We start from the raw sequence: 57,186 nt of genomic DNA on the forward strand, positions 1-57,186 counted from the left end.
GCCGGCGGGACGCCGGCCGACGCCCAGGACCTGATCACGGCGAGCGGCTCCAGGCCGTTCGCCTCGGCGAACGCCCGGGAGGTCACCAGGACCGCGCCCGCGCCGTCGTTCACGCCGGAGGAGTTGCCCGCCGTGACGCTGAAGCCCTCGATCTCCGGGTGCAGCACCTTGAGCCCCGACAGCCGCTCCAGGCTCGTGTCGCGGCGCGGGTGCTCGTCGGTGTCGAAGGTGAAGGTGGTGCCGTCCCGCCGAGTGACCTCGACCGGGACGATCTCCTCCTTGAAGGCGCCCGCGTCGATGCCGGCGACGGCGCGCTGGTGCGAGCGCAGCGCCCAGCCGTCCAGGTCCGCGCGCGACAGGCCCGCGGCCTTGGCCGCGTTCCAGCCGACCGTGATCGACATGTCGAAGTTCGGCGCGTCGGGGGTGTTCCGGTGCGTCGGCGAGTACCAGTCGACGACGTCGTCGGTGCCGGGCTGCCGGCGCTGGGACCGCGGCGAGGTGGACGAGGAGTTCGTGCCGCCGGCGACGACGACCTTGTCCATCCCCGCGATGATCGACGCGGCGGCCGTCTGGATGGCGGCCATGCCGGAGGCGCAGTGCCGGTTGTGCGCCACGCCGGGAGCGTTGACCAGCCCGGCCTCGATCGCCGCGTACCGGGCGATGTCGCCACCGCCGTACAGGGCCTCGCCGAGCACTACGTCGTCGACCAGCTCCGGGTCGATCCCGGCCCGCCGGACGACCTCGCCGACCGCGAGCGTGGCCAGCTCGAAGGCGTCGACGTCGGCCAGGGATCCCTTGCGCGCGGTACCCACCGGCGTCCGGGCGGTAGCAACAATCACCGCTTCATTCACGTCAGCTGCGCTCCTTCATGACCCAGATGTAAATGTCGATCTCGCTCTACTCGTCAGAGCCGGTGGCTGCCCGCCGCCGCCGGAGCCATCGCGCGGATCATGCTGTCCTGGACGTACGACGCGACCAGCGCGCCGTCGGCCGCGAAGATGTCTCCCCGGCCGTAGCCCCGGCCGTGCCCGGTGTACGGGACCCGGGTCGAGAGCAGCAGCCAGTCGCCGGCGGCCACCGGCTCGTGGAACGTGATCGTGTGCGACAGCACGCTGGTGGAGATGGTGCGGTGCGACAGCGCCTGGCCGACGCCGGGGTGCGGCCGCATCGCCGTGCCGATCGAGAAGCCGTCGGTCACGAACGCGACCAGCGCCTGGCTGATTCCGCGGTCCTCGGGCGCGCCGGGCCAGCGTGTCCAGACGTCGAGCTCGGCCGGGCCGATCGCGTCCGGGTCGTTGAGATCGACGGCGCCGACGATCGACGCCTCCCAGTCACCGGGCGAGTCGGGCCGCCCGTGGCCACCGTTGAGCTGCTCGCCCGGCTTCGGCGGCTCCAGGCCGACGCGGCTGTCCTCGTGCCGGATGAAGTCCGGCTCGTCCACCGACAGCAGCACGGTCGACTGGCTGACCACCTTGCCGTTCTGGCTGATGGTGACCGCGCTGCTGGCCATCGTGCGGCCCGAGCTGAGCCGCTGGACGGCGATGTCGAGCGGCAGGTCCGGCCGGCCGGCGCGGGCGAAGACGGTGTGCAGCGTCTTGACCGCCTTGCCGTCCTGGCCGGCGAGCCCCGCGGCGATCGACTGGGCGAGCAGCTGCCCGCCGTAGACGACCGGGCCCGGCGAGGGGACGTTGCTCGCGCGGTAGCTGTCCTCGCCGACCGGCTCTAACGCGAGCGAGCCGACGACGGCGTCGACGTTGAACACGGCCGGGCTACTTCGCCGGGAAGCGCAGCGCGCCGTCGAGCCGGATGTTCTCGCCGTTGAGGTACGGGTTGCGCGCGATCGACTCGACGAGCAGCGCGAACTCCTCCGGACGCCCGAGCCGCTTCGGGAAGACGATGTCCTTGGTGAGCGCCGCCAGCATCTCCGGTCGGATGCTCTCCATCTTCGGGGTGCCCATGGTGCCGGGAGCGATCCCGCAGACCCGGACTCCGATCACCGAGAGGTCGCGAGCCATCGGCAGCGTCATGCCGAGGACCGCGGCCTTGGCCGAGCCGTAGGCGATCTGCCCGGTCTGGCCCTCAAGGCCGGCGAGCGAGCCGACGTTGATGATCACGCCGCGCTGGCCGAACTCGTCCGGCTCGTTGTCGGCGAAGGCGCCCGCCGCGACGAGGCGGCTGAAGTTGAAGGTGCCGGTCACGTTCATCGCGAGGGTCGTGACGAACACGTCCTTGTCGTGCGGGGTGTTGCCCTTGCCGACGGTGCGCCCGCCGCCGGTGGCGCCGCCCGCGACGTTGACCAGCAGCGACACCGTGCCGAGCGCCTTGCCCGCCGCGATCGCGGCCTCCACGTCCTCGTCGACGGTGGTGTCACCGGCGACCGCGACCGCGACGCTCTCGTCGAACTCCTTGGCGACCGCCTCGGCGGCGTCGCCGAACTTGTCGACGACCACGACCTTCATGCCGACACCGATCAGGTGGCGCACTGTCGCCGCACCAAGACCGCCGCCGCCGCCGGTCACGATCGCCACGCGTCCGTTCAGATCCAACGTCCCCAGCCCCTCTGTTCGCTTGCCACCGCGCTAACACACCGACATTACTGACACCGACGTCAATGTTGGTACACTCACACCCTGTGACGGTTGCCGGATGTGACGGCCGCCACGGAGGGAGCAGCCAGGTGGCGATCTTTTTAATGCGGTTCGACTTCCGCAATCCGCCTATAGCCCAGACGAGTATGTCCGAACGCTACGGTGCCGCGCTTGACATGGCCGAGTGGGCCGACCGGCTGGGCTTCTACGCCTTCGGCCTCTCCGAGCACCACGGCTCCGACGACGGATACCTACCCAGTCCGCTCGCGATGGCTGCCGCCGTCGCCGCCCGGACCAAGAACGTCCGGATCATGATCGCCGCGCTGATCACGCCGTTCCACGACCCGCTGCGCCTCGCCGAGGACACCGCGGTCATCGATCACATCTCCGCTGGCCGGCTCGATCTGGTGCTCGCGGCCGGCTACGTGCCCGCCGAGTTCGAGATGTTCGACGTCCCCGTCAAGGAGCGCGCCAAGCGCCTCACCGAGACCGTTCACACCCTGCGCGCGGCCTGGACCGGCGAGCCGTTCGAGTACCGCGGCCGCACCGTCCGGGTCACGCCGGCCGCCTACTCCCCCAAGGGCCCCGGCATCACCCTGGGTGGCAGCTCCGAGGCCGCCGCCCGGCGCGCCGCCCGCCTGGACATCGGGTTCACCCCGACCGACGGGGCCACCTGGGAGTTCTACCGGGACGAGACGATCAAGCTCGGGCGGGCGGACCCGGGACCGCACTTCGGCCGCACGGCGACCTTCATCCACGTGGCGCACGACGTCGAGGCCGGCTGGGAGAAGATCGCGCCCTACGCGCTGCACGAGTCGAACGCCTACGGCGCCTGGCTCACGGCCGGGGGCAGCGGCACCGCGAGCGTCTTCCAGGCCGCCGAGTCGACCGAGGCGCTGCGCGAGACCGGCCAGTACCGGGTGCTGACCCCCGCCGAACTCGTCAACGAGCTTCGCGAACAGGGACCATTCGCACTATGCAACCTCACTCCGATGATGGGCGGCATCCCGCCGGAGATCGCCTGGGAGAGCCTGCGCCTGATCGAGAGCGAGGTCATTCCCGCGCTCGCGGCGGAACAGACGGCCTAGCCGACGGGCGGGTAACGTTTGTCCATCACGGTCACTTGAGTCGCGTTCGAGAGGAATGTAGTTTCCGCGTCGTACCAGGCGTAGTGCGGCTTAGGCTGCGGGCGGCCGCGTCCACCCCGTCCGCTCCTGCGCTGGCCGCGACGTGCCGGTTCGTTCGTCCGTAGCTCGCGAGTCCGTGGCACGACTGAAGGTCCCGGACCCGGGTCGACGCAGCTCCCGCCTGGTGAAACGCCCGGCCACGGCCCGTCGCCCGGCCGGGTGCCGCTGTGGCGCCGGCAGGCACCTACCGCGGCCGGGGGCACCCGCCCACCGGCATCATTCGTTTCGACCCGAGGAATGAAGGTCACGGCCGTGACGGAACTGTACTGGGACCCGTTCGACAAGACGATCGACGTGGACCCGTACCCGGTGTGGCGCCAGATGCGCGACGAGACACCGGTCTACCGCAACGAGAAGTTCGACTTTTACGCGCTCTCGCGGCACAAGGACGTCGACGACGCCCACCTGGACCCGGACACGTACAGCTCCGCGCACGGAACAGTGCTGGAGATCATGGGTCCGGATGCCCTGGACACGGGTCTCATCATCTTCATGGACCCGCCCGCCCACACGATGATGCGCGTGCTCGTCTCGCGCGGCTTCACGCCGCGGCGGATCGCGGCGCTCGAAGAGCACATCCGCAAGCTGTCCGCCGAGATGCTCGACCCGCAGATCGGTGGGTCCGGCTTCGACTACGTCCAGGACTTCGCCGCGCAGCTGCCCTCGAAGGTCATCTCCGAGCTGATCGGCGTCGACCCGGCGGACCGCGAGGAGGTCCGCGAGGCGATCGACGCGTCCTTCCACCTGGACCCGGAGAAGGGGATGATCAACGACGTCTCCTTCATGGCCCAGATCAAGCTGCACGAGTACTTCTCGGAGCAGATCGACGCGCGCCGGAAGAACCCGCGCGACGACGTGATGACCGCGCTCACCGAGGCCGAGATCGGCGTCGGCGCCGAGGCCCGCCGGCTCACCACCAAGGAGGCGGCGGACTTCACCAACCTGCTCGTCTCCGCCGGCACCGAGACCGTCGCCCGGCTGCTCGGCTGGGCCTGCTCGCTGTTCGCCCAGCACCCCGACACCCGTGCCGAGCTCGTCGCCGACCCGTCGCTGCTGCGCGGCGCCGTCGAGGAGACGCTGCGCTACGAGGCGCCGTCGCCCGTGCAGGGCCGCTGGACCACCCGCGACGTCGAGCTGTACGGCGAGACGATCCCGGCGAACTCCAAGGTGCTGCTGCTGACGGCTTCGGCCGGGCGCGACGAGCGCAAGTACCCCGACGCCGACACGTACGACATCCGCCGCCGGTTCGACAGCCACGTGGCCTTCGGGCACGGCCCGCACTTCTGCCTCGGCGCGTCGCTCGCCCGGATGGAGGGCCGGGTCGCACTCGAGGAGACCCTGAAGCGCTTCCCGTCCTGGGAGATCGACACCCCGAACGTCGAGCGCCTGCACACCAGCACCGTGCGCGGCTTCGCGAAGCTGCCCATCCTGCTGTAGCTCGCCCGCACAAGCGACCGCCGCCGGTGCTCTCGTTGGAGAGGACCGGCGGCGGTCCCTTTTTCAGCCCGGGGTCGCCCTGAGGGCACCGTCAAGGATAGTATCGCGAGTGATACTATCGAAGCCGGGAGTCTCTGAGGCGGGTGGGTGATGGTCGAGTTCGTGGGGCGGGAGCGCGAGCTCGTCGTGCTGGACCAGTTGATGGGGGCCGTCCGATCGGCCGTCGGCTCGCCGAAGCCCGGTCGATGCCTGCTTATCCGCGGCCGACGGCGGATCGGGAAATCCAGCCTGGTTGAGACCTTCGTCGACCGGGCGGGCGCGCCGGCAGTCTTCTTCACCGCCGCCGGCGCCGCCGCGGACGTCGAGCTGGAGGCGCTCCAGCACGCGGTCGCCTCCTCCTCGCTTCCCGACCGAGACGTCTTCGCCGAGGCGGTTCCCGGGAACTGGAGCGCCGCGTTCCGTCAACTCGCGGGCACGCTGCCCGACGACCAGCCCAGCATCGTCGTGCTCGACGAGGTGCCGTACCTGATGGACCGGGTCGACGCCTTCGAAGGACTCCTCCAACGCGCCTGGGACCGCGATTTCTGCCGCAAGCCGGTGCTACTGATCCTCATCGGCTCGGACCTGTCGATGATGGAGGCGCTGGGTTCCTACGGCCGGCCGTTTCACCAACGGGGACAGGAACTGGTCCTGGGCCCACTTAACCCCGCCGAGGTCGGCCAGATGCTTGCGCTGGACGCGGCCGAAGCGTTCGACGCCACGCTGGTTACGGGTGGACTGCCGCTGATCTGCGCCGCCTGGCAGCCGGGCGAGGACCTTTGGACGTTCCTGGCCCGGGAGCTGGCCAACCCGGTTTCGGCGCTGCTGGTTTCCGCTGAACGATCGCTTGCCGCCGAGTTTCCCGAGTCGGCCAACGCCCGCAATGTGCTGACCGCGATCGGGACCGGCGAACGGACCTTCACCAACATTGCCCAGGCGGCGGGACGCATCGCGCATACGAGCCTCACCCGATCGATCGAGGTGCTGACCGGCAAACGCATGGTGGTCGCGGAGCTTCCGATCTGGACCAGACCGTCCAAGGAACGCCGCTACCGGGTGACCGACCCGTACCTGCGGTTCTGGCTGCGGTTCATCGGGCCCAATCTCCCCGAGATCGAGCGCCTACGCGGAGACCTCACCCTCGCCCGCGTTCGCGCCAGCTGGACCTCCTGGCGCGGCCGGGCCGTCGAACCCCTGCTGCGCGAGTCCCTGGCTCGGCTGCTCCCTGACGGAGATCTCCCCGCCGCTCAGGCAGTCGGCGGCTACTGGAATCGGTCGAACACGATCGAGGTGGACATCGTGGGCGCGGATCGTGCGCCCGTCGCCGCGGAAATCCACTTTCTCGGGTCCATCAAATGGCTCGAGCGCTCGGCCTTTGACAGCCATGACCTCGCCGCGCTCCAGAAGCATCGCGCTGCCCTCACCGACGAGCCGATCCCCCTGATGGCGATCAGCCGCGGCGAGGTCACCGCCTCGGGCCTGACCGCCGTGTACGGCCCGGTCGAACTCCTGGCCGCGTGGACCAGCTTCAAATCCTGAGGCCAGGGCGCCCCGGCTGGGCCAGCCACCTGTTGGCGACCGGCCCAGCGCGGAAATCGAGGTCAGACCGAGAGGATGGCGACGCCGGCGGTGCCGGGGGCGCCGTAGAGCTGGCCGTAGCCGACGCGGGGGCTGCCGGGGACCTGGCGGTCGCCGGCGGTGCCTCGCAGCTGCTGGGTCAGCTCGTAGACCTGACGCAGGCCCGAGGCGCCGATCGGCTCCCCGTTGGCGATCAGGCCGCCGTCGGTGTTGACCGGGAGGCTGCCGCCGATCTCGGTCGCGCCCTCGGCGTAGAGGCGTTCCTGCTCGCCGTCCTTGCACAGGCCGTTCTCGGCGAGATGGATCACCTCTGCACCGGCGTCGGTGTCCTGGAGCTGGGCGACGTCGACGTCCTCCGGGCCGAGACCGGCCATCTCGTAGGCGGCCCGGGAGGCGTAGACGGTCGGGGCGTCGTCCCGCTCGATCGGCAGCCACGGGCTGTGGACCTCGAACGCCCCGAGCTTGCGGGTCCGCACCACCGAGGCCTTCAGGTAGATCGGCCGGCTGGTGTACTTGTGCGCCTCGCTGGCCTTGCACAGGATCACGGCGGCCGCGCCCTCGTCGGGCGAGCAGAACATGTACTGGGTCAGCGGGTCGTTGACCATCCGCGCGCCCAGGATCTGCTCCTCGGCCATCGGGGTGCGCCGGAACGCGTCCGGGTTGATCGAGCCGTTGCGGTAGTTCTTCGCCGCGACCTTCGCCAGGGTCTGCGGGGAGATCCCGTGGTCGTACATGTACCGCTGGATCTTCATCGCGAAGAACTTCGGCGTCAGGAACAGGCCCGTCTCGCCGTACCAGGCCGGCAGGCCGTACTCCTCCGAGTAGGAGGCGAACGCCCCGGTCGGGTGCTTGTCCATGCCGATCGCGATGCCCAGGTCGTACTCGCCGAGGCGGATCGTGTTCGCGGCCTGGGTCAGCGCGCTGGCGGCGGTGGCGCAGCCGTTGTAGACGTCGGTGATCGGGATCCCGGTCAGGCCCAGGAAGTTGATCACAGCGTCGGGGTTGTCGACCTCGAAGCTGCCGGCGAAGCCGAACTGGATCTGCTTCCATTCCAGGCCCGCGTCACCCAGCGCGTTACGCACCGCCTGGGCGCCGAGCTGGATCGCGGTCTGGCCGGGGAAGCGACCGAACGGGGTCCTACCTACGCCGATGATGGCGACATCGTCCATGGCGGGCCCCTCAGTTCTTCTCGACGGGACGGAAGGCGTAGGTCAGCACCTCGGTACCGTCGGCGTCCGTGGCGAACGGGACGACGACCAGCTCCATCTCCTGGCCGATCTCCAGCGGCTCGTCGACGCCGACCGCGAGCCGGGCCTCGATCCGAGCCTCCGGGAGTTCCACGTAGCCGACGCCGTAGCTGACGAAGTCCGCCGCCGGCTCGGTGCCGAGGTACGGCGGGTTCTTCGGCTGGAACCGCTGGCGGGTCCACGTCCACAGGGTGCCCCGGGTGGACAGCCGCGTCTGCGCGGTGTCCAGGGAGCCACACCTCGGGCAGTTCGGGTACGCCGGGAACGCGATCAGACCGCAGACCTGGCACTTCGATCCGATGAGCCGAGGCTCGTCCGACGGCCAGTCGAACAGGCCCTCCGCGACGACGCGCTGAGCGACCACATCCTGGGCCACGGCTGCCCCCTCCTCCGAATTTGACATCAGCGTCAGCATAGAGGGGCCGGTCGGACGTCACCACCGTTCGGAATTGATCGCTGTTTCCGCCCTCCAGCGGCTGCGATCGGGGCTCGATCGCGACCACCAGAGGGCTGAAACGACGATCATGGCGGGGAGCCGCCGTGGCGCCGGGCGCCGGGCCGGGCGCCGTTGCGGGTCCGGCTAGCGGGTCAGAGCAGTTCGAGGATGGTGGCGTTGGCCTGGCCGCCGCCCTCGCACATGGTCTGCAGGCCGTAGCGGATGCCGTTGTCACGCATGTGGTTGACGAGCGTCGTCATGATCCGGGCGCCGGAGCCGCCGAGCGGGTGGCCGAGCGCGATCGCGCCGCCGTTCGGGTTCAGGGCCTTCACGTCCGCGCCGAAGTCGGCGAGCCAGGCCAGCGGCACCGGGGCGAACGCCTCGTTGACCTCGAACGCGCCGATGTCGTCGAGCTTGAGCCCCGACCTGGCGAGCACCTTGTGGGTCGCCGGGATCGGCGCGGTCAGCATCATGATCGGGTCGGAGCCGGCCAGGACGGCGGTGTGAATCCGGACGAGCGGGGTCAGGCCCAGCTCGGCGGCCTTCTCGCTGGTCGTGATCAGCAGGGCGGCCGAGCCGTCGGAGATCTGCGAGGAGTTGGCTGCCGTGATCAGGCCGCCCTCCTCGACCTTCTTGAACACCGTCTTCAGGTTGGCCAGGCCCTCGACCGTGCCGCCGCGGCGGATGCCCTCGTCCTTGCTGATGACCGTGCCGTCGGCGAGGGTGACGGGCGCGATCTGGGCGTCGAACCGGCCGTCGTCCTGGGCCGCGGCGGCCTTCTCGTGCGAGCCGATCGAGAACTCGTCGCACTGCGTGCGGGAGAAGCCCCACTTCGCGGCGATCAGCTCCGCGCCGAGGCCCTGGTCGGGGAAGACGTTGTTGTAGCGGGCGAGGTAGCGCTCGCCCAGCGGGTTCTGGCCCATCAGCGACGTGCCCATCGGCACCCGGGACATCGACTCGACGCCACCCGCGATGACGACGTCGTACTGCCCGGCGACCACGCCGGCGGCGGCGAAGTGCACCGCCTGCTGGGAGGACCCGCACTGCCGGTCGACCGTCACGCCCGTGACGGTCTCCGGAAAACCGGCGCCGAGCGCCGCGTTGCGGGCGATGTCGAAGGTCTGCTCACCGACCTGGCCGACGCAGCCCCAGATGACGTCCTCCACCAGCGACGGGTCGACGCCGGCCCGGGCCACCAGGGTGGCGAGCACATGCGCCGACAGGTCCGTCGGGTGTACCCCCGACAACCCGCCGTTCCGCTTGCCGACCGGCGTCCGAACCGCCTCGACGATCACCGCATCACGCATGTCGACGTCCCCTCAGAGAGCAGCGTTACTGAGTATGCATTCACTCGGGCCGCCGGCACCACCGACGACGAATGCCGCCTCCGGCGCGGTTGGCCCGGCCAGGGCAGCTGGCCCGGCCCGTACAGCTGGCCCGGCCAGGGCAGCACCATGATCGCCGTTTCGGCCCTCGCATGGTCGTAGCCGGCCCTGCTTCGTAGCCACCAGAGGGTCGAGACAGCGATCATGGTGACGGGCTGACCTTGGCGGTTGTGGTACTAGTGTTGCAACGTGTCCGACTCTCTCGCAATGCCAGCCGACGAGTCCGCCGGAGGCGACCAGCGGCAGCCTTCGACGCCCGCCGCTCCGCCCACCGCGGCGCCCGGGACGACCCGGGTCGGCTGGATCGGGACCGGCGTGATGGGTGCGGCGATGGCCGGCCACCTGCTGGGCCAGGGCTATGCGCTGACGGTCACCACGCGGACCAGGGACAGGGCCAAGGAACTGCTCGACGCCGGCGCGGACTGGGCGGACACCCCGGCCGACGTCGCCGCGGCCAGTGACGTCGTCTTCTCGATGGTCGGCTTCCCCTCGGACGTGCGCGAGGTCCTGCTCGGCCCGGCCGGCGCGCTCGCGACGGCCCGGCAAGGCACCGTGTTGGTCGACATGACGACGAGCGAGCCGGCGCTGGCCGTCGAGATCGCCGCGGCCGCCGCCGACCGTGGCGTGCTCGCTTTGGACGCCCCGGTCTCCGGCGGCGACGTCGGCGCCCGGGGTGGCACTCTCTCGATCATGGTCGGTGGCGCGCCGGAGGCACTGGAGGCCGTACGCCCCTGCCTCGAGGCGATGGGCCGGACGATCATCCGCCAGGGCGGGCCGGGCGCCGGCCAGCACACCAAGATGGTCAACCAGGTCCTGATCGCCTCCAGCATGGTCGCCATCAGCGAGGCACTGCTCTACGCCTACCGCAACGGCCTGGACCTGGAACAGGTGCTGGCCTCGGTCAGTGGCGGGGCGGCGGGAAGCTGGGCGCTGACGAACCTCGCGCCGCGGGTGATCGCCGGCAACTTCGCGCCCGGCTTCTACGTGGACCACATGGTCAAGGACCTGGGAATCGCGCTCGCCGAGGCGAGACGCGCCCGCCTCGCGCTGCCCGGCCTGGCGCTCGCGGAGCAGCTCTACGTCGCGCTGCAGGCCCAGGGACGCGGCCGGGACGGCACGCAGGCCCTCGTCCACGCGTTGGCCTCATTGTCCGGCCAGCCGTTCCCGCCGCCGCCACACCAGGCCTAGCGGCGGTCCCCGGCCTGGCCGGCGTCCTGGTCTGGCCGGCGTCTCAGGTCCGGCCGCCGCGCTCGGCCTGACCGCTGGCTTCGGTCTGGCCGTCGCGGCCCGGCTGGCCAGGGCGGTCGTCTCTTGCACCGCGCGGGTCATCGCGGGGACTATGGGTTTGACGTCGATGTTGAAACCCCGGCCCGGCGGGCTCCCCGGGCGAGGTGTGCTGGGAGGCTCCCGATGACCGCGGTGATGCAAGGCGTACGCGTCCTGGAGGTCGCCGAGCATACGTTCGTACCCGCCGCCTCGGCCCTGTTAGCGGACTGGGGCGCGGACGTCATCAAGATCGAACACGTCGAGCGCGGCGACGCGATGCGCGGCCTGGCCACCTCCGGCACCGTGGACATCCCGTCGGACGTCCACGTGCTGTTCGAGCACTCGAACCGCGGCAAGCGCAGCCTCGCCCTCGACCTCACCTCGCCCGAGGGCCTCGACATCGTCTACAAGCTCGCGGCCACCGCCGACGTCTTCCTGACCAACAAGCTGCCCCGGGTACGCACCAAGCTGAAGGTCACCGTCGACGACATCCGGGCGCAGAACCCGAACATCATCTATGTCCGCGGCACCGGCCAGGGCGAGCGCGGCCCCGAGGCCGACCGCGGCGCCTACGACTACCTGGCCTTCTGGATGCGCAGCGGCGCGGCCCTCGGAGCCACCGCGTCCGACGCGACCGTCGTCAACGGGCCGCCCGGGCCGGGCTTCGGCGACTCGATCGGCGCCCTGACGATCGCGGGCGGCATCATGGGCGCCCTGTTCCACCGGGAGCGCACCGGCGAGGCGACCACAGTCGACGTCTCGCTGCTCAGCGCCGGCCTCTACACGATGGGCCAGGCGGTGGGCCTGTCGATGCTGACGAAGAAGCCCTGGCAGGGGCCGCCGTCCGGCCACCGCAGCAACCCGCTGGTCGGCAGCTACCAGACGAAGGACGGCCGGTCGCTGGCCTTCTCCTGCCTGCAGGCTGGCCTCTACTGGGGCCCGGCGTGCGCCGCGATCGGCCGCCCGGAGCTGGCCACCGACCCGCGGTTCGCCGACCACGGCGCATTGATGGCGAACAAGATGGAAGCCTCCGCCATCCTGGCGGCCGAGTTCGCTTCCCGCGACCTGGACGAGTGGAAGGAACGGCTCGCCGACTTCCCGGGGCAGTGGACCGTCGTCCAGCACACCCTCGAGGCCGCCGGCGACGCGCAGAGCATCGCCAACGGCTACGTCCAGGAGCTGGAGAACGCCGCCGGGGTGCCGTTCCACCTCAGTGCCGCGCCGGTGCAGTTCAACGAGGAGGCGCACAGCCCGCGGCGGGCGCCGGACTTCAACGAGCACGCCGAGGAGATCCTCGGGGAGCTCGGCCTGGACTTCGACGCGGTGCTGGACCTCAAGGTCCGCGGCATCGTCGCCTGAGCAGGGGTTTCCGAAACGGTTCACCCTTCGAGACGCCGGAGGCAGTGCGTCATGGATGCCGAGGTCACGCCGGTCAGCATCGGCGCCCGGGTTCGTCAGCTCGGTACCGACCAGCCGGAGGCCACCGCGTTCTGGTCCGTCGCGCTCGACGGCACCGAGTCGTCGTTCACCTGGGGCTGGCTGGACGGGCGGTCCAGCCAGCTCGCCGGGGCGCTGGCCGCCCGCGGGGTGCGGTTCGGGGATCGCGTCGGGCTCGGGCTGCGGAACTCGCCGCAGTTCGTGCTCGCCGCCTTCGCCGCGTGGAAGCTCGGCGCGATCCCGGTGCCGGTGCGCTGGGACGTGCCGGACTGGGAGCTCGCCCGCGTCCTGGAGGTGATCGCTCCCCGGGTGCACCTGGGCGCCGACGACCTGGGCTGGATCGACGCCACCGACACGGGCGAGGCCCCGGACCTGCCGGACGTGACAGCGCCCCACCTGCAGGGCATCTGCTCGTCGGGCTCGACCGGCCTGCCGAAGGTGATCGTCGCCGAGCGGCCGGCCCTGTACGACTACCGGATGGCCACCCCGATGGTCGCCGCCTGGCGCGAGGTGGCCCGGCCCCAGAAAATCCTCGTGCTGGCCCCGATGTACCACGCCAACGGGTTCACCACCCTGTACAACCTGCTCGCCGGCGAGACCCTCGTCGTCCTGACCAAGTTCAACGCCGCCCAGGCCGTCGACGCGATCGAACGCCACCGCGTCACCCACTTCACCGGCGCCCCGACGATGCTGCAACGGATCGCCGACCTTCCGGGCGTCGACGACCGCGACCTGAGCTCCGTCGAATGGATCATGCAGGGCGCCGCGCCGATGCCACCGTCGCTGGTCCACCGCTGGGCGAAGCTCATCGGCCCCGAGAAGATCTTCATGATCTACGGGATGACCGAGGGGCTCGGCTGGACCGCCCTGTTCGGGGACGAGTGGATGAGCCACGAGGGCAGCGTCGGACGCGGCATCCGCGGCACCGAGATCCGCGTCCTCGACCCGGCCGGCGCAGCGCTTCCCGTCGGGCAGATCGGCGACGTGTACCTGCGCAGCGCTCACATGGGCGGCTACCAGTACCTCGGCGACGCACCCCGGCTACGCGCGACCGACGACGGCTTCATCACCGCGGGCGACATGGGCCACCTCGACGAGGACGGCTACCTCTACCTCGCCGACCGCCGGGTCGATCTGATCATCACCGGCGGGGCGAACGTGTTCCCGGCCGAGGTCGAGGCCGCGCTCATCGACCACCCCGCGATCGCCGACGTCGTCGTCATCGGCCTGCGCGACGAGGAGTGGGGCCGGCGGGTGCACGCGCTGGTCGAGCCGGCCGATCCGGCCAACCCGCCGACCACCGCCGAGATCGTCGCCTACGCCAAGACCAAGCTCGCTGCCTACAAGGTCCCCAAGACCGTCGAGCTCCTCGACCACATCCCCCGCAGCGAGGCCACCAAAATCAACCGAGGCGCCCTCATCGCCGCCCGCGAAAGCTGACCCGGTCGGCCCGCGACGGTCGTCCGCCCGGCTGGTGCGAGGTCCACGCAGCCTCAATCCCTGGAACTCGAACTCACCGCCACGAATCAAGTCCACGGGAAACCTGACGAACGCGCTCAAACCGGCAGATTAGCGGCTAGTCTCTTATGTCGTTCTATCACAGGATAAACCAGCCGGGTCTTTTCCCCGGGCCGCCGCGTCCGCACGTCAGGTAGTCCTGGCCGGATACAGTGCAACGCGACGGACCGGCGCAAGGCGGGTACGGGGCGTGTTTCCGCGGGGGAATCATGGATGGCCTGTCAGATCAGGAGATCGAAGAGCTGGCGGCGGTATTCTGGAGGCCGTTGGCGGCGCTACAGCTGCTAAAGGAGGCGGGCTGGCCGCGCGGCCGAACGACATGGTCCGTGGAGGATGCCGAACAGTTCTTCCATCGGGTCTCCACGGAACTGGAGTGCGGGGCTCTTCCCGGCGGACGAAAGCGGATTCTCACGGTCGCGGCGAAATATTACCCGGGAAACCCGGTATTCGCGCCATGGGTCGATATCACCGATATTCGGCCGGTGGCCGGGCCGGCGGATACGACGGAAGTCGGTCCGAGCTCCGCCCCGACCAGCGCAGACGCGCTCGAACAAACAGGCTTCGGGGAGGAGGCCGCGCCGCGCGAGGTGACGGCTGGCCGATCCCTCGTGACCGCGACGTCGGCCCCCGGCGAGTTCGCGGCGCCTTCCGACAAGGTCGCCGACCAGCCGGTCGCCCATCAGCCAGTGGCCAGCCAGCCAGCAGCCGACGCCGAATCACCGCCTACCGCGGCTTCCGCACCGTTGACGATTCCCGCTCCACGCCGGGCCCCCGCGCCAGATCCGGGGCAGCCGCCACCCACCCTGAGGCGCCCACTCCGGTCCCGGACCTGGTATCTCGCGGCGATCGGCGCCGTCCTGGCTGCCGGCCTGCTGGTGGCCGTGACGATGTACCTCTCATCGCATCGGCCCGGCACCGTCCCGCCAGCGTCGAACTCCACCACACCGACCTCTGCCCCCGGCGCCGCGCCGAGCCTGGTAGCGATAAACGCTCCTGGCTCGCCGTCCACAGCGGAGAACTCCGTGCTGAGGAGAACCTCGAGCACGTTCCCCTCAACTCCTCCCCCGACGACTTCTGTACCGCCGACCAGCGTTCCGCCGAGCAGCACGCCACCGCCCTCCGGGGCGGGACCGACCCCGAGCCTCAACATTGGCCCGCTGGGTGGCCCCGCGCCGTTGACCGTGACCGCGAACGTCTCGGCGGTTAAGGCGGGAGCGGCCCCGATCAGGGACGTCACCATTGACTGGGGTGACGGGACGCCGTCTGATGTGGTGACCGACCCGGCCCAGCTCGTGAGACATACGTACACGGCGCCGAGCGTCTATCTCGTCAAGGCGACCGTCACCGATCAGGCCGGCCGGACGGCGGTCAGCAAGAGGAACATCACCGTGGACTCACCCGCTACGGAAACAGCGCAGACCGGCGCGCCAGGCTGACCGAAAACGACTCGGCGGCGAATACCCGGCGCGAGGCGCAACCTGCCCTGACACCGGCCAGCATGCCGCCACCGTCGGCGCGGCAACGTCGACCGGTCGCATGATCGCCGTTTCGGCCCCCAGGTGGTCGTAATCCACGACAAAACGCGACCATTTCAGGGCCAAAACGGCGATCTTTCCGCAGCTAGTCGGGTATCGCGCGGAGGTACTTCGCCATGGCCAGCGGGGTGACCGTCAGGACGCCCGAGTCGACCGGGAGGGTGACGCCGGTGACCCAGCGGGCCGCGTCGCTGGCCAGGAAGGCGACCGACTCGGCGACGTCCCAGCCGTCGCCGGGCGTGCCGAGCAGGCCGGCCTCGTTGCGCAGCGTCGTGACGTACTGGCTGTCCTGCCCGGGGATCGACCGGACCATCGGGGTGACGATGTGCCCCGGGGCGATGGCGTTGACCCGGATGCCCTGGCGTCCGTGCGTGTAGGCCATCTCGACGGTCATGGCGAGCATCGCGCCCTTGGCGGCCGAGTAGGCGATCGTGCCGTCGCCGCGCAGCGCCGAGATCGACGAGATGTTGACGATCGAGCCCGAGCCCTGCGCGGCCATCACCGGCACCGTGTACTTGCAGGCCAGGAACATCGTCCGCAGGTTGATGTCGAGGGCGCGGTCCCACTCCTGCTCGGTGATGTCGACGACGTTGCCGACCGAGGCCATGCCGATGTTGTTCACCAGGATGTCGACGGTCCCGAACGCCTCGACGGCGGCGGCGACCATCGCCTCGCAGGCCGCGGCCTTGGTGCAGTCGCCGGCGAACACCTCGGCCCGGCCGCCGTCCGCCTCGATGAGCTTGCGGGTCTCCTCGGCCCGCTCGGCGTGCAGGTCGACGAGCAGGACGCTCGCGCCCTCCCGCGCCAGCACGGCCGCGCTGGCCTTCCCGGTCCCGACGCCCTCCCCCGGCGTCGAACCAGCCCCCGTCACGATCGCGACCTTGCTAGCCAGTCGCCCGTCGGTCCGTCCGCCCATGGTCACCGCTTCCCTGTCGTCGTCGTTTCCGCGTCGTTCCGTCCGGTCAGCGCGGCCAGCTCGTCAGCAGCGCCGCCCCCGCCTCGTAGCCGCCGACACTCGTGACGGCCGCGACCCGCGCGCCCGCAACCTGTCGCTCGCCGGCCTCACCGCGCACCTGGCGGACCGCCTCGGCCGTGTGGCCGAACGCGGCGTGCAGCCGCCCGCCGGACAGCTGCCCGCCCCACGTGTTCATCGGCAGCTCGCCGCCGAGGCTGATCCGCTTGCCGCCCTCGACGAACGCCCCCGCCTCGCCCGGCCCGCAGAAGCCCATCGCCTCCAGCCACCAGACCGCCTCGATCGTGAAGCCGTCGTAGAGCTCGGCGACGTCGACGTCACCGGGCCGCAGGTCGGTGCGGGCCCACATCGCGGCGGCGGTGGCGTAGCCGACCCGGCCGAAGTCCTCCCACTGCTCCCAGCTCGGCCGGCCGTCTACCACGCCGGCCATCGTCTCGATGCCGACCGGGGCCCGCAGGTCGGCGGCGGCCTCGGCCGCGGAGACGACGATCGCGGTGGCTCCGTCGAGTGGGACGTCGCAGTCGTACAGGCAGATCGGCGACGAGATCATCCGGGAGGCGAGGTAGTCGTCGAGGGTGAGCGGCGAGCGGTAGACGGCGTCCGGGTTCAGCGCGGCGTGCGCCCGCTGCGTCACCGGGATCCAGCCGAGCTGCTCGCGGGTCACGCCGTACTCGTGCATGTACCGGGCCGCGTATGGGGCGAGCTGGCAGACCGGGGACAGCGCGCCGACCGGCAGCAGCCAGGCGAGCGGCCCCTCCGCGGTCGGGTTCGTCGAGCCGTACGCTGGCCGGCCGCCGGCGTTGCGCGCGGCGCTGCCCTCCTTGACGGTCCGCCAGATGACGACGTGCCGGGCCTGGCCGGTGGCGACCGCCATCGCCGGCCCGTAGAACGGCAGGCACATCCCTTCGATGATCCCCTGCCGCCAGCTGGTCGTGATCCGCAGCGCGTCCTGGATCTCGTAGAGGTTGCCGTTCGCGTAGCCGGGCACGTTGGCCTTGCCACCGCCAGGGAACATCGCCAGCCCGTCGATGTCGTCGACCGTCAGGCCCGCGTCCGCGACGGCGGCCAGGATCGCGTCGATCGTCAGCTGGAACCCGGAGCGGTCCAGCTGGCGCCCGATGGCCGACTGACCGACTCCCGAGATCACCGCGCGCCGCTCGAACAGCTCGCTGCCCACCGCGCTCACGCCCCGGCCACGGCGACGAAGCTGGGGACCGCGTAGGCCCGCTCCTGGCCGTCGAGGAAGCAGGTGCCCGGGCCGGGCTCGAAGCCCACGTCGACGCTCATCCCGATCGTCGCCTCCTGCGGCGGGCAGCCGCGCAGCCGCCCGAGCACCCGGACGCCCGGGTGGCCGTCGAACTCGACCAGGACCAGCGCGTAGGGCACCTCGAGCCCCGGCAGCCAGCGCTGGTAGTTCACCGTCAGGCTGTAGACCTGGCCGCGCCCGGTGATCTCGACCGGTTCGGTCGACCGGCTCCGGCAGGTCCTGCACACTCCATACGGCGGGAACGACTCGGCGCCGCAGTCCTGGCAGCGCTCGACGAGCAGCCGCCCCTCGGCCGCCCCCGCCCAGAACACCGCGGTCTCCTCGGTGACGGACGGTGGGATGCCGGGAACCACCGCGGCCGAGTCCGGGCTGGTAGGGCCGTTGGCGGTCATGGGCACCCTTCGAGCCGGTGACAGCGAAGACTTACGGAGTGTACGCTCACTTAGCAATCTAGCGCCTCGACGCCCCGGGTACATCGTTCGTCGTGCACTGCCCGTTCGAGGTGCACAGCCTGTTCGAGGTGCACAGCCTGTTCGAGATTCGCAGCCTGTTCGGGATTCGCAGCCCGGCCGTCGTACGCAGTCTGTCCGTCCTGAGTGCGGCGTCCGTGCCGCGCTCGACGTGAAGGAGCTCCGGTTGCCTGATCGCATCGTCTTCGGCGCGGCCGCGCTCCCCGAGCCGGAGCGCAACTGGCTCGCCGCCGTCGAGCGCCTGCCCATCGAGTCGGTCTGGCAGGGCGGCCACGTGCTCCCGCCGACCGGCACCGGCGAGGCCATCACCCGGCTGGCGCTGATGACCGCGTGGACGGAGCGGGTCCGGGTGGGCACCGCGATCCTGCTGCTGCCGCTGTACCAGCCGGTGATCGTCGCCAAGCAGCTGGCCGACCTGGACGCCCGCTCCGGCGGGCGGGTCTCGGTCGGGCTGGGCGTCGGCGGCGAGTTCAAGCACGAGTTCGACTCGGTCGGCGTCCCGATCACCGAACGGGGCGCGCGCACCGACGAGGCGATGGTCCTGCTGCGCGATCTGTGGCGCGGCGAGCCGGTCACCCACCACGGGAAGTACTTCGACGTCGACGACGTGACGCTGCGCCCGGTCACGCCTCCGGTGCCGGCGCTCCCGACCGGCGCGGCGCCTGTCGGCCCGCCCGCGGGCGGCCAGCCCGGCGGCCCGCCGCTGCTGGTCTCCGGGCGCAAGGCCCCGGCGATGCGGCGCGCGGCCCGGCTGGGCGACGGCTGGATGCCCTACCTGATGTCGCCGAGCGCCTATGCCCGCTCGGTCGAGACGATCACCGCCGAGGCCGCCGCGACCGGCCGGGACCTCGACGGCTTCGAGTGGATGATGTACGTCTACTGCTCGGTCCGGGCCGACGGCGACCGGGCCCGCGCCGACGTGACCAGCTTCCTCGGCGGCGCCTACGGCGACAAGCCGGCGTCGATGCTCGACAAGATCGCGCCGTCCGGGACGCCGGAACAGGTCGCGGCCCGCCTGCAGGAGTACGTCGACGCGGGCGTGCGGCACTTCGTCATCTCCCCGGCCGCGCACGAGGACACCCTCGAGGTCGTCCAGCTCGCCGCCGAGGAGGTCCTCCCCCTGCTGACCCTGCCGGCCGGTGGCGCCGCTGGACCGGTGATCACTACCGCCGGGGCCGCGTCATGACCCCGCCGGCACAGGGTCCGCTCGCGGGCCTGCGGGTCATCGAGATCGCCGTCGGTGCCAGCGACCTCGGGCTGGGCCTCGCGGGCGGGGTGCCCGGGATGCTGCTGGCCGGGCTCGGCGCGCAGGTCACCCGCGTCGTCGGGACGGCGCCCCTCGCCATCGACGCGGGGCTGCCGTGGAGCGAGGCCTGGCACCGGGACAAGCGGATCGTCGCGACCGACGACGCCGAACCGGTGCGGGCCCTGCTCGCGGACGCCGACGTCGCGCTCGCCTACGGGCCCGAGGACCTGGTCGAGGGCCGGGGCCTGGGCTACCGGGACCTGACCGGCGCCAACCCGCGCCTGGTCTATGCCCGCTGCCGGCCGAGCCGGACGTCCCTCGGCGCCGTCGAGGACTACGGGCTGCTCGTCGAGGCGCGGTCCGGATTCTGCACGCAGCTCACCGGTCATCGACCGGGCCCGATCTTCGTCGACGTCCGGGCGCCCGGCACCGGCACGGCGGGCCTGCTCACCGCGTCGGTCCTCGCGCTGCTGCGCCGCCGGGTCCTGACCGGCGCGGGTGGCTGGGCCGAGACGTCTCTCTACGACGGCATGCTCGCCACCCTCGGCTGCATGATCGGCCGTTCCGAGCGAGCTCGGCCCGAGGTCGAGGGGTACTGGGAGTTCGGCTCGACCTTCCCGAACTTCCTGTACCGCTGCGCCGACGGCGAGCTGCTCCAGGTCTGGTTCGGCGGCAAGGGCATGTACGCGAAGCTCATCGACGTCCTCGGCGACGAGCCGTCGACCGAGGGCTACTACGCCGACCAGTCCTCCGGGAAGCTGCAGGACCGCGCCCTGCGGTGGCGGGCCCCGTTCGCCCTGCGTCCCCGCGACATCTGGCTGCGCCGGCTGCGGGACGCCGGAATCGCCTGTGAACCCGTCCTCAACCCGGGCGACGCGTTGACCGACCCGCACCTGGCCGAGACCGGTCTCGCGGTCACCCGCGACCGCGACGGCCACCGCGAGACCTTCGTGGGCTCGCCCCTCTCCGTCGGCCCGCTGCCGTCGGCGACCCCCGCCAGCCCAGCGCTGGTACCCGTCGACGTGGCGCCGGCTCCTGTCGGCCCGGCACCGGTTCCGGCCGACCTGGTGCCGGCCCCGGTCGGCATGGGGCCGGTTCACGAGGAGCCGCCGGGCGACATCGCGGCGGCGGGCGGGCTGCTCGCCGGGGTACGCGTGCTGGACTTCTCCGCGTTCGTCGCCGGACCGCTGGCCGCGCAGGTGCTCGCCGATCTCGGCGCGGAGGTCGTGAAGGTCGAGCCGCCGGAGGGCGAGGCGATGCGCGCCGCCGCCTACGCGGTCGCGGCCTGCCAGCGCGGCAAACGCAGCCTGGCGATCGACATCACCGCGCCCGAGGCCCGGCCCGTCGTGGAGAGCCTGGTCCGCTGGGCCGACGTCGTGCTGCACAACTTCCGGGTCGGCGTCGCCGAGCGGCTCGGCATCGGCGCGGCGGACATCGCGGCGCTCAACCCGTCCGCCGTCTACTGCCACGCCAGCGCGTTCGGCGCGCACGGACCGCGGGCGAAGCAACCGGGCAACGACGCGCTGATGCAGGCGGTCACCGGGCTGGAACAGGCGATCGGCGGCGACGGCAACGAGCCGATCGCGGCGACCTGGATCCCGATCGACGTCGCCGGCGGCTGGCTCGCGGCCAGCGGAATCCTCGCCGGCCTTTACGCCCGCGCGACGACGGGCACCGGCCAGCAGGTGGACAGCAGCCTGCTCGGCGCCGGGATGCTCATGCAGTCCGGCTCGTTCCAGCGCGACGGCGAGCTTGTCCGGGGCCCGGCCCTGGACTCGGCCCAGACCGGCTACGGCCCCGGCTACCGCCTCTACCAGGCCGGCGACGGGGAATGGTTCGCGCTGGTCCTTCCGGACGAGCGCTCCTGGGCCACGCTGCGCGGGCTGCTCGCGGACGGTGGTCCACGAGCTGGCGGACCTGCTTCGCCGACCGGGCCGGAACCCCGCGCCGACGACGTCCTGGCGACCTGCGCGCCGCTGCGCGGGGGAACCCTCGACCAGCCGGCTCGCGAGGCGGAAAGCCTCCTGGAGAAGGCCTTCTCGGCCGGCACCGCCGCCGGCTGGGTAACGCGGCTGCGCGCCGCGGACCTCCTGGCCGAGCTGATCGCGCCGGCGACCAGGGACGACTTCCGCCGTGGCGTCCTGGACGACCCGCTGAACCGCCAGCTTGGCCGGGTCGCGGCCTACGAAGTGGCCGACTGGGGTCATTTCGAACAGATCGGCCCGCTTCCCCGGCACGACCAGAGCCCGACCTGGCCCTTCCGGACCGGTCGCACCGAACCAGCCGGACCTCAAGGCCCAGTGCCACGGCTGCCCAGCATCGGCGAACACTCCGTCCAGGTCCTGACCGAGCTCGGCCGGCCCGCCGACGAGATCGACGCTCTCCTGGCCAACAAGATCGTCCGCCAGCTCTAGAAAGCGGTGGCCGCCAGGCCTTGATCGCCGTTTCCGCCCTCTGATGGCTACGAAACAGGCGCCGCAACGACCACCAGAGGGCCAAAACGGCGATCATGGGGACCCAGGAACGGGCGAACCTTGGCGGCGACACTCGCAGGCTGGCCAACGGTCGATAAGTAAGCGAGTGTTTGCTAATTTGTTGGAGGCTCGGTTCGCCGCCTGACCGTGGGAGCGTTGATGGACCTGTTGCTGCGCAACGCCACGCTGATCGACGGGACGGGAGCACCCGCCCGTCCAGCCGAGATCGCCGTCACCGGCGACCGGATCACGGCCGTCGGTGAGCCGGGCTCGCTGACGCCCGAGGACGCCACTGAGGTCGTAGACCTCGGCGGGCTCACGCTCGCACCCGGGTTCGTCGACGTGCACACCCACTACGACGCGCAGATCCTCTGGGACGGCGACCTCACGCCGTCGAGCTGGCACGGCGTGACCAGCGTCGTCATGGGCAACTGCGGGTTCGGTGTCGCGCCCACCCGGCCCGAGCACCGCGACCTGATCGTGCGCCTGCTCGAGAACGTCGAGGGCATGTCGATGGACGCGCTGAACGCGGGGATCGACTGGTGCTTCGAGACGTTCCCGGAGTACCTCGCGGCGCTGGACACCCGGGCCAAGCGGCTGAACGTAGGCGCGTTCCTCGGCCACTCGCCGCTGCGGCTGTTCGTGACCGGCGGCGAGGAGCGGGCCGCTACCGACGAGGAGCTGGCGACGATGCGCCGCCTGCTGCGCGAGGCCCTGGACGCCGGCGCGATCGGCTTCTCCACCTCCCGCCAGCCGGCCCACCAGGGCGCCTACGGCCGGCCGGTGCCGAGCCGGTTCGCCGAGGTCTCCGAGGTCTACGAGCTGGCCGGGGTCATGGGCGAGGCGGGCAAGGGCGTACTGGCCGTGTCGATCGGGCCGGGGCTCTTCCTCGACCAGTTCTCCGAGATCGCCACCCGGTACAACATCCCCGTCACCTGGACCGCGCTCGTCACCCGGGCCGAGAAGCCGGGCTCCGCGCTGCGGACGGTCGAGCGGGGCGCCGCGCTGTCGGGCGAGGTGTACCCGCAGATCGCCTGCCGGCCGATCGTCATGCAGGTCACCATGGACGACCCGTCCCCGCTCGGCCAGGTGGACGAGTGGAAAGAGGTCCTCGCCGTCCCGCGCGAGCAGCGCCCGACCCTCTACCGGGACGACGCCTGGCGCGACCGGGCCAGGGAGACGACCCTCGCGGCCTGGAGCCACCGCTGGCACAAGGTCGACGTCGAGGAGACCGTCACCCACGGCGCGCTCACCGGCATCCCGCTCGACCAGCTGGCCCGCGACCGCGGCACCACCCCGTTCGACCTGATGCTCGACCTGGCCCTGTCCGACGCGGGCACGACGCGCTTCCGGGTCGTGCTGGAGAACGACGGCGACGCGGAGCTCGCGGACCTGCTCGCCGACAAGCGCACCCTGCTGGGCCTCTCCGACGCCGGCGCGCACGCGACCCAGCTCTGCGACGCCTGCTACTCGACCCACCTGCTCGGCCACTGGGTCCGCGAGCGCAAGGCCATCTCGCTGGAGGACGCGGTCTGGCGGCTGACCGGCCAGCCGGCCAAGGCGTTCCGCCTCGCCGAGCGTGGCCAGGTGAAGCCCGGCTTCTTCGCCGACCTGGTCGCCTTCGACCCGGACACCGTCGGCACGACCGCCGTCGAACGGGTCGACGACCAGCCCGGCGGCACCGAACGTCTAGTCGTGCGCAGCACCGGCGTCGCCCACACCTGGGTCAACGGCGTCGCCACCCGCTTCGACGGCGAGGACCTCCCCGCCGTCACCCCAGGCCGCCTCCTGCGCGCCTGACCAACCAGCCCCCCGTCATACCTGGTGGTCGGAAACTCCCGCCGACCCGCGACCACCAGGTATGACACAAGCCGCCAGCCCGCGGCCGGTGCGGCGAAATGGCCTGTCCTGACTACGATTGCTCTCGTGGCAGCGAAGGACGAGCGTGCGTCGGCGCACGCGTTGGTCGAGGATCTCCTCGGCCCATCTGACGCACGCGCTGATCGCTCTATCGAAGTGCTGCACGCCCACGCCGCCGCGCTCGCCTGGGTTCGTGAAGCAGTGGGAAGCTATCCGACCCCGGCGGCAATCGCGGTGGAACTCGAACAGGTGGCGGAAGAATTGCGCCGCGCGGAGGATGAGCGCGAACCCGTCCTGGTCCTCAGACAGGCCGCGCTCCGCGCTCTCACGGCTTACCGCACCGCCTCGGGCCAATGACGACCGGCTCGATCCTGGACGATCTGCACTGGCTGCTGGCCTGAATGGATCGCGGGTGGCCGTGCGCCGGCACCGGCCCATTGGTGCCGGTGATCGCGGTTTTGGCCCTCGGGTGGTTGCAGAAACGGCCTGGTCACGACCAGGGGAGGGCCAAAACGGCGATCAAGGACCGGCTGAGGCCTACAGGGTGATTGCCGGCCAGTCTTCGCCGTGTGGGAGGGGCTGGCGGAAGAGCCTGGCGGCGTTGCCGCCGGCGATCATGACGGCCTCGTGCTCGGGGATGCCGGCGAAGCGCTTGCGCAGCAGGTCCTGGGAGCCCGGCCAGGTCGAGTCGGCGTGCGGGAAGTCGGTCTCGAACAGGATGTGGTCGATGCCGATCATGTGGCGCTGGTCGAGCGTGCCGGGGTCGTCGAGCATGCAGAAGTAGAAGTTCCGGCGCAGCGCCTCGCTCGGAGTCACGTCGTACGTCCACGGAGTGCCGCCGGTACCGGAATGCGCCAGCACATAGTCGAGGCGGTTGATCGCCATCGGCACCCAGCCGATCCCGCCCTCGCTCAGCGCGATCTTCAGGTTCGGGTAGAGCGCCGGAATACCCGCCCACACCCAGTCGACGGCGGCACAGAACGCGGTGGCCGGGAAAAGAGACGTCTGCACGTTCAGGCCGGCGCCGGGCGAGCCCTGCAGGACGAAACCGCTCGCGCCGCAGTGCAGCGAGATGACCGTGTCGGTCTCCTCGCACGCCTTGAAGAACGGCTCCCAGTGCTTGTGGTTCGTGATCGGCGGCAGCTTCAGCAGATGCGGCGACTCAAGGAACGACACCGAGGTGAAGCCGAGCTCGGCGTTGCGGCGCACCTCGTCGCCCGCGACCTTCGGGTCCTTGAACCAGGGAAGCTGCATTGGGATGAAACGCTCCGGATAGGCGCCATGCCATTCTTCGAGCATCCAGCTGTTCCACGCCCGGACCGCGGCGAGCCCGATCTCCTGGTCCTCGTTCATCGACAGCACCCGGCCCGTGAAGCCCCAAGCCCCCGACGGGAAGCACAGCGACGCCCAGATGCCGTCGAGATCCATGTCCTTCACCCGGGCGTGCACGTCCCACGCGGACCGGCGCATCTCGCCGAAGTTCAGCGGGTCGAGCGTCCACTCCGACTTCGGCCGCCCGGCGACGACGCTCATGCCGTTGTCCCGGTAAAGCCGGTCACGGTAGACCCACGCCTCGGAACCATCCGGGGTCGTGATCACCTGCGGCGCCTTGTCCCGCAGCTTCGCCGGAAAACGCTTGACGAAGAGGTCGGCGGGCTCGGTGAGATGGTCGTCCACCGAGATGATGGAGTAGCTGCGCTCCTGCGTCTCGGGGTCCGCCAGCAGCTTCCAGTCAGGCCTCGGCATTACGCGCTCCTCGTTCCCGTCGAGCCGTTGGGCAGGACCTTCTGGTCGAGACGGCCCGGCAGACCGTAGCCACCGCGGAAGTACAACAGCGGCCCGTGGTCGCGCAGCACCCGCATCTCGCGGACCGCGCCGACGACGATCTGGTGGTCGCCGCCGTCATGCGCCGCGTCGATCTCGCAGTCGACCCAGGCGAGGACATTGTCCAGGACGACCGCGCCACGGTCGGTGACATGCCAGGGAGCGGCGTCGAACTTCGCCCCGGTCCGGGCGCCGAAAGCCACCGACACGTCCTGCTGATCCTCGGCCAGCACGTTGACGGTAAACCGTCCGGCCTGCTCGATGCGTGGCCAGCTCGTCGAGTTCCGACCCGGGCAGATGAGCACCAGGGGCGGGTCCAGGGAAAGCGAGGTGAACGACTGGCAGGCGAGCCCGGCCGGAGCGCCGGACTCGTCCATACCGGTAACGATCGTCACGCCGGTGCAGAAATGCCCAAGCACCTGGCGGAAGACGGCCGGGTCGACGCCGTCGATCTCTGCCCTGCGCGCGGCGACGTCCGTCATCGCTTTCCCCGTCCAGGACCGGAACGCGCGACGGCGGCCTTCCTCAGGAAAGTGCGCTCGACCATCGTGGGATGTCTCCTTGGACGTCGGCGTTCGGTGCGGCGGCCGCCAGCAGCGGCCGAATGGCCGCCTCGACGGCGGCGGGGTCGTCGACCGCCGGCCCGGTGGGCCCGCGGTGCCAGCCTTCGGCGATGGCCAGGCGCACGCCCGAGCTGACGATCACCCTGCCGGTGACGTCGGCCGAGAGCGGCGAGACGAGCCACGCCAGCGTGGCCGCGACCCATTTGGGGTCGTACTGGCCGGCGCGGGCGGCGTCGCTCTCGCCCAGCCCGACGGCCTCGGTCATCGGCGTCAGCGCCGTCGGGCAAACCGCGTTGACGGTCACCCCGTAGCGGGCGAGCTCCATCGCGGCGATCACCGTGAAGGACGCGATAGCGCCCTTGGCCGCGCCGTAGTTGGCCTGGCCGACGTGGCCGTACAGGCCCACCGACGACACCGTGTTGACGACGCGGGCGTCGACGCTGTCGCCCGCCTTGGACCGCTCACGCCAGAAGCTGGCGGCCCGTTGGGTGACGAGGAACGTGCTCTTGAGGTGCACGCGCAGCACGTCGTCCCAGTCCGACTCGGACATGTTCACCAGCATCTTGTCGCGCGCGATGCCGGCGTTGTTCACCACCGCGTCGAGGCGGCCCCAGGTGTCCGTGGCGGTGGCGATCAGGCTGTCGGCGCCAGCCGCCGTCGAGACGTCGCCGGTGTGGCCGGTGGCCTCGCCGCCCAGGGCGCGCACCCCGGCGACGACGGAGGCGACGGCGTCGGCGTTGACGTCGTTCACCACGACCAGCGCGCCCTGCGCCGCGAGCGCCTCGACGTAGGCGCGGCCGATTCCCTGGCCGGCACCGGTGACGAGGCACACCCGTCCGTCACACAAGCTCATGAGAGCGCGCTTTCAGGAGACGGTCGTCGGGGTGGCGGCGTAGGTCACGCCGATGTCGCCGCCGGAGTCGCGGCCCTTGAGCTTGGGAAGCACCTCGGCCGCGAACAGCTCGAAGCAGTCCTTGGCCTCCTCGGCCGGCATGCCGCCGAAGCAGAGCGGCAGGACGATGCCACCGGCGTCGGTCATCTCGGCGTACTCGAGCAGCTTCTCGGTGACCTCCGCTGGCTTGCCCCAGACCTGGAGGTCGGCGAGGAAGCCGTTGAACTTCTCCATGCCGTGCTTCTGGATGTTCTTGGCGAGGCCGGCGTAGTACTCGTAACCCTCGATCTCGGCGAAGCCGAGGTTGTCGAACTCGTAGTGCTCGACCGTCGAGCGGGCCCAGCGCTGGAGGTAGACGTTGCGGATCTTGTCGATCTGGGCCTGGTTGTCGGCGACACCGGCCACGATCACCAGGACCGGCTTCGGCGCCTCGGTGCCGTTCAGCTCGAAGTAGCGCTCGCGGTACTTCTTGAGCTCCTCTATGGCCGTCGGCCACGGCTTCTGGGCGATGACCATCAGCCCGACGCCCATGCCGGCCATGATCTCCATCGACTCGGGCGACACCGCCGAGGCGAAGGTGCGGCCCTTGAAGCTGGCCACCGGACGGGGCCGGATCTCGACCCGCGGCTGCTTGTAGAGCTCGCCGTCGTACTCCAGCACCCCGGTCTCCAGGGCGTTCAGGAGCGCGGCGCTGTACTCCTTGAACCGGCGGCGGGACTCGCCCATCGGGACGCGGAAGCCGACGAACTCCTTCTGGCCGAGGCCCCGGCCGAGGCCGAGGATCGCGCGGCCGTCGGAGAGGTGGTCGAGCACCGAGAAGCTCTCCGCCACCCGCGCCGGGTCGTTCCACGGCAGGACGGTGACCATCGTGCCGAGCTTCAGCTTCGTGGTCCTGCTCGCCAGCCAGGCCAGCACCATCGACTGCTGCGAGGTGAGCTGGTAGTCGGAGAAGTGGTGCTCCGAGAGCCAGACCGAATCGAAACCAACCTCTTCGGCCCGAGCTGCGAGGGCCATCTCCGACCGGTAGACGTCCGCGTCGGTGACGTTGGGATCAAGATTGGCGAGTTGGAGGCCGAATCCGATGTGCATGAGCGCTCACTTTATACGTTGAGGACGGTGGGAGCCAGCCCCGCCGCGGGCTACCGGACGGCGCCGGCAGCACGCAGGCTGGTTACTTCTTCGGCCGAGAACCCCCAGTCGGACAGGGCCTCGTCGGTGTGCTGCCCAGGGGCGGGCGGCGGGCCGGCAACCGCCGGCGGGGTCCGGCTGAACCGCGGTGCCGGAGCCGGCTGGACCACCCCGGCGACCTCCGTGAAGGTGCCGCGGTGGCGGTTGTGGGGATGGTCCGGAGCCTCGTCCGGTTCGAGCACCGGGGCGAAGCAGACGCTGGTGCCGTCGAACGTGGCGCTCCACTCGTCGCGGGTCCTGGTCCGGATCACCGCGGCGAGGCGCTCCTTCGTGGCCGGCCAGGACGGTCGGTCGTCGGGACCGGGATCGAGGTCGGTCAGCTCCGCGAGCTGCCGGCGGGCCTTGGGGTCGATCGCCCCGAGCGAGATGTACCGGCCGTCGGCCGTCTCGTAGGCGTCGTAGAACCAGGCGCCGCCGTCGAGGAGGTTGGTGCCCCGTTCCCCCCAGTCCCCGGCCGCGCGCAGGCCGTGGATCATCCCGGACAGCAGCGCGGCACCGTCGACCATGGCTGCGTCGACGACCTGGCCCTGGCCGGAGCGGGCGGACTCGAGCAGGGCGCACACGATGCCGAAGGCGAGCAGCAGGCCGCCCCCACCGAAGTCGCCCACGATGTTGACCGGCGGCACGGGCGGGACGCCCGGCCTGCCGACCATGGCCAGGGTGCCGGCGAGAGCGACGTAGTTGATGTCCCGGCCTGGCGCCTGCGCATACGGGCCGTCCTGGCCCCAGCCGGTCATCCGCCCGTAGACCAGGCCCGGCCGGCGAGCGAGGCAGTCGTCGGGCCCGAGCCCGAGCCGCTCGGTGACACCCGGGCGGAACCCCTCGATGAGGACGTCGGCGTGGTCGACCAGCCTGAGCACGGCCTCCCGCCCGTCGGCGTGCTTCAGGTCGATGCCCACCGAGCGACGGCCGCGGGCGTTCACGTCCCAGGACGGCGCCTCGGCGCCGACGCTGTCGGCCCGGTCGACGCGGAGCACCTCGGCGCCCATGTCGGACAGCATCATGGCGGCGAACGGCCCGGGGCCGATGCCAGCCAGCTCGACGACCCGGTAGCCGCGCAGCACGCTCATACCGCCGCCGCCACTGATAAGCATGCGTTCACTCTGTAAGCCATCCGATGCTCCGCCTCACGGGTCCCGATCTGGTCCTCGCCGGTGGGCCGACGCCCGGCCTCAGCTGCCCGCGGGCGCGGGGACGTCGAGGACGACGGCGGTGGCCATGCCGCCGCCGGCGCACATGGCGGCGACCCCGATGCCGCCGCCGCGCCGGCGCAGCTCGTGCGTCATCGTGATGATCATCCGGGAGCCGCTCATGGCGACCGGGTGGCCGAGGCTGCACCCGCTGCCGGAGACGTTCACGATCGTGTCGTCGAGGCCGAGGATCCGGGTGGTGCCCACGGCGACCGAGGCGAACGCCTCGTTGATCTCCCAGAGCGCGACGTCGCCGATCGTCAGACCGGCCCGGTCCAGCACCTTCGGGATCGCGAGCGTCGGGGCCAGGCCGGTGTTCTCCGGCAGGACGCCCACCGAGGCCCAGGCCCGGATGACACCCAGCGGCTCAAGCCCGCGCTGCTCGGCGAACCGGCTGTCCGCGAGCACCATCGCCGCGGCGCCGTCGTTGACGCCGGAGGCGTTGCCGGCCGTGATGCTGAAGCCGTCGATCTCCGGGTGAATGGGCTTCAGCGCGGCCAGCCGCTCCAGCGTGGTCGTCCGCCGCGGGTGCTCGTCAACGGCGAACGTCACGGTGGTGCCGTCGCGCCGCGCCACCTCCAGCGGGAAGATCTCCTCGACGAAGCTGCCCGCGTCGATCGCCGCGACGGCGCGCTGGTGGGACCGCAGCGCCCAGGCGTCCATCTCCTCCCGGGTGAGGCCCGCCTGCACCGCCGCGTTCCAGCCGACGGTGATCGACATGTCCCGGCACGGCGCCTGGGGCGTCTCGGGGTGGCTGTAGGCGAGCCAGTCCTCGTCCCAGTCGTCGGTACCGGGGAACCGCCAGCGGGCGCGCGGCTTGGTGGAGGCCGACTGCACACCCCCGGCGATGACGACGCGGTCCATCCCGGACCGGATCGACGCGGCCGCGCTCTGCACGGCGGCGAGGCCGGAGGCGCAGTGCCGGTTGTGGGCGACGCCCGGTACCTGCGGGATACCGGCGTTCACCGCCGCGTACCGGGCGATGTCGCCACCGCCGTACAGCGACTCGCCAAGCACGACGTCGTCGACGAGGGAGGGGTCGACCCCCGACCGGTCGAGCGCCTCGGCCACCGCCCGGGTGCCGAGTTCGAACGCGCTCACCTCCGTGAGCGAGCCCTTGTACGCCGTCCCGATCGCCGTCCGCGCCGTCGCCACAATCACCGCCTCAGACACCGCGGCTGCCTCCTGGGGTCTCGTGGCGCGGTCGGGTGACTGCCTACCGGCCGTTGGGGCGCTTCCCATCGCTCTGGGTCGCGTCGAACTGTGTTGCCCAACCGTGTTGCCCAACCGTGTTGCGAAGTATCTGCTCACTCACGATAGGGAGGGAGCGACCGGCGGCGCAACCGGGTCGCGCCCACGACCGCTGTGGCCCCCCTGACACACTGCGACCGCGAGCTTGACGGGACGCCACCCTCCGCCATACTAAATGAGTACTCGCTCATTAGCAGATCGAAGGTGACGGGCCGTGGACTACGCTCTGATCGACGCGGACGGGCACTACTACGAGCCGGACGACTGCTTCTCCCGGCACATCGAGGCCCGGTACAAGGACGCGACCATCCGGGTCGACCGGGCCGAGGACGGCCTGGGCCGGGTCTTCGTCGGCGACCGGCGCACCTTCATGAGCGTCATGCCGGGCGACTACGCCTCAGCCCCCGGCGCGTTGCAGGGACTGTTCGCCGGCGGGGTCGCGGACGGGTTCGCCCATCGCGAGGTGCTCAACGCCAAGGACTACCCAGCGTTCACGAGGCGGGCCGAGCGGCTCACCCTGATGGACTCCCAGTCCGTCGAGGCCACGATCCTGCTGCCGACGCTCGGCATCTCCGTCGAGCGGGACCTGGAGCACGACGTCGAGCTCAGCTACGCCAGCCTGCGGGCCTTCAACCGCTGGCTGGAGGAGGACTGGGGCTACGCCGCGCAGGAGCGGATCTTCGCGGTGCCGCTGCTGTCACTGCTCGACATCGACCACGCGGTCGCCGAGCTGCGCCGGGTGATCGACGCCGGCGCGCGGCTGGTCCATCTGCGGCCCGGGCCTGTCGGCCACCGCTCCCCCGCCGACCCGGTCAACGACCCGTTCTGGGCGCTGTGCGCCGAGGCTGGCGTGCCGGTCGTGTTCCACACCTCGAACTGCGGCTACGCCGACCTCTACGGGGTGCACTGGTCGGAGGACCCGCGCAACCCGTCCCACCTCCAGTCGCCGCTGCAGTGGGCGCTGTGCAACACCGAGCGGCCGATCGTCGACACCATGATCGCGCTGACCCTGCACAACCTGTTCGGCCGCCACCCGGACCTGCGGATCCTCTCGATCGAGAACGGCAGCAGCTGGCTGCGGCCACTGCTCAAGACCGTCGACAAGGCCGCCTCCCTCGGCCGGCGCGGCCCGATGATCGGTGGAAGCCTCCCGGGGAAGCCCAGCGAGGCGCTCACCGACCACCTGTGGGTCGTCCCGTTCCCGGAGGACGACGTCGACGACCTGCTCGACGTCCTCGGGCCGGACCACGTCCTGTTCGGCTCCGACTTTCCGCACCCCGAGGGCCTGCGGGAGCCGCTCGACTACGCGGCGAGCCTGGGCCGCCAGGACCCCACCACCACCCGCAAGGTCCTGCGCGGCAACACCGCCCAGCTGCTCGGCCTCCCGGACCGGACGCCGGCGGCGCGCTGAGTCGACACCACGAAGGCGGCGGCCCACCCGGGCCACCGCCTTTCGTCGTCTGCCTGGCCCGGTCAGGCGGCCTCGTCGACCCCGCCCAGGTAGAGGCGCTCGATCTCGGACTCCCGGGCGGCCAGCTCGGCGGCGGGGATCTCGGCCCGCACCAGGCCCTCGTTCATGATCAGGGCGCGGTCGACGAAGCTCGCCGCGAAGTGGATGTGCTGCTCGACGAGCACCACCCCGGCGGACAGCGCGGTGGCCACGGCGCGCAGCCGCTCCAGGATGCGCTCGCTGACGGCCGGGGCCAGGCCGAACGACAGCTCGTCGATGAGCAACACCGTCGGGTGACGCCCCACGGTCCTGGCAAGCGCCAGCATCTGCTGCTCGCCGCCGGAGAGCACCCCGGCCTTCAGTGGCAGCTTCGGGCGCAGCTCGGGGAACAGCTCGATGGCCTCGTCGACGGGGGCGCCGGCCAGCTGGAGGTTCTGGCGGACTGTCAGCGACGGGAAGGTGCTGCGTCCCTCCAGCACGATGCCGACCTGACCGCGGCTGCGCCGGTACGCGGGGCCGACCAGCGGCGTCCCGTCGACGCGCACCTCGCCGCCGTACTTGCCCAGGAAGCCGGCTATCGCCATCAGCGTGGTGGTCTTGCCCGCGCCGTTACGGCCGAGCAGACCGACGATCTCGCCCCGCCCTACCGAGAACGACACGTCGTGGATCACCGCGAGCGAGCCGTACCCGGCCGTCAGCCCGCGGACCTCTAACGCCGCCCCTGCCGCGTCCTCGGCCATCTGCGCTCCCTGCTCTCGTCCTGGTGTCGTGAGGGTCTGCTCGTCGTCGCGGCCTGCTCGTCGTAGTGGTCGGTTCGCCGGGCGCTCGCTGGCCTGCTCAGCTCACGTCGACGGTCGCGGCGGAGGCCACGACCACCTCGCGGACCGCCAGGTACTCCGACCGGCCGAACAGGCCGCCGGTGGGCGGGTTCTGCTGGAACCAGCTGACCCGGCCGCGCAGGCCGGCGAGATCGGCGAAGTAGACCTCGTTGACGGCGTCGTAGGCCGGCTCGTCGCCCGTCGGGTCCGGATGGTTCTGGACGTAGGCCTGGCCACGGGCGGCCTCGGGGATCACCGCGGACGCGCCGGACGTCTGGACCACGCCGCCATGCTCGGCCCACAGGCGGGAGAACTCGGCCCTGGTGAGTCCGTCGGCCCGCCGGGACAGGGCGATGTGCTTGAAGGCGCCACCACCCGACGCGGCGTGGGCCGCGAGCCAGTCGGCCCCGCGCGCCACCCGCTCCCGCGCGACGACGCTGCTCGCGACGAGGCCGGCCGCCGTGACACCCGTGGCCGTGGCGCCGGCCGCCGTGGCGCCGGTGGCCGCCTGCCAGGCCTCGAACCGGGCGAGGCACTCGGCGTCGGGAAACCACAGGAAGCTGACGACGTCGTGGCTGGTGCCCGAGCCGGGGCGCTCGGCCGGCCCGGACAGGCCGGCCAGCACAGTGGCCACCGTGACCCGGGCCGGGCGCGCGTCCGGCGGAGCCTCGGCCGCGCGCCGTGCCTCCCGCCGCCAGGCGGCCTCGAACGCGTCCGCCGACCGCGCCGGGCCAGCCGCCCCGAACCGGATCAGCTTGATCATGCGGCGGTCGATCCCGCTGGCAGCAGGCCCGCGACGTCGGCGCGCCACCGCTCGACGGCCGCTTCCTTGATCGGCCCGTAGCCCTTGATCGCCATCGCCGACTCGGCGGCCCGCACCTGGTCGGCGTACGGCAGCTCGGCCGCCAGGACAGTGCGCAGCAGCCGCTCGTACTCGACGACGACCGCCCGCTCGGTGCGCCGGTCCGGGTCGAGGCCGAACACGTCGAACGGGGTCCCGCGCAGCCGGCGGGCCGCCCGCAGGCCCCGGAACGCGACCGCGTACGGCCGGCCAGCCGGCAGCTTGTGCTTGAGCCCCAGACGCCGCAGCGTCGGCGGGTGCAGGTGGTACGTGACGCGGTACGGGCCGTCGATGCCGAGCTCGGCCGCCGTCTCGGCGTGGTCGGCCAGCAGGTGCAGCCGGGCGACCTCGTACTCGTCCTTGTAGGTGAGCACCTTGAACCAGCTCTCGGCGACGGCCCTGGTCAGGGCCCAGCCGTGGCCGGCGTCGTCGCGCCCGGCGGCCGTGGCCACCAGCGCGAGGAACCGGCTGGCCCGGCGGGCGTCCTGGTAGTCGACCGTCTGCGCGGCGCGCCGGCCGAGCAGCTCGCTCAGGTCGGCCGGCAGATCGGCGGGCAGGCCGGCCCCGTCGAGAAGCCCGGCGGCGGCCACGAGCGCGTCCGGCGACGGGTCGAAGATGCTCGGCTTCGTCACCGTGGGGGTGTCCCCGCCGACGGCCGCGAGCGCGGCCTCGACGGCCGCCGGGTCGTGGACGGCCCAGCGGCCCCAGACGAAGGCGGCCCGGTTGTCCGTCGCGGCCCGGCCGGTGCGGCTCATCGCCTGCTCCAGGTCGGCCGGCGCGAGCGGCAGGCCGCCGAGCTGGAACGCCGCCCCGAGCAGCACGATGTTGGCCAGCAGCTGGTTGGCGAAGACCTGCTCGGCGATCCGCTTCGCGTCCAGGAACGCCGCCCGGCCAGCACCAACCCGCTCGGAGATCGCCGCGCGCATCGCCACTTCGTCGGGCGCGGCGAGGTCACGCTGGAGCATCGCGGCCGTCGGAACCACGGTCACGTCGACGACCGCCACGGTCTCCCCCGGCCGCACGGTCGCCAGGTGCTTGGCCGACGCCGCCTGCAGGATGTCGCCGGACAGGTAGAGGTCGGCACCGCCGGCACCGACCGTCGGCGAACCGAGCGCGCCGTCCTGGCCGGCCACGGACAGCTGCAGGTGCGAGACGACCGCGCCGGCCTTCTGCGAGAGCCCGGTCTGGTCGACACCCGCGACGGTCAGGCCGGCCGACTTCGCGGCGGTCGCGAGGATCCGGGCCGCGGTGATGACGCCGGTACCGCCGACGCCGGTGAAGTAGATGCCGAACCGGCCGTCCACGACGGGCCGCACCGGTTCGGGCAGCCCACCCGACGGCAGCGCCGGGCGCGGGTGCGCCTTGGGCTTGGCCCCCTGCGTGCGCGGCGAGCGGCGCACCCTGCTGGGCTTGCGCGGGGTGATCGTCACGAACGACGGGCAGTCGCCCTCGAGGCAGGTGTAGTCGCGGTTGCAGGACAGGTCGTCGACGCGGCGCTTCTCGCCGAGCTCGGTCTGGTGTGGCAGCACGGACAGGCAGTTGCTCTTGACCGAGCAGTCGCCGCAGCCTTCGCACACCGCCTCGTTGATGACCACCCGCCGCGGCGGCTCGGGCAGCAGGCCGCGCTTGCGCAGCCGGCGTGACTCGGCGGCGCAGCGCTGGTCGTAGATGACCACCGTCACGCCGGGCACCCCGCGCAGTTCCGCCTGCACCTCGTCGAGCCGGTCGCGGCCGAGCACCTTCACGCCGGGCGCGAACCGGGCCCGGCGGCCGTAGTGCTTCGGCTCCTCGGCGCAGACGACGACCCGCTCGACGCCCTCGGCCTCCAGCATCCGGGTCATCGCCGGGACGTCCATCAGGCCGACGACGTCCTGGCCGCCGGTCATCGCGACCGCCGCGTTGTAGAGGATCTTGAAGGTGACGTTGGCTTTGGCGGCGACGCTGGCGCGGATCGCCAGGATGCCGGAGTGGGAGAGCGTCCCGTCGCCGAGGTTCTGGATCAGGTGTGGCTCGTCGACGAACGGCGCGAGGCCGATCCACGGCACGCCCTCGGCGCCCATCGGCGTCGGCGGGAGGCTCTTCATGCCCTGGTGGCGGGCCTCGAAGTACATGATCCCGTGACAGCCGACGCCACCGCCGACCAGTGCCCCGTCCGGGAACACCGTCGAGCGGTTGTGCGGGCAGCCGCTGCAGAAGCCCGGCGGCCGGGCCGGCAGGTCGAGCACCGGCAGCGACAGCGTCGGCGACGCCAGCAGCGGCAGCGACCGCCGCCGGGTTGACCCGCCCACCGAGGCGCCGTTGGCGGAGGCGCCCACGGCCGCGCCGACCGTTGCCAGCTCGGGCAGGACCCGGCGCAGGACGGCCGCGACCTTCGCCGCGTCCAGCTCACCGGCAGTCCCGACGAGGGCGCGCCCGGCGCTGTCCCGCTTGCCGGCGAGGCGGGTGGCGTCGCCGGCCTCGTGCAGCACGGCACGCAGCTGCGTCTCGACGAACGGCCGCTTCTCCTCGATGACGACCAGCTCGTCGACGGAGCGGGCGAACTCCAGCACCGTCTCGGCGACCAGCGGATAGGTCATCCCGAGCCGCAGGATCCGGACCCCGAGCGCCGCCAGCTCGGCGGCGCCGAGCCCCAGGTCGCCCAGCGCCTGCATCACGTCGAAGTAGGTCTTGCCGGCACAGACGATGCCGAGGCGCGCGCCGGGCGCCGCCCCGCTGACCCGGTCGAGGCCGTTGTGCCGGGCGTAGGCCGCCGCGGCGCGCAGCCGCAGGTCGAGGACCTGCTCCTCCTGCGCGGGCGCGGTGTGCGGGCCGACCGAGGTCCCGGGCAGGTGCCGCCACGGCCGCGGCACGCCGGCCGCGTCGTCGATGGTGAAGCCGTCCGGGTCGGTCGGGGTGTGCCGGTCGAGGCCGGTGTCGACGGTGCCGATGCCGTCGGCCACCGCCGTGACGACCTTGAGGCCGACCCAGGCGCCGCTGTAACGCGACAGCCGGAACGCGTGCACCCCGAGATCGAGGATGTCCTGCTGGTCGCCGGGGACGAGCACCGGGACGCAGGCGTCCTCGAAGGTGTACTGGCTGTCGCAGGCGAGCGTCGAGGACTTGGCCGACGGGTCGTCGCCGCAGAACATCACGACGCCGCCGTTCGGGCCCGAGCCCATGGCGCCGGCGTGCTTCAGGACGTCGCCGCAGCGGTCCAGCCCGGGCGTCTTGCCGTACCAGGCGCCGACGACCCCGTCGAGGCTCTCGTCGGGCACCGCGTCGCCCGACTGGTCGGCCGCGCCGGCCGAGGACACGGACCGCAGCTCGCGGCCGGTGCCCATCTGGCTGCCCCAGACCGTGGCCGCGGCCAGCTCCTCGTTCAGCCCCGGGCGGTGCAGGACGCGGTGCTCGGCCAGGGCCGACCCCGCGCCGTCGAGGGTCATGTCGAACGTGCCCAGCGGCGAGCCGGGGTAGCCGGAGACCATCGTCGCGGTCCGCAGGCCGTCCCGGCCGTCGACCTCGGTGCGCACGAGCAGCAGCCGGACCAGCGTCTCGACGCCCGAGAGCAGCTCCCCCGCTGCCGGCGGGGCGCCGCCGTCCGCGGATACCGAGCCGTTCGCCGATGCGGGGCGGTTCGCGGACACAGGGCCGGTCACGCGTACACCGACGGGTTGACGTAGGCGAGCTCGCCGTTCTTGAAGACCGCGCGACGCCGGGCCGGGTCCTTGAGGATCGAGACGTCCTCGGTCGGGTGGCCGTCGACGACGAGGAGGTCGGCCAGATAACCGGCGCGGACCTGTCCGGTCTCCAGGCCGGCCAGCGGGCCCAGCTCCCGGGTAGCGGAGTGGATCGCCTCGGCTGGAGTCATCCCGACCAGGTCGACGTAACGCTCCAGCTCGGCCGCGTACGTGCCGTGCCTCGTCCACTGGTGGCCGAAGTCGCCGCCGGCGGCGATCCGGATGCCGGCCTCACGTAATCTCCGCAGCCCCTCGACCTGGGCCTTGAGCTCGTCCCGGTAGCCGGACAGCTCGATCTTCTCCTGCGTCATGCCCCACGGGTTGGCGTGGCCGTTGACCACCGCGTACAGGTAGTGCAGCCCGGGGCAGACCCAGACGTCGTCGCGGCGGGCCTCCAGCTCACGCACCGCCTCGTCGTCGAGGTAGCAGGCGTGGTGGATGAGGCGGACGCCGGTGCGGGCGGCCATCGCGACGCTGGCCGAGCCGCGGGCGTGCGTGGTGACGAACGCGCCGTACTTCGCCGCCTCGTCGACGGCCGCGGTGAGCATCTCGTCGTTCATGTAGACGTCGTCGGACGGGAACTCGGGCACGATGCCGTCGCCCGAGATGAACAGCTTGATCGCCCGCGCGCCGGCCTCGCACTGGCGCGCGACGATGTCCCGCAGCTCTTGGGCGTCGGCGGCGACCACGGACATCGGGGTGCCGTCGCTGATCGCGCCGGGCGAGGTGACCAGCAGGTTGCCCGGCACGATGCGCGGGCCGGGGATCAGGCCGCGCTCGATGGCGTCCCGGGCGGTCACGTCGTCGAGCGGCTGCAGGACGCTCGCGCTGATGATGAGCGTGTAGCCGCTCTCCAGGAAGGTGCGGACGACCGCGGCGACGTCGAGCGCGTGCGGGGCCGGCGCAGACGCGGCGACGCCGGCATGGTCGAAGACGAAGTCCAGCGGCCAGCTGATGTGGGTGTGCGCGTCACCGAGCCCTGGCAGCACGGTCGCCCCGCCTACGTCGATCACCCGCACGTCGTCCGCGGTCCCGTCGACGGATGCCAGGTCCAGCCGGCCGGCCGTGACCCGCTCGATCCGGTCGCCGTCCAGCAGGATGTCGCCGTCGGCCGGGCGCTCGGCGGCGTCGCCCGTGCAGGCCAGCACTCGGGCGTTCCTGATCAGTGTGCGCCGTTGCATCCGAGCGCTCCTTCCCGAAGAAGCCGGGGCCGTCGATGGGCAGCCCGGCCGGCCGTGGCGATGGAGGGTCTAGACGATGACGGTGCGGATTCCCTCGGCCGCGTGGGTCAGCTCGACGCCCTCGTTCACGTCTTCCAGCTTGATACGGCGGGACACCATCTGCCCGAGATCGAGCCGGCCGGCCTCGGCCAGCCGGATGAAGCGGGGGAAGTCGCGCAGGATCTGCGAGCCGCCGACCGGCGAGCCGACCAGCTTCTTGCCGGAGAACACCGCCGGGATCGCGGGCAGCGTGACGGAGGCGCCCATGGCCGGCATGCCGACCAGCGTCACCGTCCCCTCCATCCTCGCCATCGCGTAGGCCTGCGTCATCAGGTCGGGAAGGCCCACGACCTCGAAGCTGTAGTCGGCGCCCCGACCGCCCGTCAGCGCGCGGACCTGCTCGACCGGGTCCGCCTCGTCGGGGTCGACGGCGTGCGTCGCGCCGACCCGCAGCGCGGCCTCCCGGCGCGAGGTGGCCGGGTCGATGGCGATGATGACGGCCGCGCCGGCGATCCGGGCGCCCTGGATGACCGACTGGCCGACACCGCCGCACCCGATCACGGCCACCGTGGAACCGGGGCTGACCTGGGCCGTGTTCAGCGCCGCGCCGACGCCCGTCGTGACACCGCAGCCGAGCAGGGCCAGCTGCTCGTCGGGCAGGTCGGTCTGGACGGCGACGACGCTCGCCTCGTCCACGACCATCGCCTCGGCGAACGAGCCGCAGCCGCAGACCGCGCGGGCGGTGCGCCCGTCGTCCAGCGCGAACCGGGCAGCGGTCTGGACGAGCGGCCCGCGCTCGCAGTGGTTCGACATGCCGTTGACGCACCACCAGCAGGAGCCGCAGGCCGGCGACACCGAGGCGAGCACCCGGTCGCCTGGCCGGACCCGCCGGACCTCGGCGCCAACCTGCTCGACGAGGCCGGTGGCCTCGTGGCCGGGCACGATCGGCAGCTGCAGCGCCGAGCGGCCCTCGATGACGTTCAGGTCGGTGTGGCAGATCCCGCTCGCCGCGATCCGGACCAGCACGTCGCGCGGCCCGACCGTGGGGATCGGGAGATCCTCAAGCACGAGCGGCTTACCGGCCTCGTAGGCGACGGCGACCCTCATCGACGACCTCTCCCGTCTTCGTTGCCAGGCGCATTCGTTGCCGACGCGCAGCCCTGCCGCGTCAGCTGCCCCGCTGCGTCCGGGGCGCCCGCGAGCCGGGCCGCGGGGCGGCGGGCGCGAGCGTGACGCCGGGCACGGCCGGCTGGTGGCTGGATCGGATCGCCCGACAGTAGCTCAGTAACCGCTCACTCCACAAGCGAGCCTAACCGCGTCCAGCCTCGGCCGCGAGGTGTCCGCGCGCGCACCGCCGAGACGGACCATGAGACCACGATCGCGGGCTCAGCGCGGGCGCATCGGACCAGGTAAGTATGTGAGCGCTCTGTTAGTATCGGCTCGCCGGCAGCTGCTGGCGAGCCCGGCTGGTGCCGGCCGGTCCGACGAGTCGATCGCGAGGTCCACGTGGGTTCGCTGGACGGCCGCGTCGCGATCGTCACCGGTGCGAGCCGGGGCATCGGTGCGCACATCGCCGAGCGGCTCGCCGAGCAGGGGGCGGCGGTCGCGCTCGTTGCCCGCACCCTCGACGCCGGCTCGGCACCGCTTCCCGGCTCGATCTCCGAGCTGGCCGGGCGGATCACCGCGAACGGCGGCCGGGCGGCGGCCATCCAGGCCGACCTGACGTCGCCCACCGACGTCGAGACGATCGTGGCCCGCGCGCAGGACGCGCTCGGCCCGGTCGACATCCTGGTGAACAACGCCGGCGTCAACTTCTACGGGCCGGCGCTCGACGTGACGCCCAGGCGTTACGAGCTGATGTTCCGAATGATGGTGCACACGCCGTTCCGGCTCTGCCAGCTGGCCGTTCCCGGGATGGTCGAGCGCGGCCGGGGCTGGATCGTGAACATCACCTCCAAGCAGGCCCGCCACCCGCTCGGCCCGCCCTACCCGGACTGGGCCCGCGACGGCTGCGTGCCCTACGGCATGTGCAAGAGCGCGCTGGACCGGCTGACGACCGGCCTCGCCGCCGAGCTGGAGGGCACCGGCGTCAGCGTCAACGCGCTCGGCACGTCCGGACTCGTGCTGACGCCCGGCGTCGCCGTCGTCGCGCCGCACAACGCGGGCAACGCGCCGGTCGAGCCGGACGACGCCATGGCCGAGGCCACGCTGCGCCTCGTGAGCACGCCGGCGGGAGCCGTCACCGGCCGGATCGTCTACAGCATGGATCTCCTCGGCCGCCCCTTCCCGGACGGTCCGTGGGCTTTGTCCGCTACGTTCTAGCCTGCCCGGCCGCGTGGACGCGGCCCGATCGAAGGGATGGGGGCGCCATGAAGGCCGAGGTCGACGCCGCCAAGTGCCAGGGACACGCACGCTGCTGGGAGATCTGCCCCGAGGTGTTCGGGCTCGATGAGGAGGGCTTCGGGTCCGTCGTGGATCCCGAGGTGCCGGTCGAGCTGGAGGCCAAGGCCCGCGAGGCCGCCGACAACTGCCCCGAACGCGCGATCGTCCTGGCCTAGGTCACGGCGGGGCGCTCGGCGCCCCGCCGCCAGGAGCCCCCGCGGCGCTCGCGGCTACTCGCTGCCGCCGCTGTTACTCGCTGTCGCTGTCGCGGGGGCTGGTGAGCTCGACCAGGGTGCGCAGGAACTGGTCCTGGCCGACGCCGTTGAACGGGTGGCCCTGCATCGTCGAGAACAGGTGGTAGCCGCCGAGCGCGGCGACCGCGATCGCGTCGACGACGTCCTGGCCGCGCGGGTCGGCGAGGACCGGGCGCGCCAGCGCCGTCCAGATCGCCGTGCGCAGCTCCGGCACCCTGTCCCCCTCGTTGAGCATGAGGCGGAACAGCCGGTCGAAGCGGCGCACGTCGTGCAGCAGCTGTTCGTAGGTGCGCAGCCGGTGCTCGGCCGGGTCGCCCGACGCCGGCAGCCCGGCCCTGGCCTGCGCCATCTCGTCGCGCAGCCGGCTGACCTCCCGGTCGACGGCCGCCGTGAGCAGCGCCTCCTTCGACGGGAAGTGCCGGTAGAGGCTGCCGGTGCCGACGGCGAGGCCGACCCGGCGCTCGACCTCGCTGATCGTGGCGCCGCTGAAGCCGGACTCGGCGAAGACGTCCATCGCCGCTTCGAGAATGCGGTCCCGGGTCGTTGCGCGCGCGCCCTGCCGTGTGGTCACCCAGCCAGCGTAAGCAGCATGGCCCTCGGCCCCCTCGGGGATGCGCCGCCGGCCGGCTCGGCCGCCATCAGACAGGCTCGGCTGTCATCAGACGGGCTCGGCTGTCATCAGACGGGCTCGAAGGCAAGCGGAACCGACGCCGGGCCGCGCGCCTGGAGGCTGAAGTAGGTCACCTCGGCGCCGGGGGGAATGTGGAACGGCCCGAGCCGTTCGAGCAGCCGGCGGACCGCGACCCTGATCTGCAGCCGGGCCAGGTTCGAGCCGACGCAGCGGTGCGGGCCGGCGCCGAACGTCAGGTGGCGGTTGCGCGGCCGGTTCAGGACGACCTCGTCGGGCCGCTCGAACACGTTCGGATCACGGTTGGCCGCGCCGAAGAACAGCCCCACCTTCTCGCCCTTCCTGACCAGGCGGCCGGCGATCTCGACGTCGCTCGTCGCCGTGCGGAACATCAGCGGCAGCGGGGTCTCCAGCCGGATGCACTCCTCGACCAGCGCCGGGACGAGGGAGAGGTCGGCCCGGACCGCCGCCTGCAGGTCCGGCTGCTCGGCGAGAATGCGCATCGTCGCGCCGATGGCGCTCGCGGACGTGCCGATCCCGCCCTGGATGAGCAGTTGCAGGCCGGAGAGGAACTCGTGGTCGACGAACGGCTCGTCCGACCCCTCGTCCTGGCCGCCCCGGAAGCCGTCGTTCAGCCGCTGGACGGCGGTCACGACGTCGTCGCGGGTCGGCTCGGTGCCGCGGCTCGCGAACAGGCCGGCGGCCCACTGGCGTAGGACGCCGGCGCCGGCCGCGGTCCGGTAGGGGTCCGACTCGAAGCTGATGGCGCGGGCGGCGGGCTCGGCGATCCGGAAGTCCTCGTCGGTGGTCTGGAACAGCAGACGGAACATCACTGTGCCCGGGAACGGGCGGGCGAAGTCGACCGCCAGGTCGCAGGTCCCGGCTTCGGCGAAGCCGTCGATCAGCTCGTCGGCGACCCCGCGGATCCGGTCCTCCAGGTCGGCGAGCGCCTTCACCGTCAGGTGTGGGTTGACCTGGCGGCGGTAGGCCCGCTGGCGCGGCGGGTCCAGCTCGATCGGCACCAGCTGGGGCATCAGGTCGAACCCCGGCCTGGTGATCGACACACCCTGCGTCGAGGTGAACGACTCCCAGTCCTGGGCGATGCGCAGCACCAGGCCCAACGAGGTCGCGGCCCAGTAGCCGCCGCTGCTGCTGACCCAGGTCAGCGGGCCGACGCTGGCCAGCTCGCGCACCGCGTCCCAGTAACGCGGGCCGGCGACCTCGGGTGCGAGGTGATCGAACGTGGACGTCTGGACCGTCGCCATCTGACCCTCCCGCCAAGCGAAGCAAGGATAGCCTTGCATTCAACGTGAGGAAGGTAACGCCGGTCGTTCTCGATGGTCAACAACAGCGTGGCCAACCTCGGGCTCGCACCGGCAGAGCGGAGCTTTCATGGACGCGGTGCCCTTTCACATCGGCGTGACCACCGACGATCTCGGCGCCTCCATGCGCGAGCTGGCCACCGCGCTGGGTCTGACCTGGACGACGCCCACGACGGGCGAGGGCCTGTTCCACACCGTCGACGGCGTCCCGAACCCCAGGCCGCGCTCCTGCGTCAGCCGCGAGGGCCCGATCCACCTCGACCTGATCGAGGGCCGAGCCGGAACGATCTGGGCGACCGCCGGCCCCCGGGTCCACCATTTCGCCTACTGGACCGACGACCTGGCGGCCGACATCACCCGGCTGGCCGCGGAGGGCTGGCGCCTGGAGATGACGAAACCGGACGCCGACGGCCGGCCCACCCTGTTCGCCTACCTCGTCCGCGCCGACGGCTTCCGCCTGGAGCTCATCGACGCCGCCGGGCGCGCCGACTACGCCGCCCGCCTGCGTGAGTGACTCCCGCTCCCCAGCCTCCGGGGCATGATCGCCGCGGCGGCGGGGTCAGTCGAGCTGGTAGGCCTTCGGGTGGCCGTCGTGGATCTCGATCCATTCGGCACCCTCGGGACCGGCGACCCAGGTGTACTTCTGATTCGGGCTGAAGACGCCCTGCCCGGCCCTGGTCACCCGCCGGCCGTAGCGCAGCTCGCCGGCGAGCAGGTAGGTCAGCTGGTTCGTGCCGTGCCGGTGCGGCCGGACCAGGGCACCCGGGCCGACCCGCGACCGGACGACGGTCATCGTCGGCGAGTACAGGATCGTCGTCGACACCAGGTCACGGCCCACGGAGTCGAGGAACTCGTCGCGCTGGTCCTCGGGTAACAGGTGCGCGACCTCCTCGTTACTCCTGTAGGGCAGCGTGTTGGAGTCGAAGAAGAACATCTTTGCCCCGTCGCCCGGCACTCCCTCGTTCGAGTGCCCGGCCTGGGGCTCCGGCGTACCGGTCATGGCGACCTCCCGCGCGTCGGGCGGCTCCCGGCAACCATGGCGGTCCGGGCCGCGCCCACGAAAGCAAGAAAAGTCTTGCCACCCGCCGACCCGACGGGCAACCGAACCGACGATCCCGGCGCGTCGGAGTAAGTGAACGTACACTCCTCTACCTGTGGAGACTCCTTCCGGAAGCGTGATCGACGGTGCCGGTGGCCGGCCGCGGGGTGGGCCGCTCGCTGGCGTGCGGGTGGTGGAGCTCGCGGGACGCGGGCCGGGGCCGTTCGGCGTGATGGTGCTCGCGGATCTCGGCGCCGAGGTCGTCCGGGTGGCCCGGGTCGAGGACGTCGCGACCGGGGACGACGAGAGCGCCACCGAGCGAGCGTTGCGCGGGCATCGGCGTCACGACCTGGTGACCCGCGGGCGGCCGTCGGTAGCGCTCGACCTGAAGCATCCGGACGGGGTCGCGGCGGCCTTGCGGCTCATCGACGGAGCCGACGTCGTGGTCGAGGGTTTCCGGCCCGGCGTCGCCGAGCGGCTCGGGCTGGGCCCGGATCTCTGCCTGGACCGCAACCCGCGCCTGGTGTACGCGCGGATGACCGGGTTCGGGCAGGACGGGCCGTACGCCCGCAGCCCCGGCCACGACATCAACTATGTGGCATTGGCGGGCGCGCTGGAACCGCTGCGCCGGTCCGGGCAGCCACCGGCACCGCCGCTCAACCTGCTCGGTGACTACGGCGGCGGCGGCATGCTGCTGGTCGTCGGGGTGCTGGCCGCGCTGGTCGAGCGGGCCGTCTCGGGACGCGGCCAGGTCGTCGACGCGGCGATGGTCGACGGCGTCGCGCTGCTGACCACGCTGCTGCACGGGATGCGCGCCGAGGGCAGCTGGTCGGACGACCCCGGGCAGAACATCCTGGGTCTGGCCGCGCCGTTCTACAACGTCTACGAGACCGCCGACGGCCGGCACGTCGCGGTCGGCGCCGGCGAGCACCAGTTCTACTCCCGGCTCCTGGGGCTCATCGGCCTCGACGACGAAGCCGAGGCGGAGCTGGTCCGCGGGCAGAGCGACCCGGCTACCTGGCCGGCCGCGCGGGACCAACTCGCCGGCGTCTTCCGGACCAGGACGCTGGACGAGTGGTCGAAGCTGCTCGAAAGCACCGACACCTGCTTCACGCCGATACTGACGCCCGCCGAGGCGGCCCACCACCCGCACAACCTCGCCCGCGGGACCTTCGTTGATGTCGACGGCGTCGTGCAGCCGGCGCCGGCTCCGCGGTTCAGCCGCACGCCTTCCGGGCCGGTCAGTCCGCCGGCCGCGGCGGGCGAGCACACCCGAAAGGCCCTGCTGGCCTGGGGCTTCTCCGACGCGGAGATCGCCGGACTGCTCACCAGCGGCGCCGCCCGCCAAGCCCCGTAGGACGAAATCGCCGGGCGGGCCGGGATTCGAGAGACCGAATCCCGGCCCAGCCCTTCGCTAGTCGACGGGTGAGAGCCTCGGGCCCGGGGTGAAGGTGATCGGGACCTCCAGCGGCGCGCGGTTGTAGGTCGAGTGCCAGTGGATGTCGGCGTCCGGCGCCAGCCTGATGTCGCGCAGGCGGGAGACGATCTCCTCGACGGCGATGCGCAGGTTCATCCGGGCCAGGTTGGAACCGGCGCAGCGGTGCGGGCCGGCTCCGAACGCGATGTGCCGATTGCGGGCGCGCTCTGGGTCGAACGTCTCCGGGTCCTCGAACTCGTTCTCGTCATGGTTGGCCGCGGCCCAGTACATGAGAACCTGTTCGCCCGCCTTGATCGGGCAGCCCCCGACCTCGGTGTCCTTCGTGGCGGTGCGTGCGACGCTGATGAACGAGCTGTCCAGGCGGATCAGCTCCTCGACCGCGTTGGTCAGCAGGTCGGGCCGGTTACGCAGCAACTCCGGGATCTCCGGGTGCGCGCAGAACCGCAGCATCGCCATGCCGAGCACGCCGGCGGTGGTGTCGAGGCCGCCGAGAATGAGCAGGTGGATGGTGCCGATCGCCTCGATGTCGGTGATCGGCCGGCCCTCGATCTCGGCGGCCAGCACGGCGTCGACGACATCGCCGCGCGGGCCGGTCCGGCGGCGCTCGGTGATCAGCTCAGAAATCCAGCCGGCCAGCTTGAACAGGGCGTCGCGCGCCTCGGGCACCGGCTTGGAGGTCAGCATCGCCCATTCGTTGACCTGGGCGAGGTCCTCCTTCGGCGCGTGCAGGGCGAAGTCGAAGAACGACAGCCCCGGCAACTGGCGGGCGAACGCGTCCATGAACTCGCACTCGCCGCGCTCGATGAAATCGTCGATCAGCCGGTTGACCAGGTCGCGGGTGACCTTCTCCCATTCCGCGACGACGACCGGCCGGAAGTATGGATTGATGACGCGGCGGAACTCACGCTGCAGCGGCGGGTCGATCGTGACCGGAAGAATCGTGTGCTTCTCGGTCTGCGCGATCGTGATGCCCTGCGCGGAGGAGAACGTCTCCCAGTCCTGCGCGACGCCGAGTACCTCTTCGTAGCCGGTCGCCACCCAGAACCCGCCGTACTGGTCGCTGTGCGTGACAGGACAGCGCGACCGGGTCCGGGCCAGCGTCGGGTGGAAGTCGTTGGCCAGCTCGGTCGACTGGTGGTCGAAGTGGTGCTCGACCCAGGCATCGTCGATCGTCGTGCCAACCGGGTCAGCGGACGCTGCCGTCGTGTCCATCAGGTACCTCACGCTCACGTACGCGGTCATACCGACCGAGGCGGGCCATCTGGGCACAGAATAGCAATAAGTGAGCCCTCGTTCATTTCTCGTCGTCGGCGGTCTCGGGTTACCGTCCGGGCCCGGAGTTCATAGAGACCTCGACGCCACACTGGTCCAGCGTTTCGAGCAGGGCCTTGGTGTCGTGGATGTAGGCCTCGATCTCGACGATCTGGCCGCCGCGAATCCGGATCATGTCGATCATGGGCAGGACCACCGAGCGGCCGGTGGCGCGGGCCGTCCACCGGATGACGATCCGCAGGGCGAACAGGTCAGGCGCGCACCGCCAGTACTCGGTGGCCTCGATGCGCTGGTCCCAGTGGGCCCGCATGCCGGCCTGGACCGCGCGGAACGCGGCGAGGCCCCGATGCACACCACCATGCGGCAGCGACTCGGGCTCGACCAGCACGATGTCGTCGGCGAACACCGTCGCCCAACGCTCGGCGGTCGCCGGGTCGCTCATCGCGTCCGGGCGCCAGGACGCGGCGAGCACCTCCATCACCTCGGCCGGCGTCAGCTCCGTCACGAGACCTCCAGAAACACAGCTCAGCATCTCCGCTTCGCTCCGTCCGCCGCGCGTTCCGGCTCCGACCTCGCTGCGCTCGCAGACCTCCCAGATCGCCTCCGGCGATCCGGCAGGGACCCCGGAACCCTCCTCGAGCGTCCTCCTGCGCTCAGCCCAGAAAGAACTTGCCGCCGTCGTAGGAGATGGTCTGGCCGGTCATGTAGCGGGAGGCCTCGCTCGCGAGGAAGACCACCGGGCCCGCCACGTCGTCCTCGGTCGCGACGCGCTGGATGAGCTGGAGGCCGAACTCCGGCGTCCCGGTCATCTGCTCCTCACGTTCCAGCACGCCCAGCGAGATCGCCTCGGCCGCCATCGAGCCGACGGACAGCGCGTTCACCCGGATGCCCAGCGGGGCGAGCTCCTTGGCCAGCGACTTCGTCATCGCGATGACGGCGCCGCGGGCGGTCCCGTAGTCCAGCCAGTTGCGCACTCCGTACGCGGCCGACGAGGTGTGGTTGACGATGGCCGGCGCCGGCGACTTCGCGAGCTCGGGGACCGCCGCCTTGCAGAGCAGGAACGTGCCGCGGACCATCACCGCCATCGTCGTGTCCCAGTGCTCGACGCTCAGCTCCGCGAGCGCCGTGTACTTCGTGTCCCGGTAACGGTTCGGGTTGTTGACCAGCACGTCGAGACGGCCGAACGTCTCGACGGCGAACGCGACGGCCGCCCGCGCGCTGGCCTCGTCGGTCACGTCGAGGAGAAAGAACCGGGCGACGCCGCCGTCCTTCTCGATGAGGCCGACGGTCTCCTGGCCCGCGTCCGGAAACTGGTCGGCGACGACGACGTGCGCGCCCGCGGCGGCCAGTGCGCGGGCATAGCCACGACCGGCCGCCTGCGCCGCGCCGGTGACGAGCGCGACCCGCCCGGCGAGCGGGCCGGCCGGCCTGACGCCGTCGGTCATTCCGGAGCCTCTGCGAGGACGCGGCGCAGGGTGCGCGCCATGTGCTGCATCACCGGCTCGTTGCGGCCGAACACCAGGGTCTTCGGGACGAACGGCGAGCGCAGCCCGAGGCCCGCGCGGGTGGCCATCTCGTAGTCCTCCTTGTCGACGACGGTCTGGCAGGCCCAGCGGACCGCCTCCTCCAGCTCCTTCGCCTCCTGGTCGGACGCGGGCAGCTCGCGGCGGTAGGCGTAGTGCAGCGCGACCGTCTCGTGCAGGCTCTCCCCCGGATAGATCGTGAAGATCTCCAGCCGGTCACCGACCACCGAGAAGCTCAGGTTCGGGAAAAGCCGGTAGTTGAGGTTGATCTGACCGTCGTCGACCGGGCGCCAGTCCTCTTCCGGGGTCTCCCGCAGCTTGTCGACGGTGCGCATCGTCGACGTCATCAGCGCGTGGTCGCCGTAGAAGTCCGCGACCGAGGTGTTGCTGTAGACCAGCGGGCCGGCGGTCGCGCGGTGCAATTGGGCGAAGTGGTAAGTCTCGCAGTGGGTGCCCCAGACGACCTTCCAGTTCGTCGCCACGGGGTGCCGGTGGGTCGCGGCGATCGAGTGCCAGCTCTCGAAGCCGAAGGACGCGAAATGCTCGTCGAGACCGCCGAAGTACTCCTCCAGCGAGAACCGCGCGTCCGGATGCGCCGCCGCGAAGATCAGGCCGTGGCGTTCCTGTACCGGCAGCTCGATCAGCCCACGGTCCTCCCGGCGCAGGTCGTTGAAGCCCTCGGACCCGGGCAGGCCGACGAGCTTTCCCTCCAGGCTGTACGACCAGGCGTGGAACGGGCAGGTGAACCGGCGGGCGGTGCCGCGCCCCGGTTCGACGACCCGGACACCGCGGTGCTGGCACATGTTCAGGAAGGCGCGAACCCGGCCGTCGTCGTCCCGCGTCAGGAGCATCGGCGTGCCGGTCGCGTCGAACGTCAGCCACGACTCCGGTTCGGGCAGGTCGCCGCTGAGGCCGACGAACATCGGGTACCGGCTGAACACCAGGCGTCGTTCCCGCTCGAACTGCTCCGGCGAGCGGTATCCGTCGAGCGGTTCCTCCATAGTGTGTTCGGCCAGGTCGGTGGTCCGCCGGTCGATCAGGTCCAGCGTGCGCCGGCCTAACTCCCGCTGCATCTCCACGTTCATGTCAGGTGCTCCGTCATGCCGTCTGCTCACATGCCGTCTGCTCAGTCATGCCGTGTGCTCCGTTCAGGCCGACGCCAGTTGTGATGCGGCGACACGGTCGGCCGCCTGGATGCGTTCCGCGTCCGCCGCGACGGCCGTTCCAGCGAAGAACGCGGTCGACGCGCCGCCGTAGAACCGCACCGCGTTCACACCCGCGAACTCCTCGAACTGGGCCGGCGTGAGAATGCCGTCCTCGACGAGCTCGTAGGCCTCCAGCAGCGGGTGGGTGAACGACGGGACGTCCCAGTGGCCGAGGTCGGAGCCCATCATCGGGCGCAGCTGGGCGCCGAGCGGGTTCACCCGCCGGTCGTAGGCGAGGCCGACGAGCGGGTCGTCGCCCTCGCAGCCCCAGTAGAAGCCGCGGCAGAACTGGTCCCGGATCTCCTCGACGCTGCTGACCCCGCTGGCCGCGAAGTCGTCCACCTGGCCGTCTGGGGCGTTGACGCCGGGAATCAGCTGCTCCGGGGCGAACCGGGTGAGCGCGGGCGCGTGCTGCTTTGCCAGCCGGGCGAGCTGGGCGGCGTCGAACCTGGCCGGGTCGAGCCGGCCGAGGCCGTTCTTCCCGCGTTTCTCGAACCGGGAGACGAGGTCACCGAAGACCCGGACCCCGCCGGCGACGCCGCCCTCCAGCAGGGCGATCCGCAGGTCGGGAAAGCGACTGGTGACCCCGCCGAGGAACAGCGACTTCGCCGTGCCCTCGCCGACCGCGCCGAAATGCCCGGCCGCGTAGGAGTAGTTCGACGGCGAGAAATGACCGGTGAACCGGAAACCCGACGAGTGGCAGGACAGCGGTATGTCGAGCTCGACGGCCTTCGCCCAGAACGGGTCGTAGTCGTAGTCGCTGTCCAGACCGAAGTTGTCGATCCGCTGCAGCCGGGACCGGTACTCGGCCGGCGCGTCGGCGAAGGCCGGGATCGGGCGCCACACGAACGACGGCATCAACGCGGCCCGCAGGCCGAGCGAGACGGCATGCTCCAGCGCCGCGATCCCCTCGTCCGGGGTGTGCGCGGGAATGAGCGCGACCGGGGCCAGCCTGTCCCGGTAGGCGGCATAGGCCTGCGCGACGTACTCGTTGTAGAGCCTGGCCAGGCCGACCCGGGTCTCCTCGCGTTCCATTCCCAGCAGCACCATGCCGCGGGACGGATAGACCACCGCGAAGTCGATCCCGGCCTCGCCGAGCCGCTCGTGGTACAGCGACGGCATGGCGACGGTCGCGTAGTCGAGGGTGTCGCTCGGCGTCCACCAGACCGGCCGCGCCGAGAGATGCAGCCGCCGGCGCTCGGCGAGCGCTGGAACGTGCTCGCCCGCGCCGTCCGCAAGGCCGACGGCCCGCACGGCCGGGTCGTCCAGCAGGTGCCCGCCGCCGTTGTCCCGGACGAACTCGGCGAACGCGACGCTGATCTCGACGTGGTGGGCGTCGGCGTCGATGACGACGTGGCCGAGCGACTCCCGCACCTTCCGGGCGCTGCCCTCGTGGCCGGTCACTGCTCGGGGCTTTCGATGAACACGAGCATCGTGGCGATCTTCCCGTTCTCGATCCGGATGAGGTCGCAGCCGATCGCGGTGGTGGTCGGGAACGTCCAGCGGACGAATCCCCGGCTCCAGCCGTGGTGCGTCTCGGGCGGGCGGGCAAGCGTGACGGTGACCCCGGCGGGCCAGTCGGCGGTGTACGCGGTGACGTGCTCGGCGAGGGCCTGGCGGCCGCGGACCACCGGCCGCTCGTCCGGCGGGATGAACTCGACGTCGGCGGTACAGCAGGCGGTGAACCGACGCAGCCGCTCGGCCGGGTCCTTGGTCACCCAGGCGGCGCCCCACTCGGCGAACAGCTCCTGCGCGGTCAGGCCGGCCACGCCGTCAGCCCGCCTGGCGCTGACGCAGGGACGCCATCGCGACCGCCGGCAGCGTCACGCTGGCGCCGCCGTCCGCGGCGAGCACCTGGCCGGAGATCCAGCTCGACTCGTCGCTGGCGAAGAACAGCGCGGCGTAGGCGATGTCCCAGCCGGTGCCGTGAGTGACGGTACCGAGCGGCAGGACGGCGGCCGCGGTCTTCTGGATCTCGCCGAGGTCCTGCCCGAGCTTCTCGGCGGCGCCCTGGGTACGCGGCGTCTGCACGGAGCCGGGGACGACGACGTTGACCCGGATGCCCTGCGGCCCGTGCGCGGCGGCCATCTCCTGGGACAGCGAGATCATGCCGCCCTTGGCCGCCGAGTAGGCGGCGAAGCCGATCGCCCGCAGCGCGCCGATCGAGGAGATGTTGACGATCGACCCGCCGCCCGTCGCGGCCATCGCCGGGATGGCGAACCGGGAGACCTGGTAGACCGACTTGAGGTTGATCCGCAGCAGGTCGTCCCAGGTGTCTTCGGCCGTGTCGAGGATGCTGCCGGGTCGGGAGACGCCGACGTTGTTGACCAGCACGTCGAGCCGGCCGAACGTGTCGAGCGCCGCCTGGGTGAACCGCTCGGCGTCGGCCGCGACCGTGACGTCGCCGGCGACGACGACCCCCGCCCCACCAAGTTGCTCGATCTCCTTGCGGGTGACCTCGGCGCGGTCGGGCTCGTTGTCGACGAGCACGACCGAGGCGCCGTGGCGGGCCAGCAGCAGGGCGGTCGCCTTGCCGGTGCCGACGCCCGGCCCCGGCACCTGGCCGCCGCCGGTCACGATCGCCACCTTGCCGGCGACCCGGCCCTCGCCGCCGGTCGACCGTCCCTCGGGAGCCGCCATCGTCAGTCTCCTTCGATGAGCGCGAGCGCCGTGAAGACCGGCACGGTCTCCTCCGGCTGGACCAGGATCTTCGACAGCACGCCGGTCGCCGGGGCGACGACGACGACGGTGGTCTTCTCCGCCTCGACCTCGGCTATCTCCTCGTCCTCGGTGACCGCGTCGCCCTCGTTCTTGAACCAGGCCAGCACGGTGCCCTCGGTCATCCCCATGCCGAACTGGGGCAGGTTCACCTCGGTGGTCATCGGGTCGCGAGCTCCTTCGGCTGCGAGGCCGGCGCCGGGCCGGCGAGAAGAGCCCGGGCCGCGGCTGCGATCTTTTCCGGCGTCGGATACATGAGCCGCTCCAGCGCGGGGCTGAAGGGCGGGTGCACGTCCGGCGCGACGACCCGGGCGATCGGCGCGCGCAGCGAGGAGAACCCCTCCTCCGCGACGATCGCGGCGATCTCGGCCGCGGCCCCGCAGGTCTTGTGCGCGGGGTCGGCGATGACGAGACGGCCCGTCTTCTCGACGGACGCGAGAATCGCGTCCTTGTCGAGCGGGACCAGGGTGCGTGGGTCGATGACCTCCAGCTCCGAACCCTCTTTGGCGAGCTCGTCCGCCGCCTTGAGCGCGGCGGGCACCGCGTCGCCGATCGCGACGACCGTCAGGTCCCGGCCCTCCCGCCTGACGGCCGCCTTGCCGAGCGGGACCAGGTGGTCCCCGTCCGGCACCTCGCCCTTGGCGCCCCACAGCCGCAGCGGCTCGAAGAAGACCACCGGGTCGTCATCCCGGATCGCGGACTTCAGCAGCCCGAGGGCGTCCGCCGGCGTCGTCGGGACGACGATCTTCAGCCCGGGAACGTTCATCAGCTGCGGGTACGGCCGGTCGGAATGCTGGGCCGCGGTCGCGTTGGCGTACTTCATCGCGGCGCGGAAGACGATCGGGACGCTCGCCTGGCCGCCGAACAGGTAACGGTTCTTCGCCGCGTGGTTCACGATCTGGTCCCACGCGACGTACATGAGGTTCGCGATCGTGTAGTCGACGATCGGGCGCAGGCCGGTCATCGCCGCGCCGATCGCGGCGCCTGTGAAGCCCTCCTCCGAGATCGGCATGACGGGCACCCGGTCCGGGCCGAACTCGTCGACGAAGCCGTTGGTCGGCATCGTCCAGAACCGGCCGTCCTCGCAGAAGACGACGACCGTCGGGTCGCGCCGCATCTCCTCCTGCATCGCCAGCCGCAGCGCCTCGCGGTAGCTCATCGTCCTCATCGGGAAACCCCCGCCGCGCTCGTCTCGAGCGGGGTCGCCCACAGGTCGTCGAAAAGCTCCTCGGGGGCCGGCTGCGGGCTTTGTTTGGCGAACGCGACCGCGGCCCGGACCTCTTCGGCGACCGTTTCGGCGATCACGGCCAGGTCGGCGTCGGCGATGCCCTCGGAAAGCAGCCGGGCTCGTAACAGCTCGACCGGGTCGCGCGCCTTCCAGTGCTCGACCTCGTCGGCCGGGCGGTGCGAGAGGTCCACGTTCCCGTACTCGGCGTGGTCGCGGTACCGGTACGTCCTGGCCTCGACCAGCGTCGGGCCGCCCCCGTCGCGGCCACGCTCGACCGCCTCGCTCACCGTGTCGTACACGGCGGCGAGATCCTGACCGTCGACGATCACGCCCGGCATCCGGTAGGCGGCGGCCCGGGCCGCAATGCTTTCGCTGGCCATCGTGTCGGTCAGGGCCGTCGACATGGCGTACAGGTTGTTCTCGCAGACGAACACCACGCCCAACTCCCAGGCCGCGGCCAGGTTGAGGCCCTCGTGAAACGAGCCGATGTTCGCCGCGCCGTCACCGAAGAACGCGAGCGCAACCTGGTCGGTCCCGCGGACCCGGGCGCTGTAGGCGGCGCCGACGGCCTGCGGAATGCCCGCGCCGACGATCGCCGTCTCCCCCAGGCTGCCGACGCCGAAGTCGGCCAGGTGCATCGAGCCGCCCTTGCCGTGACAGACCCCGGTGGACCGGCCCATCAGCTCGGCCATCAGCGGGCCGAGCGGGGCGCCCTTCGCGATCGGGTGCCCGTGCGATCGGTGGTAGCCGACCATGTAGTCGTCGTCCTGCAGCGCCAGGCAGGACCCGACGATCGTGGCCTCCTGGCCGATACAGATGTGCACCGAGCCGGCGATGCCCTGGCCCTTGCGCACGATGTCCATCGCTGATTCCTCGAAACGGCGGATCCGCAGCATGCGGCGCAACGCCTCGAGGTCCCGCTCGCTGCTCGTCGTGAACCTGCTGCTCGTGAACCTGCTGGCTGGCGGACGTGTCACGCGCCACATCATCGCTTGCTGGCCCGATTGATGCAAGGGTACCCTTGCATCACGGATCGGCCGGGCGCGAGAGGGGTTTTCATGACTGACTTCGAGGGCCGGGTGGCGGTCATCACCGGCGCGGCGCACGGCATCGGCTCGGAGTACGCCCGGCACTTCGCCGGCCGCGGCGCGCACGTCGTCGTCGCCGACATCGACGCGACGGCGGCCGAGGCCATGACCAAGGAGCTGACGGCGGCCGGCTTATCGGCAAGCACCCTCGCGCTGGACATCGCCGACGCGGCCGGGTGCGTCAGTGCCGTTGACGGCGTGGTCGCCGACCACGGCTCGCTCGACTTCCTGGTCAACAACGCGGCGCTCTACGCGAACCGGGACTTCGCCATCGCCGAGGAGATCAGCCTCGACATGTGGCAGAAGATGATCGACATCAACGTGTCGGGCACGTTCTACATGTGCCGCGCGGCCATCCCGCACATGAAGCGCCAGGAGTTCGGCCGGATCGTCAACCAGAGCTCGGCCTCGGTCTACGCCACCGTCCCCCGCTCGCTGCACTACTCGATGTCGAAGGCGGCCGTCATCACGATGACCAAGACGCTGGCCCGCGAGCTCGGCCCGTTCGGCATCACGGTGAACGCGATCGCCCCCGGCGTCATCGACACCGAGGCGACGCTGAAGGTCGTGCCGCGCGAGGTGCTCGAAAAGGGCCTCGGCAACGCGGCGCTGCGCCGCATCGGCCACCCGAGCGACCTCGCCCCGGTGGTCGGCTTCCTGTGCTCCGAGGGCGCGAGCTACATCACCGGCCAGACCGTCATCGTCGACGGCGGCATCAACATGCTCGGCTGAGCGCCACGCCACGGCCCGGCGGCGCGAGGTCAGGCCGCGCCAGGCAGCGCGGCGTCAGGCTGGCGGCATGATCGTCGTTTCCACCCTCCGGTGGTCGTGAATCGGGCCGCGTTACAGCCACCAGAGGACGCAGATCGCGATCATGTCCGCTGTCCGGCTCGGCGGCTGTCCGGCTGTGTCGCGAGAACCACCGGTGGCGCCGGTTTCAGGCGGCCGGCGGGCTGGAACGCCAAAATAACCGTGCACGTTCCTTCACGAGAGCGGCGGGCCATCCGTCCGCTGAGCACGGTAATGATCCGGAGGTGCTGTGACCGTCGTCGTCTCCAGCCCGGCGATCTCCTACCGCTGCGCGCCCTGGACCCTGGCCCAGGGAGTCGACCCGATCGGCTCGGCGCTGACCTGCGACACGTTCGTCCTCATCGAGACACCACCGCCGTGGCCCCAGGACATCGGCCAGCTCCCGACCTTCGCGGAACTGTCCAAGCGCGGGCTACGCAGGACCCGCCTGCTGGCCGTGCGGCCGGTCGACGATGGTTTGGCCACGGGCTCTTCAGTGAGCGGCGCCGTGGCGGACAGCGCCGCCGAAACCAGCCCTGAGGCCTCCAGCCCTGGCACGGCCGACGTTGCCGGAATCGGCGACCGGGTCGCGGTGACGATCTGGCGGCGCGCCGAGACCGGCCGTTTCCTCGGTACCGACCACCTCATCCCGGCGGAGCGGGTCGTGGATGAGGCCGCCCGCCTCGCGACGGCACCGATCGAGAACGGCAGGCCGGCCGGAGAAGGAAGGCTTGCGCCCCCTGACGTGCTGCTCTGCGGGCACGGCTCCCGCGACGTCTGCTGCGGACGGCTGGGCACCCGGCTCGCGCTCGCTGTGGCCGACACCTGGCCGGACGTCCGGGTACGGCGCTGCAGCCACACTGGCGGCCACCGGTACGCCCCGACCGGCTTCACCCTGCCCGACGGCCTCGCCTGGGGCTTCCTCGACACCGACACCCTGGACGCAGTGGTACGCCGGTCCGGCCCGCCGCCCCTGCGCGGCAACTACCGAGGCACGACCGCGCTCGACCAGTGGGGCCAGGTGGCCGAACGCGAGCTGTTCGAACGCCACGGCTGGGCCTGGCTGGAGCACCGGCTGACGTCGGCGAGCAGTGACGTCGCGGCCGACCGCCGCTCCGCGACCGTCCACCTGGCCTGGGATGGACCGACCGGCCCCGGCACCGCGACCGCGACCGTCGCCGTCGCCCGCGACGTCCCCGTCCTCATCTGCGGTGAACCCCCGGAGAACTCCCGCAAGACCTCCCCCGAGCTGGGCCTCACCAGCCTGCGCATCACAGCGGGCTAGCAACCCTCGCCAGAGCCTGACCAGCGTGGCTCGCCGCCTCGGCACGCGCCCCGGCCCCTGAGCGACCGCGGGCCGAGGGGCCTCATGATCGGGTGGATTGAGGGTCGCCATAGCGGCCC

General features: G+C 71.6%; 51 protein-coding genes and 1 pseudogene. 19 read left to right on the forward strand and 33 right to left on the reverse strand.

Features of this window, described 5'->3' with window-relative positions; all coding sequences use genetic code 11:
• From I6A60_RS41465 to I6A60_RS09385, 3 genes and pseudogenes are all read right to left on the reverse strand, one after another.
• A pseudogene (locus I6A60_RS41465) lies at positions 1–851 on the reverse strand (acetyl-CoA C-acyltransferase); the annotation flags it as partial.
• A 53-nt stretch (positions 852–904) separates the two neighbouring features.
• Entirely contained in the window at positions 905–1,762 is an 858-nt protein-coding gene (locus I6A60_RS09380; protein ID WP_203015457.1) for an acyl-CoA thioesterase II, read from the reverse strand.
• A gap of 7 nt (positions 1,763–1,769) precedes the next feature.
• Complete coding sequence (locus I6A60_RS09385; RefSeq protein WP_203015455.1) at positions 1,770–2,546, reverse strand: SDR family NAD(P)-dependent oxidoreductase; 777 nt, start codon at positions 2,544–2,546, stop codon at positions 1,770–1,772.
• 131 nt (positions 2,547–2,677) lie between these two features.
• Here I6A60_RS09385 and I6A60_RS09390 point away from each other — a divergent pair, with 131 nt between their 5' ends.
• From I6A60_RS09390 to I6A60_RS09400, 3 genes are all read left to right on the forward strand, one after another.
• On the forward strand, positions 2,678–3,676 hold the full coding sequence (locus I6A60_RS09390) for an LLM class flavin-dependent oxidoreductase (RefSeq protein WP_307873604.1): 999 nt from the start codon (positions 2,678–2,680) through the stop codon (positions 3,674–3,676).
• A gap of 351 nt (positions 3,677–4,027) precedes the next feature.
• Positions 4,028–5,212: a cytochrome P450 gene (locus I6A60_RS09395; RefSeq protein WP_203015453.1), complete on the forward strand. Its 1,185-nt coding sequence runs from the start codon at positions 4,028–4,030 to the stop codon at positions 5,210–5,212.
• Between the two features lie 150 nt (positions 5,213–5,362).
• Positions 5,363–6,790: an ATP-binding protein gene (locus I6A60_RS09400; protein WP_203015451.1), complete on the forward strand. Its 1,428-nt coding sequence runs from the start codon at positions 5,363–5,365 to the stop codon at positions 6,788–6,790.
• Positions 6,791–6,852: 62 nt separating this feature from the next.
• Here the strand turns inward: I6A60_RS09400 and I6A60_RS09405 are convergent, their stop codons facing one another.
• The 3 genes from I6A60_RS09405 to I6A60_RS09415 form a co-directional block, all read right to left on the reverse strand.
• Positions 6,853–7,998 (reverse strand): thiolase family protein, encoded by a 1,146-nt coding sequence (locus I6A60_RS09405; protein ID WP_203015450.1) that lies wholly within the window; start codon positions 7,996–7,998, stop codon positions 6,853–6,855.
• A 10-nt stretch (positions 7,999–8,008) separates the two neighbouring features.
• On the reverse strand, positions 8,009–8,479 hold the full coding sequence (locus tag I6A60_RS09410; RefSeq protein ID WP_203015449.1) for a Zn-ribbon domain-containing OB-fold protein: 471 nt from the start codon (positions 8,477–8,479) through the stop codon (positions 8,009–8,011).
• 185 nt (positions 8,480–8,664) lie between these two features.
• Complete coding sequence (locus I6A60_RS09415; protein ID WP_203015448.1) at positions 8,665–9,819, reverse strand: acetyl-CoA C-acyltransferase; 1,155 nt, start codon at positions 9,817–9,819, stop codon at positions 8,665–8,667.
• A 396-nt stretch (positions 9,820–10,215) separates the two neighbouring features.
• Between I6A60_RS09415 and I6A60_RS09420 the strand changes: the two genes are divergently transcribed.
• The 4 genes from I6A60_RS09420 to I6A60_RS09435 all read left to right on the forward strand — a co-directional run bounded on the left by I6A60_RS09420 (position 10,216) and on the right by I6A60_RS09435 (position 15,554).
• On the forward strand, positions 10,216–11,085 hold the full coding sequence (locus I6A60_RS09420; protein ID WP_238435102.1) for an NAD(P)-dependent oxidoreductase: 870 nt from the start codon (positions 10,216–10,218) through the stop codon (positions 11,083–11,085).
• Positions 11,086–11,307: 222 nt separating this feature from the next.
• On the forward strand, positions 11,308–12,522 hold the full coding sequence (locus I6A60_RS09425) for a CaiB/BaiF CoA-transferase family protein (RefSeq protein ID WP_203015446.1): 1,215 nt from the start codon (positions 11,308–11,310) through the stop codon (positions 12,520–12,522).
• Positions 12,523–12,573: 51 nt separating this feature from the next.
• On the forward strand, positions 12,574–14,040 hold the full coding sequence (locus I6A60_RS09430; RefSeq protein ID WP_203015444.1) for a class I adenylate-forming enzyme family protein: 1,467 nt from the start codon (positions 12,574–12,576) through the stop codon (positions 14,038–14,040).
• A 287-nt stretch (positions 14,041–14,327) separates the two neighbouring features.
• Entirely contained in the window at positions 14,328–15,554 is a 1,227-nt protein-coding gene (locus tag I6A60_RS09435) for an effector-associated domain EAD1-containing protein (RefSeq protein WP_203042350.1), read from the forward strand.
• A gap of 184 nt (positions 15,555–15,738) precedes the next feature.
• Here I6A60_RS09435 and I6A60_RS09440 read toward each other — a convergent pair whose 3' ends face one another.
• From I6A60_RS09440 to I6A60_RS09450, 3 genes are read right to left on the reverse strand one after another with little or no spacing between them, the layout of a single operon-like run.
• On the reverse strand, positions 15,739–16,569 hold the full coding sequence (locus I6A60_RS09440) for an SDR family NAD(P)-dependent oxidoreductase (protein ID WP_203015440.1): 831 nt from the start codon (positions 16,567–16,569) through the stop codon (positions 15,739–15,741).
• A 46-nt stretch (positions 16,570–16,615) separates the two neighbouring features.
• A complete protein-coding gene (locus I6A60_RS09445; RefSeq protein ID WP_203015471.1) occupies positions 16,616–17,803 on the reverse strand; it encodes a thiolase family protein in 1,188 nt (395 codons plus the stop codon).
• 5 nt (positions 17,804–17,808) lie between these two features.
• Positions 17,809–18,285, reverse strand: a complete 477-nt coding sequence (locus I6A60_RS09450) for a Zn-ribbon domain-containing OB-fold protein (RefSeq protein ID WP_203015439.1) — start codon at positions 18,283–18,285, stop codon at positions 17,809–17,811.
• A 92-nt stretch (positions 18,286–18,377) separates the two neighbouring features.
• On the opposite strand from I6A60_RS09450, the gene I6A60_RS09455 reads away from it, so the two are divergent.
• The 5 genes from I6A60_RS09455 (at position 18,378) to I6A60_RS09475 (ending at position 24,300) form a co-directional block, all read left to right on the forward strand.
• Positions 18,378–18,518, forward strand: a complete 141-nt coding sequence (locus I6A60_RS09455; protein WP_203015438.1) for a hypothetical protein — start codon at positions 18,378–18,380, stop codon at positions 18,516–18,518.
• Positions 18,519–18,529: 11 nt separating this feature from the next.
• A complete protein-coding gene (locus I6A60_RS09460) occupies positions 18,530–19,549 on the forward strand; it encodes an LLM class flavin-dependent oxidoreductase (RefSeq protein WP_203015437.1) in 1,020 nt (339 codons plus the stop codon).
• Complete coding sequence (locus I6A60_RS09465; RefSeq protein WP_203015436.1) at positions 19,546–22,023, forward strand: CoA transferase; 2,478 nt, start codon at positions 19,546–19,548, stop codon at positions 22,021–22,023. Before I6A60_RS09460 ends, I6A60_RS09465 begins: the two co-directional genes overlap by 4 nt.
• 219 nt (positions 22,024–22,242) lie before the next feature.
• Positions 22,243–23,883 (forward strand): amidohydrolase family protein, encoded by a 1,641-nt coding sequence (locus tag I6A60_RS09470; protein ID WP_203015435.1) that lies wholly within the window; start codon positions 22,243–22,245, stop codon positions 23,881–23,883.
• A 126-nt stretch (positions 23,884–24,009) separates the two neighbouring features.
• The gene (locus tag I6A60_RS09475) at positions 24,010–24,300 is read left to right on the forward strand and encodes a hypothetical protein (protein ID WP_203015433.1); all 291 of its coding nucleotides are present in this window, start codon (positions 24,010–24,012) and stop codon (positions 24,298–24,300) included.
• A gap of 180 nt (positions 24,301–24,480) precedes the next feature.
• Here the strand turns inward: I6A60_RS09475 and I6A60_RS09480 are convergent, their stop codons facing one another.
• The 6 genes from I6A60_RS09480 to I6A60_RS09505 form a co-directional block, all read right to left on the reverse strand.
• Complete coding sequence (locus tag I6A60_RS09480) at positions 24,481–25,689, reverse strand: amidohydrolase family protein (protein WP_203015431.1); 1,209 nt, start codon at positions 25,687–25,689, stop codon at positions 24,481–24,483.
• Positions 25,689–26,249 (reverse strand): flavin reductase family protein, encoded by a 561-nt coding sequence (locus tag I6A60_RS09485; RefSeq protein ID WP_203015430.1) that lies wholly within the window; start codon positions 26,247–26,249, stop codon positions 25,689–25,691. Before I6A60_RS09485 ends, I6A60_RS09480 begins: the two co-directional genes overlap by 1 nt.
• A 43-nt stretch (positions 26,250–26,292) precedes the next feature.
• Complete coding sequence (locus tag I6A60_RS09490) at positions 26,293–27,183, reverse strand: SDR family NAD(P)-dependent oxidoreductase (RefSeq protein ID WP_203015429.1); 891 nt, start codon at positions 27,181–27,183, stop codon at positions 26,293–26,295.
• Positions 27,184–27,195: 12 nt separating this feature from the next.
• Positions 27,196–28,311 carry an LLM class flavin-dependent oxidoreductase gene (locus tag I6A60_RS09495; protein WP_203015428.1) on the reverse strand — a complete coding sequence of 372 codons (1,116 nt, stop codon included), beginning with the start codon at positions 28,309–28,311 and terminating at the stop codon, positions 27,196–27,198.
• A gap of 50 nt (positions 28,312–28,361) precedes the next feature.
• Positions 28,362–29,504 carry a CaiB/BaiF CoA-transferase family protein gene (locus I6A60_RS09500; protein WP_305038687.1) on the reverse strand — a complete coding sequence of 381 codons (1,143 nt, stop codon included), beginning with the start codon at positions 29,502–29,504 and terminating at the stop codon, positions 28,362–28,364.
• Positions 29,505–29,582: 78 nt separating this feature from the next.
• A complete protein-coding gene (locus tag I6A60_RS09505; protein ID WP_203015427.1) occupies positions 29,583–30,773 on the reverse strand; it encodes a thiolase family protein in 1,191 nt (396 codons plus the stop codon).
• A 292-nt stretch (positions 30,774–31,065) separates the two neighbouring features.
• Here I6A60_RS09505 and I6A60_RS09510 point away from each other — a divergent pair, with 292 nt between their 5' ends.
• Positions 31,066–32,262, forward strand: a complete 1,197-nt coding sequence (locus I6A60_RS09510; RefSeq protein ID WP_203015426.1) for an amidohydrolase family protein — start codon at positions 31,066–31,068, stop codon at positions 32,260–32,262.
• Between the two features lie 62 nt (positions 32,263–32,324).
• Here the strand turns inward: I6A60_RS09510 and I6A60_RS09515 are convergent, their stop codons facing one another.
• The 5 genes from I6A60_RS09515 to I6A60_RS09535 form a co-directional block, all read right to left on the reverse strand.
• Positions 32,325–33,041 carry an ABC transporter ATP-binding protein gene (locus I6A60_RS09515; protein ID WP_203015425.1) on the reverse strand — a complete coding sequence of 239 codons (717 nt, stop codon included), beginning with the start codon at positions 33,039–33,041 and terminating at the stop codon, positions 32,325–32,327.
• Positions 33,042–33,138: 97 nt separating this feature from the next.
• Positions 33,139–33,882 (reverse strand): EthD domain-containing protein, encoded by a 744-nt coding sequence (locus I6A60_RS09520; protein ID WP_203015423.1) that lies wholly within the window; start codon positions 33,880–33,882, stop codon positions 33,139–33,141.
• Positions 33,879–37,595: an indolepyruvate ferredoxin oxidoreductase family protein gene (locus tag I6A60_RS09525; protein ID WP_307873606.1), complete on the reverse strand. Its 3,717-nt coding sequence runs from the start codon at positions 37,593–37,595 to the stop codon at positions 33,879–33,881. Before I6A60_RS09525 ends, I6A60_RS09520 begins: the two co-directional genes overlap by 4 nt.
• Positions 37,592–38,857, reverse strand: a complete 1,266-nt coding sequence (locus I6A60_RS09530; RefSeq protein ID WP_203015422.1) for an amidohydrolase family protein — start codon at positions 38,855–38,857, stop codon at positions 37,592–37,594. The genes I6A60_RS09525 and I6A60_RS09530 overlap by 4 nt, the downstream gene beginning before the upstream one ends.
• A gap of 69 nt (positions 38,858–38,926) precedes the next feature.
• On the reverse strand, positions 38,927–40,003 hold the full coding sequence (locus I6A60_RS09535) for a Zn-dependent alcohol dehydrogenase (protein WP_203015421.1): 1,077 nt from the start codon (positions 40,001–40,003) through the stop codon (positions 38,927–38,929).
• 399 nt (positions 40,004–40,402) lie between these two features.
• On the opposite strand from I6A60_RS09535, the gene I6A60_RS09540 reads away from it, so the two are divergent.
• Together I6A60_RS09540 and I6A60_RS09545 are read left to right on the forward strand one after the other, a co-directional pair.
• Complete coding sequence (locus tag I6A60_RS09540; protein WP_203015420.1) at positions 40,403–41,218, forward strand: SDR family NAD(P)-dependent oxidoreductase; 816 nt, start codon at positions 40,403–40,405, stop codon at positions 41,216–41,218.
• A 47-nt stretch (positions 41,219–41,265) separates the two neighbouring features.
• A complete protein-coding gene (locus I6A60_RS09545; RefSeq protein ID WP_203015419.1) occupies positions 41,266–41,454 on the forward strand; it encodes a ferredoxin in 189 nt (62 codons plus the stop codon).
• A 73-nt stretch (positions 41,455–41,527) separates the two neighbouring features.
• On the opposite strand, the gene I6A60_RS09550 is transcribed toward I6A60_RS09545, so the two are convergent.
• Both I6A60_RS09550 and I6A60_RS09555 read right to left on the reverse strand, forming a co-directional pair.
• On the reverse strand, positions 41,528–42,103 hold the full coding sequence (locus I6A60_RS09550; protein WP_307873607.1) for a TetR/AcrR family transcriptional regulator: 576 nt from the start codon (positions 42,101–42,103) through the stop codon (positions 41,528–41,530).
• A gap of 107 nt (positions 42,104–42,210) precedes the next feature.
• Complete coding sequence (locus I6A60_RS09555) at positions 42,211–43,425, reverse strand: cytochrome P450 (protein WP_203015418.1); 1,215 nt, start codon at positions 43,423–43,425, stop codon at positions 42,211–42,213.
• Positions 43,426–43,552: 127 nt separating this feature from the next.
• Between I6A60_RS09555 and I6A60_RS09560 the strand changes: the two genes are divergently transcribed.
• Positions 43,553–43,996 (forward strand): VOC family protein, encoded by a 444-nt coding sequence (locus I6A60_RS09560; RefSeq protein ID WP_203015417.1) that lies wholly within the window; start codon positions 43,553–43,555, stop codon positions 43,994–43,996.
• A gap of 45 nt (positions 43,997–44,041) precedes the next feature.
• On the opposite strand, the gene I6A60_RS09565 is transcribed toward I6A60_RS09560, so the two are convergent.
• Positions 44,042–44,482, reverse strand: coding sequence for a cupin domain-containing protein (locus I6A60_RS09565; RefSeq protein WP_203015416.1), 441 nt, complete (start codon positions 44,480–44,482; stop codon positions 44,042–44,044).
• 154 nt (positions 44,483–44,636) lie between these two features.
• Here I6A60_RS09565 and I6A60_RS09570 point away from each other — a divergent pair, with 154 nt between their 5' ends.
• A complete protein-coding gene (locus I6A60_RS09570; protein ID WP_374113380.1) occupies positions 44,637–45,878 on the forward strand; it encodes a CaiB/BaiF CoA transferase family protein in 1,242 nt (413 codons plus the stop codon).
• A 57-nt stretch (positions 45,879–45,935) separates the two neighbouring features.
• Here I6A60_RS09570 and I6A60_RS09575 read toward each other — a convergent pair whose 3' ends face one another.
• The 10 genes from I6A60_RS09575 to I6A60_RS09620 form a co-directional block, all read right to left on the reverse strand.
• A complete protein-coding gene (locus I6A60_RS09575; protein WP_203015466.1) occupies positions 45,936–47,171 on the reverse strand; it encodes a cytochrome P450 in 1,236 nt (411 codons plus the stop codon).
• 109 nt (positions 47,172–47,280) lie between these two features.
• The gene (locus tag I6A60_RS09580) at positions 47,281–47,736 is read right to left on the reverse strand and encodes a nuclear transport factor 2 family protein (protein ID WP_203015415.1); all 456 of its coding nucleotides are present in this window, start codon (positions 47,734–47,736) and stop codon (positions 47,281–47,283) included.
• Between the two features lie 148 nt (positions 47,737–47,884).
• Complete coding sequence (locus tag I6A60_RS09585; protein WP_203015414.1) at positions 47,885–48,676, reverse strand: SDR family NAD(P)-dependent oxidoreductase; 792 nt, start codon at positions 48,674–48,676, stop codon at positions 47,885–47,887.
• Positions 48,673–49,839: an aromatic ring-hydroxylating dioxygenase subunit alpha gene (locus I6A60_RS09590; protein WP_203015412.1), complete on the reverse strand. Its 1,167-nt coding sequence runs from the start codon at positions 49,837–49,839 to the stop codon at positions 48,673–48,675. Before I6A60_RS09590 ends, I6A60_RS09585 begins: the two co-directional genes overlap by 4 nt.
• A 63-nt stretch (positions 49,840–49,902) precedes the next feature.
• The gene (locus I6A60_RS09595; protein ID WP_203015411.1) at positions 49,903–51,363 is read right to left on the reverse strand and encodes an amidohydrolase family protein; all 1,461 of its coding nucleotides are present in this window, start codon (positions 51,361–51,363) and stop codon (positions 49,903–49,905) included.
• The gene (locus I6A60_RS09600) at positions 51,360–51,728 is read right to left on the reverse strand and encodes a nuclear transport factor 2 family protein (protein WP_203015410.1); all 369 of its coding nucleotides are present in this window, start codon (positions 51,726–51,728) and stop codon (positions 51,360–51,362) included. The genes I6A60_RS09595 and I6A60_RS09600 overlap by 4 nt, the downstream gene beginning before the upstream one ends.
• Before the next feature lie 4 nt (positions 51,729–51,732).
• Positions 51,733–52,599 carry an SDR family NAD(P)-dependent oxidoreductase gene (locus tag I6A60_RS09605; RefSeq protein WP_203015409.1) on the reverse strand — a complete coding sequence of 289 codons (867 nt, stop codon included), beginning with the start codon at positions 52,597–52,599 and terminating at the stop codon, positions 51,733–51,735.
• 2 nt (positions 52,600–52,601) lie between these two features.
• Positions 52,602–52,841 carry a lipoyl domain-containing protein gene (locus I6A60_RS09610; RefSeq protein WP_203015408.1) on the reverse strand — a complete coding sequence of 80 codons (240 nt, stop codon included), beginning with the start codon at positions 52,839–52,841 and terminating at the stop codon, positions 52,602–52,604.
• The gene (locus I6A60_RS09615) at positions 52,838–53,845 is read right to left on the reverse strand and encodes an alpha-ketoacid dehydrogenase subunit beta (protein WP_203015407.1); all 1,008 of its coding nucleotides are present in this window, start codon (positions 53,843–53,845) and stop codon (positions 52,838–52,840) included. Before I6A60_RS09615 ends, I6A60_RS09610 begins: the two co-directional genes overlap by 4 nt.
• Positions 53,842–54,882: a thiamine pyrophosphate-dependent dehydrogenase E1 component subunit alpha gene (locus tag I6A60_RS09620; protein ID WP_203015406.1), complete on the reverse strand. Its 1,041-nt coding sequence runs from the start codon at positions 54,880–54,882 to the stop codon at positions 53,842–53,844. The genes I6A60_RS09615 and I6A60_RS09620 overlap by 4 nt, the downstream gene beginning before the upstream one ends.
• Before the next feature lie 81 nt (positions 54,883–54,963).
• Here I6A60_RS09620 and I6A60_RS09625 point away from each other — a divergent pair, with 81 nt between their 5' ends.
• Positions 54,964–55,725 carry an SDR family NAD(P)-dependent oxidoreductase gene (locus tag I6A60_RS09625; protein WP_203015404.1) on the forward strand — a complete coding sequence of 254 codons (762 nt, stop codon included), beginning with the start codon at positions 54,964–54,966 and terminating at the stop codon, positions 55,723–55,725.
• Positions 55,726–56,032: 307 nt separating this feature from the next.
• On the forward strand, positions 56,033–57,067 hold the full coding sequence (locus tag I6A60_RS09630; RefSeq protein ID WP_203015403.1) for a sucrase ferredoxin: 1,035 nt from the start codon (positions 56,033–56,035) through the stop codon (positions 57,065–57,067).
• Positions 57,068–57,186 lie beyond the last annotated feature (119 nt).

This window comes from Frankia sp. AgB1.9 (assembly GCF_016786355.1).
Taxonomy (GTDB): domain Bacteria; phylum Actinomycetota; class Actinomycetes; order Frankiales; family Frankiaceae; genus Pseudofrankia.

Bases quoted from the DNA above. Each gene is read 5' to 3' on its own strand.
- I6A60_RS09400 (WP_203015451.1), top strand. From the start codon at position 5,363: ATGGTCGAGTTCGTGGGGCGGGAGCGCGAGCTCGTCGTGCTGGACCAG.
- I6A60_RS09405 (WP_203015450.1), bottom strand. From the start codon at position 7,998: ATGGACGATGTCGCCATCATCGGCGTAGGTAGGACCCCGTTCGGTCGC.
- I6A60_RS09410 (WP_203015449.1), bottom strand. From the start codon at position 8,479: ATGTCAAATTCGGAGGAGGGGGCAGCCGTGGCCCAGGATGTGGTCGCT.
- I6A60_RS09415 (WP_203015448.1), bottom strand. From the start codon at position 9,819: ATGCGTGATGCGGTGATCGTCGAGGCGGTTCGGACGCCGGTCGGCAAG.
- I6A60_RS09420 (WP_238435102.1), top strand. From the start codon at position 10,216: ATGGGTGCGGCGATGGCCGGCCACCTGCTGGGCCAGGGCTATGCGCTG.
- I6A60_RS09425 (WP_203015446.1), top strand. From the start codon at position 11,308: ATGACCGCGGTGATGCAAGGCGTACGCGTCCTGGAGGTCGCCGAGCAT.
- I6A60_RS09430 (WP_203015444.1), top strand. From the start codon at position 12,574: ATGGATGCCGAGGTCACGCCGGTCAGCATCGGCGCCCGGGTTCGTCAG.
- I6A60_RS09435 (WP_203042350.1), top strand. From the start codon at position 14,328: ATGGATGGCCTGTCAGATCAGGAGATCGAAGAGCTGGCGGCGGTATTC.
- I6A60_RS09440 (WP_203015440.1), bottom strand. From the start codon at position 16,569: ATGGGCGGACGGACCGACGGGCGACTGGCTAGCAAGGTCGCGATCGTG.
- I6A60_RS09450 (WP_203015439.1), bottom strand. From the start codon at position 18,285: ATGACCGCCAACGGCCCTACCAGCCCGGACTCGGCCGCGGTGGTTCCC.
- I6A60_RS09465 (WP_203015436.1), top strand. From the start codon at position 19,546: ATGACCCCGCCGGCACAGGGTCCGCTCGCGGGCCTGCGGGTCATCGAG.
- I6A60_RS09470 (WP_203015435.1), top strand. From the start codon at position 22,243: ATGGACCTGTTGCTGCGCAACGCCACGCTGATCGACGGGACGGGAGCA.
- I6A60_RS09480 (WP_203015431.1), bottom strand. From the start codon at position 25,689: ATGCCGAGGCCTGACTGGAAGCTGCTGGCGGACCCCGAGACGCAGGAG.
- I6A60_RS09485 (WP_203015430.1), bottom strand. From the start codon at position 26,249: ATGACGGACGTCGCCGCGCGCAGGGCAGAGATCGACGGCGTCGACCCG.
- I6A60_RS09490 (WP_203015429.1), bottom strand. From the start codon at position 27,183: ATGAGCTTGTGTGACGGACGGGTGTGCCTCGTCACCGGTGCCGGCCAG.
- I6A60_RS09495 (WP_203015428.1), bottom strand. From the start codon at position 28,311: ATGCACATCGGATTCGGCCTCCAACTCGCCAATCTTGATCCCAACGTC.
- I6A60_RS09500 (WP_305038687.1), bottom strand. From the start codon at position 29,504: ATGCTTATCAGTGGCGGCGGCGGTATGAGCGTGCTGCGCGGCTACCGG.
- I6A60_RS09515 (WP_203015425.1), bottom strand. From the start codon at position 33,041: ATGGCCGAGGACGCGGCAGGGGCGGCGTTAGAGGTCCGCGGGCTGACG.
- I6A60_RS09520 (WP_203015423.1), bottom strand. From the start codon at position 33,882: ATGATCAAGCTGATCCGGTTCGGGGCGGCTGGCCCGGCGCGGTCGGCG.
- I6A60_RS09530 (WP_203015422.1), bottom strand. From the start codon at position 38,857: ATGCAACGGCGCACACTGATCAGGAACGCCCGAGTGCTGGCCTGCACG.
- I6A60_RS09535 (WP_203015421.1), bottom strand. From the start codon at position 40,003: ATGAGGGTCGCCGTCGCCTACGAGGCCGGTAAGCCGCTCGTGCTTGAG.
- I6A60_RS09545 (WP_203015419.1), top strand. From the start codon at position 41,266: ATGAAGGCCGAGGTCGACGCCGCCAAGTGCCAGGGACACGCACGCTGC.
- I6A60_RS09555 (WP_203015418.1), bottom strand. From the start codon at position 43,425: ATGGCGACGGTCCAGACGTCCACGTTCGATCACCTCGCACCCGAGGTC.
- I6A60_RS09560 (WP_203015417.1), top strand. From the start codon at position 43,553: ATGGACGCGGTGCCCTTTCACATCGGCGTGACCACCGACGATCTCGGC.
- I6A60_RS09565 (WP_203015416.1), bottom strand. From the start codon at position 44,482: ATGACCGGTACGCCGGAGCCCCAGGCCGGGCACTCGAACGAGGGAGTG.
- I6A60_RS09575 (WP_203015466.1), bottom strand. From the start codon at position 47,171: ATGGACACGACGGCAGCGTCCGCTGACCCGGTTGGCACGACGATCGAC.
- I6A60_RS09585 (WP_203015414.1), bottom strand. From the start codon at position 48,676: ATGACCGACGGCGTCAGGCCGGCCGGCCCGCTCGCCGGGCGGGTCGCG.
- I6A60_RS09590 (WP_203015412.1), bottom strand. From the start codon at position 49,839: ATGAACGTGGAGATGCAGCGGGAGTTAGGCCGGCGCACGCTGGACCTG.
- I6A60_RS09605 (WP_203015409.1), bottom strand. From the start codon at position 52,599: ATGGCGGCTCCCGAGGGACGGTCGACCGGCGGCGAGGGCCGGGTCGCC.
- I6A60_RS09610 (WP_203015408.1), bottom strand. From the start codon at position 52,841: ATGACCACCGAGGTGAACCTGCCCCAGTTCGGCATGGGGATGACCGAG.
- I6A60_RS09615 (WP_203015407.1), bottom strand. From the start codon at position 53,845: ATGAGGACGATGAGCTACCGCGAGGCGCTGCGGCTGGCGATGCAGGAG.
- I6A60_RS09625 (WP_203015404.1), top strand. From the start codon at position 54,964: ATGACTGACTTCGAGGGCCGGGTGGCGGTCATCACCGGCGCGGCGCAC.